The sequence below is a fragment of the Cutibacterium namnetense genome, assembly GCF_001642025.1.
GTDB classification, from domain to species: domain Bacteria; phylum Actinomycetota; class Actinomycetes; order Propionibacteriales; family Propionibacteriaceae; genus Cutibacterium; species Cutibacterium namnetense.
Genome location: NZ_LWHO01000002.1, coordinates 57,672 through 115,342, shown reverse-complemented (window position 1 = coordinate 115,342; position 57,671 = coordinate 57,672). Strand labels below are relative to the sequence as shown.

Here is a 57,671-nt window from a genome sequence, read left to right as displayed (position 1 = left end):
CCGTCGAGTTCCCGTCCGTACGCCATTGGTCAGTGTGCATGTACCAGTATGATGTGCCGTTGACGGTACGTGCCGGACGCGCCCAGTCCATGGCATTGGCCATACTGAACCATCCGGTCATCGGTCGGCATTTCTCCTGGCCGACGTAATGGGCCCAGCCACCACCGTTGCGCCCAATGCAGCCAGTCATCATGAGCAGGGCGATGATCGACCGGTAGGTGACATCGGCGTGGTACCAATGACAAATACCGGCACCAATGATGATCATCGACCGCCCCTTGGACTCCGCGGAATTCTTCGCGAACTCACGTGCGGTCTTGATGCACTGGGCGGGAGGGACAGAGGTGATCTCAGCTTGCCATGCGGGTGTGTAGGGAGCTCGCGGATCGTCGTAGGATTCGGGCCACTGCCCGGGAAGGCCATCCCGTCCGACACCGTACTGGGCCAGCATGAGGTCGAACACGGTGGTAACCAGTTGCCCATTGATCTGGCGGGCAGGTACGCCGCGATGAATGATCGAACCGGCGCCGCACGGATCTTCGAAGCATGGCAGCGCCACTTCGACCCCGTACGAATCTTCGGTTTCCATCATTGACAGCGCCGGTTCAACGTCGCCTAGCTCGAGGTTCCAGCGACGTCCGGCCTGGTCGCCATACCGGAAGCCCATTGAGCCATTCGGGACAACGGGACTTGCAGTGGCCGTGTCCCACATCACGGTTTTGAACCTCGCGGCGTCGTCGCCATTGCCGGCAGATGCACCCTCGCCCAGATCCGCCTCCGTGACGAACTTGCCGGCGGTCAGGCCATGGCCATCAGGATGCTCAACGAGGGTCACCAACATAGCCAGGTCGGTGTTCCTCTTGACGTAGGAGTCGAAGTATTCAGTCTTCCTGTCGACGAAGTTCTCCTTGAGGATCACGTGTCCCATCGCCATCGCTAAGGCTGCGTCCGTACCCGCCTGTGCCGGGAGCCAGTCATCGGCAAATTTAACGTTGTCGGCATAGTCCGGACTCACGGTGACGACCTTGGTGCCGCGATAGCGAACCTCCGACATCCAATGTGCATCAGGAGTTCGGGTTACCGGCACATTCGAGCCCCACATCATGAGATAGGTGGCGTCCCACCAGTCCCCCGATTCGGGCACGTCGGTCTGGTCACCGAAGACTTGCGGACTGGCAACGGGTAAGTCCGCGTACCAGTCGTAGAAGCTAGCCATCGCTCCGCCGATGAGGTGGTTGAACCGGGTGCCGATCGCGTGCGACACGATACTCATCGCTGGGATCGGCGAGAACGACACACAACGGTCGGGGCCGTAGTACTTGATGGTGTTCACATAGCTGGCGGCGGCTATCTCCAAAGCCTCGTCCCAACTGACCCGCACCAGCCCACCCTTGCCACGAGCCTGCTGATAGCGACGACGCTTCTCCGGCGTAGTCGAAATCTCATGAAACGCCTCGACCGGATCGCCCAACCGTGCCTTGGCGTCGCGATACATCTCGAGGAGCACACTACGAACGTAGGGATAGCGGACACGGGTCGGTGAGTACGTGTACCACGAAAATGCTGCCCCTCTGGGGCACCCCCGCGGCTCGTATTCGGGACGATCAGGACCCGTCGTCGGGTAATCGGTTGCTTGAGATTCCCACGTGATCAGACCGTCGCGCACGTAGACCTGCCACGAACACGAACCTGTGCAGTTCACGCCATGTGTGGATCGGACGACCTTGTCATGGCTCCAACGATTCCGGTAGAAGGCATCTCCGGCGCGTCCGCCCTCACGAAAAACTGCACGGTTGTCATCGGTGGTTTGCCAGCGGGTGAAGTGCTTCCCCAACTTGAGCAACGCGTCAGACGCCTTCCCGTCCGTGACCGGCTCACCCATGACAGGCCTCCCCATTAGCTCACAGTATGTTTTGGGACCCAAGGGGCAAGTGACAATCCGGGCCGCCCGTACTGCCTACAGCCGTCTAGGGTAGGGCGCTAACCCTATCACTTCTCAGGTTGGCCCGACCGTGATGCCGAAAGCTTGTGCCTGAGCCGGGGAGTCGATATCTGTTGTCGCCTCGGCAACAGGCACAAGTTCGACGTCGACGCTGTCGAACAGGCTTCGCACCGACATATCTGCCCAGCTCGATTGCGCGCCGACACACCCTCGGATGACCGGGAATGGAAGGACCGAGGCGAGCCACTGGGTATACCCGTCGATGTCAACTAATGCCCGACCGGACAGGACCGTGACCGAGCTGGTCAACAGATCGACGACGCGCCAGGGGTAGGCCAAGTCTCCTGCCAGTACCATCACCTCATCGGGATGGATCAGACTGTCGGCAAGTAGGTCGACTCCGGCAGCTATTGCCGCCGCCGGGCCGCTGCCAGCGGGGTTTTCCTGGACGAAGTGCACCCTGTCGTCGCTCCACCATGCTGGACGCGATCCGACAACGATGACACGGTCACACACCGATGCCACTGCCTGCACCGTACGTTCCAGAAGGGGAATGCCATCGAGCAGTAGACCACGCTTGTCGACACCCATGCGCACGGACCGCCCACCTGCAATCACAAGACCGGCACGCATCATCCACCTGCGAAGGGCGGCAGGACGTCGAGTTGAGTAACCCCCGCCAACGGGCCTTCCTCAATACGCATCCCATCTGCCAGACAACTGCATCGCGCAACGACTCGCGCCAAATCCTCGTTCTCGGCCCCGAGTTGGTGTATCAGCCCAGCCAAGTCAAGATCGGCTGCGTTAACTTCCATCGAGTCAGTACCAGCTGCCTCAGCGGCCCCGGCAAAGAATCTGACGAGCATCCTCATCCTCCGATTGCACTCATTGTCCGACTGGGCACGGCGAATCCGTTACCGTCAAAGCCGTGGCCGCCGGCCTTGGCCGCGTGGGCTCCCATCCAGGCCTGGGCTAGTGCACGGTCATCGGCCCCAGATCGCAATAGCTCTCGCAGATCAGTTTCCTGCCGGGCAAACAAACAATTGCGAACTTGACCGTCTGCGGTGAGCCTCGTTCGACTGCAGTCAGCACAAAACGGTGACGTCACCGACGCGATGATCCCGATGCGTCCCCCCGGTTGAGTGGCATCAGCCTTCACACCCCACCTCACAGCCGGAGCTGAACCACGCGGCTCGACATCCGGAAAGAGTTCGAACTCCTTGCCCAGAGAGGCAAGGATCTCAGCAGCAGGAACCATACTTCCGCGCCGCCACGACTGGGGTGGGCCGATGGGCATCTGCTCGATGTAGCGGAGCTCTAGCCCGCGTACAAGCGCGAACCTCGCCAACGGCACGATGTCGACCTCATTCACGCCCCGCATGATGACAGTGTTCAACTTCACCGGCTGCAGCCCGCTCGCCGCAGCCAGGTCGACGGCCACCAGCACATCATCCAGACGATCGCGGCGGGCCAGCTGGGCGTACCGGTCACGATCCAGCGTGTCGAGGGAAATGTTGACCCGGTCAAGGCCAGCTTCGACCAGTGCATCGAGATATCTAGGCAGCAGCAGACCATTGGTGGTCAGGGCCACCTCGACCGGCCTTCCCGATGCGGTGCGCAGCCGCTTGACGCCACTGACGATGCGCACGATCTCTGGGCGCACAAGGGGCTCACCACCAGTAAATCGCACCTTACTAATGCCGAGTTGGCTGACAGCTACCTGAACCAGTCGAATGATCTCGTCCGCGCTCAACACGTCGCTACGAGCCAGCCAGTCCATGCCCTCGGCCGGCATGCAATATGTGCAATGCAAGTTGCACCGATCAGTCACCGAGACGCGCAAGTCCGTCGCGGTGCGCCCGAACGGATCGACCAACTGCATCATGCTCACCAGTATCGCACCGGCATCTCACTGCGCGACTGCGAAGAACCCTGTCACTAACCGTGCTCTCGCGGCACCCACGTCTTGGTAGGGGCCCCAGTCAACGTCGCCAGGAATGCGCTGGACGGGTGCCTCAACATTTCGGCAGTCCTCCCCGAATCGACGACATGGCCCTTCTCCATGACGATCAACACATCAGCCAAAGCACTAATGTCCTTGCAGTCGTGAGTAACAATGACGCACGTACGCCCCCTCATCTGCCTGGACAGCACATCCCGGATGACGCCGGCCGACTCGACGTCCAACCAAGCGAGAGGCTCGTCCAAGGCCACCACTTTCGGTTCGACGGCTAAAGTGCGCGCTAGAGCGACTCGCTGCGCCTGACCGCCTGAAAGCTCTCGCGGGCGATGCTGCCCCAGTCCCCCCAAGCCCACCTCCTCCAGCCATTCGTCGGCGCGAGCTCGGGCTCGTCGAACAGACCAACCTTGTGCTCTCAACCCGTAGGCAACGTTGTCAACGACGCTCAGATGCTCGAACAACAACGCCTTCTGACCCAGCAGTCCGATACCACGGTGCCACGGAGGCACCACGGCGGACTTATGGCCACCATCAACGGCGGTCAGCACCCGTCCATCAAGAACGATTCGGCATCGGTCGGGCTGCAGGAGACCACACATCGCGTCGAGCACTGTGGACTTTCCGGCGCCATTGGGGCCGACCAACGCTACCGTCGTTCCGCTTGGGACCGTCATGGCGAACTGCACTCCCCGGTCCTTCACGCGGACCTCAACTTCCAGCCCACTCATCGATGTCTGCCATGAACGCCAACAACCACCGCAACGGCAATCACCATGAGCAGCAGCGACAATGCCATGGAAACCTGCGGATTCACTTCACGCTGCAGATAGATCTCCAACGGAAGGGTACGGGTCACCCCGGGCAATGACCCAGCAAAGGTCAAGGTGGCTCCGAACTCGCCCAAGGCCCGAGCGAACGCCAGCACGGCACCAGCGGCCACTGCTCGCCGCACCGACGGTAAGGTGACGGTCCACCAGACTCTCGAGGGTGGTGCGCCCAAAGTCATGGCGACCTGCTCAACTCGCGGGTCCATCGACTCCAGTGCACTGGTCACGGTGAGCACGAAAAACGGCAACGACACGAACGTCATGGCAATGACAACCGCGACAGTACTGAACGCAACGTCAATACCAATCGCCGCCAATGGTCGTCCCACCAGACCGTGCCTCCCGAAGGCTTCGAGCAGGGCCAAGCCACTGACGACCGGCGGCAGAACCAGAGGTAACAGCACCAGCGTCCTCAATACGACTATGCCCCGGAACTTTCCCTTGGCCAGCAGGGTCGTCAGGGGAAGCCCTAGAGATATACTAAGTATCGTCGCCGCAGCAGCGGTCCGTATGCTCAGCCACAAGGCGATCAGTGACGAATCACTGAAGAGCAATCGCCCCAACGACATCCACGGCACGCTGGAGCACAGCCCGAGAATCGGCAGGAAGAGCAGGATAACCACCAGTCCAGCAACTACCGCCAACCATGGTGGCAGCGGCATCCCAACGTGCTCATGGCTTGACAAAGCCGTACTCCCTGAGCACTTTCTGCCCTTCAGGTCCGGTCACCTCTGCCACGAAAAGATCAGACCCCTTCTTGTTTCCAGAATCGTTCATCACCGCAATCGAATAGCGGTTGACCACGGCATCGGATTCTGGGAAGTCGACTCGAGCCACTGCCGACCCAGCGACCTGCGCGTCGGTGCGGTAAACCAATCCAGCATCAGCCTGACCTGACGTGACCTTGCCCAGCACGCTTGTCACCGAGTTCTCCTCGCTGACCGGGTTGAGGCCAACCCCAGCTTTCTTGAGGACCCTCTTGGTCGCCCCGCCACAGGGAACTTGTTCCGCACAGACAACTACTGACACGTTCGGCTTTACTAAATCCGATAAGGATGAGATCCCATGAGGGTTTCCCGGGGCAGTAACGATGGCTAAATGGTTCGCTGCAAACAACTTCGGTTTTTCTGCACCCACCAACCCAGCTCTGAGGACCTTATCCATATTGGCCTCATCTGCGGAGGCGAAAACATCACCCTTCGCACCAGCAGACAGCTGGCTCACCAATTCCGAAGAGCCCGCGAAGACAAGCACCACTTTGAGGCCCGGATGCGTGGATTCCAGTTGCTTGCCAATCCTGGTGAACGGAGAAGTCAGTGACGCTGCCGCGTACACGTTAATCTGGCCTGTGGGGCCTGACGACCCCGACATCGTGCCGGGAGCGCCTGGCTTTGCTGACTGCTGGCCTACGGAGGCACACCCGGTCATGATAAGTGCGCCAACAGCGACAGCACACGTCACGATCCTGCCTCGACCAGATCGATTCCTCATAACGCTGCTCATGAATGAGTCTTGCCGGTGTGGCCGGCGGTCTCGATCACGACGTTGGTGGATTTCACCACTGTCACAGCACGACTTCCTATTTCCAAACCCAGGTCGTTGCGAGGCAGCCAGAGCGACCTTTATGGGCAGGTAGGACGTCAGCCGCCACGAGCCTCCGCGCTGAGTCTTCGCTGACACCGATGGGGGCAGCAACTTCACTGATCCGATACGTGACCACAAACGTATTGAAGCACGCAACTGCGGCGTTTCCCGCCAGAGAACCACGCAATTGCAAATCCAGGCAGCACGGATCCTGCTACTGGCGGTGTCCCCCGGGTTCAGCCCCTGGCACTACGCATCGTTGCCGTCATAGTCAGGCAGAGGATGAGCACGGCGGGGACCGCGTGCAAGGTTCCCAGGCCGTGGCTAGATCCATTGACGGCAATAAGCACCCCGGAGACGAGCTCAATGATGACAAGCACAGCGCAGAGAATGTCCCAGCCGCTACGACGTCCCCAGCGAACCACCAGGAAGACAATCGCGAGCACCATTCCGATTCCCATAATGGCCTGCTGAGCAACCCAGCCAGCGAGAGGTCCATCCCCGGCACCGCGCACGAACATCGCCCAGCCCATACAACGGGTCAGAGACCCGGAACCGGCCACCTGCACAGCGAAGAAGTGGCCAACAATGAGGAAAGCAACAGCTCCGATCCCAAGCTTGGTCCGCCCACTCCAGATCCACGGCGACCGAGGCTTACACGCGACAAAGTAAGCCCGCCACATGGCTCCCATCGAGATAATCGCGGCAAGCAGGTCGAAAGAGGCTTCAACCGAGTTAATCCCCCACTTGATAGTCATCATGCCGAACACGCCAGACGTCAACGCCCCCAACAGAGCCACGATGGGGAGGGCAACCAGCAGCTTGTCGGCATGTCGGTACACCATGCCGACGATGATGCTGGCAACCGCAAGCAGACCTATCGAGGCCGAAATGACGCGATGGATGAACTCGACCCACGGCTGGGTGGCGTCCAACGGGGTGAGACGACCGACATAACAGCCGGGCCAGTTTGGGCACGATGCCGAGGCATCAGTGGCACACACCGTCGATCCCAGCGCCAAGGTGACAGTGATGACAACGGCAGTGACAGCGAAGAGAACCACGCCTCCTTTTGGTACGGCATTCCTGGTTGCGACGGTGCTAGTCATGACATTCCTCGATGGTGGTGGTCGCCGTTAGTCGGCCCCAATTGCCGACGGCTTGGACTGTCCGATACTGCCACCACCGTCAGGTGTACCCGACGGTAGGCCCCTCAAAACAGATCAGACCTCGAAAGCCTTCGCCCTCATGAACGGCATATCGGACACCATTTCACGGGCTTGCGCGGCCACCTTGTGCTCAGCGAGCACCTCATAGTGGGTAGCCACGACTTGTTGGACAGAGTTGAAGTCCCGCTCTCCACCACTCATCGAGTACGTAATAGCGGCAGTGATCATGCCGATAACCACACCGACGATGAGCCCAGTCAACAACAGAGAGAAAACAGCCTCACCCGTAGTGAAAAACATCATCATGAGGCCAACCAGAAGACCCATCCCGATTCCTGACACCGCTCCCTGGCTGAGCACCGACCCCCAAGTGCGACGTCCGGTAACGCGCTCCATCGTCTTGAGGTCAGTCCCGACGATGCAGAGGTTTTCAACCGGGAATTCTTTATCGGACAGGTGGTCGACAACCTTCTGGGCGGTCGCGTAGTCATCAACCACGACGACTGACTGCGGGTACTCCAGATTGAACATGGCACTCGCCCTGCCCGGAATTACACCTAGCGTCATGGCTTCCTCCTTGATATGGCCATCAGTCTACGGGTAGACGCCGACAACTGCCTGCTCTCGTACTGCAGCGTCAATGTTTGTCGTCCGGGTAGATTGTGCGGGGTGAACAGGTCCCAATCGATATTCATCTCTCGGATCCGCGGCCTTCCCGTCATGGATGCCAGCGGCGACCAGGTCGGCAAGGTCAGAGATGTCGTCGTCCAGATGCGCACTCCAGGGCGTGCCCCGCTGGTGCGTGGGCTCGTCGTCGAGCTATTCGCCCGTCGACGGATCTTCATCCCAATGGTCCGAGTGCACGCTATTGACGCGCTCCAGATCATGATCTCGGGAACTGTCAACACCCGGGTGTTCTCCCGCAGAGTCTCCGAGACCCTCGTCATCGAGGACCTCTTCGACCGCACCTTCAGCCGCAATGGCACGCAAGTATGGGTCATGGACGTCTCGATGGCCCCCGTACGCAGCCGCGAGTGGGAAATTAACGAGGTGGCCCTCGCTGAATCTGGGCACAGCCGGTTCATTCGCAAGGCTCCCAGTAACCCGACCATCGTCGACTGGCGCGAAGTCCCTTCCCTCGTACTCGCCTCCCGCCAGTCCACCGAGCGAACTATCGCCGAGATGCATGAGATGAAGCCGGCGGACATGGCCCGGGAACTTCATGACATGAACCCGCATCGCCGTGCGGAAGTCGCCATGGCCCTGGACGACGACCAGCTCGCCAACGCCATCGAGGAGCTTCCCGAGGACGAGCAGGTATCCCTCATCACTATCCTCGATCCCGACCGCGCCGCCGACATCCTCGAAGAGATGGATCCCGACGACGCCGCCGACCTCATCAAGGAACTCCCGGACACTACCGCCCACCAGTTGCTGGCACGCATGGAGCCCGACGACGCCGACGACGTCCGCTCTTTGATGGCCTATGCCGAGTTCACTTCGGGAGCCATGATGACCCCTGAACCCGTCATCGTTGCAGCCGACGCCACCGTCGCTGACGCCCTGGCCTTGGTACGTAACGAAGACATCACACCTGCCGAGGCATCCATGGTCTTCGTGTGCCGTCCCCCCACCGAAACCCCCACCGGCCGTTACCTGGGAGCAGTGCACGTACAACGACTGCTGCGCGAGCCTCCTTCGACGATGGTCTCGGCAATCATCGACTCTGATCTTGAACCTATCCACACCGATGCCCCGGTGGGGGCGGTGAGCCGCTACTTCGCTACCTATAACCTGGTCGTCGTTCCCGTCGTCAACGACGCGAACCAGCTGGTTGGGGCAGTAGCCGTTGACGACCTTCTCGACCATCTGCTGCCTACCGACTGGCGGGGAAACCAGATGGATGGCGAACTTGTGGAGGTGAACCATGGCTGACAGCGATCAGCGGCTGCATGACGCCAACCGCCTCGACATTCCGGGACCACGCAAAGTCAAACGCCCTCGAGTACAGCTGGACTCCGAGAAATTCGGACAGTTCGCTGAGGCCACTGCGCGATTCATGGGTACGGCAAAGTTCCTCGTCTATATGACGATCATTGTGTGCAGCTGGGTCATCTGGAATCTCGTAGCGATTTATAAATTGCGGTTTGACCCATACCCGTTCATCTTGCTCAACCTGTTCTTCTCTACTCAGGCTTCTTACTCAGCCCCCCTTATTTTGCTGGCACAGAACCGTCAAGAGGACCGGGATCGGGTATCGATGGCTGAGGATCGTCGGGTCGCCGCCCAGTCCCGTGCCGACATGGAGTTCCTGGCTCGGGAGGTAGCATCCATCCGAATGCAGATAGGCGAGTTGGCCACCCGCGACTATTTGCGCTCGGAGCTACGCGACGAGTTGCGCTCCCTGTTCGAAGAGATCGAAGCCGCCCCGGTTCGCGATGGGCGAGTTGTCGCATCGGGCCAACGGTGTGTAGACAAGTCAGCATGAGCACCGAGAACCCACTGGTTGGGGCCATTACTGACGCGTTGTCGCACGTCAATGACCCCGAGATCAAACGCCCCATCACCGATCTCGATATGGTCGATGAGATTACCGTCGACGAGCAGGGACGCGCTTTCGTTCGTGTTCTGCTGACCGTCGCCGGGTGTCCCCTCAAGACCGAGCTGCGTGAGCAGGTCACTGAGGCTGTGCGCGGCGTTGACGGGGTCACCAGTGTTTCCGTCGAACTCGGCACGATGACCGACGAGCAGCGCGACGCGCTGAAGGTCCAGCTGCGTGGCGGTGTCCCCGAGCGCGTCATTCCCTTTGCCCAGCCGGGAAACACCACCAAGGTCATCGCGGTTTCCTCGGGCAAGGGTGGCGTCGGCAAGTCCTCTGTCACCGTCAACCTGGCTTTGGGCCTAGCTCAGCTCGGTCGCGAGGTTGGTCTGTTGGACGCCGACATCTACGGCCACTCGATCCCCGACATGCTCGGCCTAGGTGAGGCTCGCCCCACTCCTCTCGATGACATGCTGCTTCCGGTGCCTGGACTTGGCATCAAGTCGATCAGCATCGGCATGATGAAGCCCAACAAGTCCGACGTCATCGCTTGGCGCGGACCGATCCTCGACCGGGCACTCACCCAGCTGCTGGCAGATGTTCACTGGGGCGATCTTGACTACCTCCTCATCGACCTTCCCCCTGGCACCGGTGACATCGCCATGAGCCTGGGACAGAAGCTGCCCAACGCGGAAGTTCTCGTCGTCACCACCCCACAGCAAGCTGCATCCGAAGTGGCCGAGCGTGCCGGCACGATGGCTGGAATCATGCAGCAGCGGGTGATGGGCGTGGTAGAGAACATGTCATGGCTGGAGGTCACCGCGCCAAAATCCCGCGAGACCTTCCGCGTCGATCTGTTCGGGACCGGTGGCGGCCAACAGGCTGCCGACGCGCTGTCGGAACGTTTGGGCACCACAATCCCGCTGCTCGGCCAGATCCCACTCGACGTCGAGCTACGCAGCGGCGGTGATAACGGCGACCCGATCGTCATCGCCCACCCAGACTCGCCCGCGGCCGCGGCCATCACCGAACTCGCCAGGACTATCGACGCGCGCCCTCGTGGTCTGGCCGGCATGAATCTGGGGGTTCAACCCGTCAGTCACTGATTGAATTGTAGTTACCGGCCCGCTGGGGCGACCCTCGTGTGCTGTATCTTTAGGCCATGTATCAGCATTCATGGCATTCTCCGGATGCACGACGACGAGGCGTCACCCGGTGGGCAGCCGCCCTCACTGCCGCTCTTACCGCCGCCTGCGTGGCACAGATGCCTGCGCAGGCCTCGCCCCATACCGGGGACGCCACTATCCACATCGCAACATCGAAGGCCATCACCGACGCCGGCCCCATTGGGCAGTCCGGCCGTTGGTACACCGACGGCCAGGGTCGCGCTGTTCTCACTGCCGGCGTCAACATGGTCTCTAAACGTCACCCATACCGCCCCGAAACTGACGGATTTGATGACGCTGACGCCGCTTGGCTGCAGAAGAACGGCTTTGACTCGGTGCGCCTGGGAGTTATCTGGAAGGGGGTCGAGCCCAAGCCTGGAGAGTACGATGACGCCTACCTGGCCAGTATCACCCGCACGGTCAGGACACTCCGCGCTCACGGCATAATGACCCTCTTGGACGCTCACCAGGACATGTACAACGAGAAGTTCCAGGGCGAGGGAGCCCCCGACTGGGCCGTCATCGACAAGGGGGCACCGAATCTGCTTAAGGTTGGCTTCCCCGCAAACCAGGTCTTCAATCTCGGACTCATCAAGGCTTACGACAGTTTCCTGGACAATGCCAAGGGCCCCGGCGGGGTGGGCCTGCAGGACCGTTACGCAGCCATGTGGAAGCACGTCGCGCAGGTCGTCGGGAAAGAACCCGGCGTCATGGGATACGACATCATCAACGAACCTTGGCCGGGCCATCACTACCCCGTCTGCTACGTTGCCCTCGGCTGGTGCGGCCTGGCGATGGTGTCCTTGGACACCTTGTACGAGAAGGTTGGCAGGGCCATCACCTCGGTCGACCCCAACGGCATCGTCACCTACGAGCCCTACTCAACATGGAACACGGGGCTCGACAGCCGCCCAGCCCGCCCATCTTCACCGAAGGCTGCCATTTCTTGGCACGTCTACTGCCCCATGAACGCAATCTTCGGCTCCTACGTCGGATGCAATCGCCCCGACACCCGCACCTTCCGCAACGCTGACCAGGCAGCCCAGTTCAACAACTCGGCCTCCTTGCTCAGTGAATTCGGGGCCACCAAAGACGCCGGCACCCTCATGGGGGTCACCTCCAAGGCCCGCGCCCACCTAGTCGGCTGGCTGTACTGGACTTACGGCGGAAACTCCGACCCGACAACCCAGAATGCTGCGGACCAGGAACTCGTCCGTGACATCAACCGTCCGGGACCCGTAACTGACGAACAGGTGGACTGCACCAAGCTCGCCATTCTGGCGGTACCGCACCTGCGCGCCGCGGCGGGAACCCCGACCTCGACGACCTGGGATCAGTCCACCCGGACGTACCAGGCCACGTGGACAGCTAAACGTGTCGCCGGCGACGGGGACTTCGCAGCAGGATCCGTCTCCGAGATCGCCGTCCCGACTGTCCACTACCCCCATGGTTACAAGGTCGAGGTGAAAGGTGGCAAGGTCATCTCCAAGGCCGGGGACACACGCCTGCAGATCAGCTCCACCGGAGAAGGCTCGGTGAGCGTCACCATCACCCCTGCCGGTCAGGCCTGAGCCATTTGCGAGCCCATGACTGACGCTCCTTGATAAAACGTGACGGCGGTGGGCCACCCAGCATTGGGTGGCCCACCGCCGTCACAGACAGGTCATCATGCCAGGAATCGCATCAGGTGGCCTCGGGATCAAAGGGGACGGGGGCGGCCTCGTCATGAACAACTGGGGAGGACGTCGAAGCGGGGGTTTCCGGAAGTCCCTCGGAGTTACGAATGTCGGCCAAGCCCAAGTCAAGATCGGAGCGGACGTCGGACAAGTCCGCCTTAATCTCGTCAATGTCGTCTTGCAGGCTGTCCAGGACGTACTTGCGCACAAAGTTCTGCGGCTTGAGATCCTGGTAATCCAGATCAGCGAACTGCGGACCCAGCTCACTGCGGAGCTGATCGCGCGTGTTGTTCGCGATGTTCTTGAGGTAGTGGTAAATGCGCGCCGCTTTGCGGGCCATCTCGGGCAGCTTGTCCGGCCCAAACATGAGCACAGCAATGATGATGAGTACCGCGATTTCCGCTGGACCTGCTGTGGACATGGCCTTTACCCTACCCCTGACTTCGACCTCCCAATGTCACACCGGGATTGTCACAGCTGAGTGCGATCCAATACATCGAAGAAGGTTTCGGCCTGCTCAGGAGTCGGCATCGTCTGGGGGGGACGCACCTTGCCGACGTCAAACCCCTGGTGGGCCAACCCCGCCTTAACCATGGTGGCTCCCTGGGCTGCAAAAACACCGGTGAGCACTGGCATGATCTCCCGGTAGGTCGACAACGCCTCGTCAATTCGACCGTCACTATATGCGTCGATAACCTCGTGCATACGTCGCCCGGTGAAATGGGTTGACGTCCCGACCAGGCCAACTCCACCCACTGACAGCAAAGCTGGAGTGATGGCATCGTCACCGGAGTAATAGGCCAAGGTAGTGTTCGCCATCACCGTCGCTGACTCGACGACCAGCCCCTTGGCGTCTTTGACAGCCACAATACGTGGGTGATCGGCCAGTTCAATGAGAGTCTTCGTCTCAATCGGAGTACCGGTGCGTCCCGGAATGTCGTAGAGCATAATCGGCAGGTCGGTGGCATCCGCGACAGCGGTGAAGTGCTCAATAATCCCAGCCTGGGAGGGTTTGGAGTAGTAGGGGGTGACGACAAGTAGACCATCAGCCCCAGCTTCAGCAGCCTGGTGAGCTAGTTCAATGGTGCGAGCGGTGTCATTGGTTCCGACTCCGGCAACAACCGCAGCATCCGATCCAACAGCCTCGACGACGGCCTGAACAATGTGAGCCTTCTCAACATCAGTGGTGGTCGGCGATTCCCCCGTCGTGCCGTTGACAACGATGCCGTCATTGTCCTGCTCCGCAACGAGCTTATGCGCCAACTCGCCAACCCGACGCAGATCCACCGCCCCTTCGGACGTCATCGGAGTCACCATGGCTGTTAGCAGACGGCCAAAAACGGGAGCGGACATGCGGGACCTCCTGGTATAGCTGCTGCCCATGGTAGCCAAAACAAGAGAGCTGGACGACGATGACGTGAACCACGGCTGGTCGTCGTTCTTCCACAACTGGGCGTGACGTCGAGCCGACGCACCAATTCGACAGCAGCTAGGCTGTGAGTGTGAGTCCAGCCCAGCCCAGACATCAAGTTCCCGACGACCGGTCGTGGGAGTACGCCGACGGCTTCATCGCACCCTCCCCGGCCCTACAAGCGGCCCGCGAAGCAGCCCGCGCTGATCAGTGGAAGGTGCTCGGCAATGGCACCACCGCCTTGCTGACCTTCTTGGCACGCACCATGCAGGCCGGTAGCGCCGTCACTATCGGCACTGACGCCGGTGTCTCAGCGCTGGCCCTCCTGGAGGGGATGACCGATCACGGTGTCTTGACCGGCATCGACCCTGACGCCGAGCGTCAGGCTGCCGCCCGTAAGGTTCTGAGCCTGGCCCGTATCCGCTCTAACCAGGTGCGCCTCATCACCGGGACTCCGTTGGATGTGCTGCCTAAGCTGCGCGACGGCGCCTACGACATCGTACTCATCAATGGCGACCGACTTGAGTACGTCGAATACGTTTCCCAAGCCCTGCGTTTGCTGCGCGTCGGGGGCGTTGTCGTCGTTAATGACGCGTTGGCCAATAACCACATCGCTGACCCGGACAATGAGGACGACGACACCCTCATCATCCGCGAGACCCTCGACTCGGTGCTGGAGACCGAGGAATTCACCCCGGTGCTGCTACCCGTTGGTGAAGGCTTGCTGCTGGCTACGAAGGGTTGAGTCTGCCCCTTCTGACGCACGACGAAACAAAGCGGCTCCCCCGGAAACGAGGAGCCGCTTTGCGCGCCCTAGGGGGATCGCCCGATCAGTAAGGAACCGTGATTCCCTTTCCGACCACCGTTACACCAGCTGGAGAGACGGTAAATCCCCGAGCACGGTCGTGATCATGGTCGACCCCCACTTGAGCCCCATCAGGAACAATGACGTTCTTGTCAAGAATGGCTCGATGAACCGTCGCGTTAGAACCAATCGTCACATTATTCATCACGATTGACTCATCAACACGGGCCCACCTTTCAATGCGGGCCCGGGGGCCCAAAACCGTGCGGTAGATGTCGGTGCCGGAGATGATGCACCCGGCAGAGACCAGGCTGTCATCACAGGACCCGCGCATCACGAACTTGGCACCAGGTGCCTGCTCTTGCATAGTCCAGATGGGCCAGTCATGGCTATACAGGTTGAACTCCGGCTCAACCGAGACCAGATCCATGTGCGCGTCGTGGTAGGCGTCGATGGTACCCACGTCCCGCCAATAGTCGGCATCTTTCTCGGTGTTGCCGGGAACCTCGTTGTCGCGGAAGTCGTACACCTGCGCGTCAGCAGCCTTGACGAACCTCGGAATAATGTCGCCACCCATGTCGTGCCGCGAGTCGATGCTGTGGGCGTCGTCGTGCAGGGCCTGCACCAGGGCCTCACGGCTGAAGATGTAGTTCCCCATTGAGGCGAATGACTCGTCGGGAGCATCCGGCAGGCCAGGCGGATCAGTCGGTTTTTCAAGGAACTCGGTGATCATATGGTTCTGGTCAGCATCGATAATTCCGAAGGCAGAAGCATCCTTGCGAGGTACTCGGATACCGGCGACCGTGCATCCCAACCCGGAGTCGATGTGGTACTGCAACATGGCGTCGACGTCCATCCGGTAGATGTTGTCAGCACCGAAGACCACGACATAGTCAGGGTTCTGGTCGTTGATGAGGTTGAGAGACTGGTAGATGGCATCAGCACTTCCCTGGTACCACCGCGGTCCAAGACGCTGCTGAGCCGGAACCGGGGTCACATAGGAACCGAGCATGGTCGACATCCGCCAGGTGATGGAGATGTGGCGGTCGAGCGAGTGGGACTTGTATTGCGTTAGCACAGCGATCTGGGTAAGTCCGGAGTTCGCCAGGTTGGACAGCACAAAGTCAATAAGCCGGTAGGTACCACCGAAGGGAACGGCTGGTTTGGCTCGGTCCATTGTGAGGGGCATGAGGCGTTTGCCTTCGCCGCCGGCGAGGACGATGGATAGAACCTTGGGGCGCGTCTTTGCCATGGCCCTCAATCTACCGTCACCGACCGCCCACGTGGGCAATCACCATAAGGTCAGCCACACAATGTCGACGAGAGTTCTTGGTCTGTTGACGACAACGCAACGCTGCTGCCCCATCGCGGCCGTCTTTGTGGGACGATCAGGCCATGTACGTGTCCGTCTTGACCCGCGAATACCCTCCTACTATCTATGGCGGCGCCGGCGTCCACGTCGCGCAACTCGTCCCCCAACTTCGCACTCTCATTGACGTCGATGTGCAGTGCATGGGACAGCCGCGTGAAGGGGCCACCGCCCACGCCGAGAACTACCCGGATGGTGCCAACGGGGCGCTGCGGGCCTTCGGTGCAGACCTATCCATAGTCGATGCCATTCCAGAAGATGTCGACCTCGTCCATTCCCATACGTGGTATGCCAATCTCGCTGGTTTGCTAGCCGGTGTCTTTCATGACATCCCGCACGTCATCAGCGCTCACTCGCTGGAGCCTGACCGTCCGTGGAAGGCAGAGCAGCTCGGCGGCGGTTACCGACTGTCGTCCTGGGCGGAGAAAACCGCCTACGACGCCGCAGACGCCATCATCGCGGTTTCTGAAGGCATGCGGACCGACGTGCTGCGGACCTATCCCGAATTAGATCCTGGCAAGGTGCATGTGGTGCGCAATGGGGTCGACACCGATGAGTTCCACCCCGTCACCGAGACCGATGTGTGCCGTGACATCGGGATGGACCCTGACCGACCCTCGGTGGTCTTCGTCGGGCGCATCACACGCCAGAAAGGATTGGTCCACCTGGTGCATGCGGCTGCTGAACTTGACCCTGAGACCCAGCTCGTTCTACTAGCCGGTGCCCCAGATACCCCAGAGATCGGAGAAGAGTTCACATCCGCTTTCGAGGAGGTTTGTTCCAGTCGCCGAGCACCGGTTATCTGGGTGCCGCAGATGCTCCCCCGCCCATCGGTTCGCCAGGTGCTCTCTGCTGCTACGGTCTTTGCCTGCCCTTCGGTCTATGAGCCGCTGGGCATTGTGAATCTGGAGGCCATGGCCTGCGCTACGCCGGTAGTGGCATCTCGGGTTGGCGGTATTCCGGAGGTTGTCGTCGACGGATCTACCGGGCATCTCGTTGCCGGGGTCCCAACCGAGTCGTCAACCCCGGAAGATGTCGCAGCCTTCGAATCTGCTTTCGCAGCTGCTATCAATGACCTCACCCGAGACCCAGAACGCGCCAAGGCCCTCGGGACCGCTGGTCGTCAGCGCTGCATTGACGAGTTCTCCTGGGCTCGAATCGCCGAGCAAACCGTCAAGGTTTACAAGGACGCGATTGAGTGTCACGGCTGACAGCTCACTTTGCACAGCCGTGCCCGGCTCATTCGAGCCGGGCACGATCGTCAGTCATCTGCGTCAGCCGACGACGTCCTTGAGGCACGCGAACAGTTCTTGGGCTTCGTCTGGGTTGAGTTCAACAACCAGCCGACCGCCACCTTCGACTGGAACGCGCATGATGATGCCACGGCCCTCCTTCGCGACCTCCATGGGACCGTCACCGGTACGGGGCTTCATAGCTGCCATGTCACTCTTCCTCAATCACTGGGCAGTGGTGCATCTTCTATTATTCCGTATCTGGGTCGTTAGCGTCAGGGATGGGCTGGCCGGTCCTCGTGAGATTGGGCCCCTGGCCGGCCTCCATCTGGGCAGCCAGACGCTCGAGGAGCTGATCCACCTGACACATTGAGTAACCCCGTGGCACCACTGCGAAGCGAGCCGAACGCAGGCTCTCCGCATCCAGGTCGCCCTCAGGCAGATCTGGGACCGGGCGGTCATCTACGACCGCCGGGACCTGTCCAAATTTCCCGGCCCCCGCCATAACGGCGAGCCCGATGACGATGATGACGACAGCAGCAAGCAACCATGCCATGTCAGATCTCCCAACAACAGAATTGGACGACGACCTCGGTCAGGTCATCGGTGATGCGGACACGACCGAGATTCGCCTGGTTGTCACACCCTCCAGCGAATTGCCGTGCGCTCACCGGGACCCACCTTCCGATGTCAACCACGTGTGCAGCGCCCGGTGACACTCGTCTAGTGAACCGAGCCGACAGCACTCATCCGCCTGGTGTGCGCACAGCGCATTTCCTGGCCCGAAATTGACCGCAGGTATTCCAAGTTGTCCGAAACGGGCGACGTCCGTCCAGCCATACTTAGGACCCGGTTCCCCGCCCACCGCGGCAACGAAAGACTTCGCCAACGGGCGGTCGAGTCCTGGTCTGGCGGGAGCTGACAAGTCCAGAATGGTCATCGGCCATTCATCGAACAGGTCCTCCATGTACTGCCGGGCTTGTTCGGTCGTCTTGTCGGGGGCGTACCGATAATTGATCTGAATGGTGGCGTTAGGTGGGATGACGTTACCCGCCACACCGGCTTCTACCATCGTCGCGTTGAGGCCTTCATGGAAGGTCAGCCCGTCGACCTCGACGAACGGATCCCGTTCTTGCCAGCGGTTGAGGCGTTCCAGGACGGCCCCCAGATCGTGGATCGCATTGTGCCCGACCCACGAACGAGCTGAATGGGCTGCCCGCCCCGCCACCTCAAGAGTGAAACGCATAGTTCCCTGACAACCGCCCTCCACCCGGCTATCTGTGGGCTCCATAAGAATGGCGAAGTCCCCATCGAGGAGGTCAGGACGCTGAGAGGCGATTCTCTCTAAGCCGTTGTACTCGGCCGCGATCTCCTCACACTCATAGAATGCCCATGTAACGTCCCTGGCCGGCCTCTCAAGACTCGCAGCCAAGGCGAGCGCGACAGCGATACCACCTTTCATGTCGCACGTGCCCCGGCCCACGAGATAGTCCCCGTCAGAGCGCCGCTCAACGCGAGACGGCAGGTTCTCAACGACCGGAACGGTGTCGAGGTGGCCAGCAATGACGACCCGCTCGGAACGCCCAAGGTGAGTACGGGCAACGACGGAGTTGCCGAGTCTTGTCACCTCAAGATGTTTATACGGCGCCAACGCCTCCTCCACTGCATCGGCAATAGGTGCCTCGTGCATAGATACCGACTCGATGTCGACGAGCCGACGAAAGAGCTCGTGCAGGTCGCCCGTGGGCTTCAAGTCCATGGCAGACACCTTACCAGCGCCGCTACGGAGCAGTCTGCGGAAGATGCGCGAACAACGGCCCAAAGATTGATATGATAAATACATGTGACACATTGCAGATTGCAACATCACAAGGTGACAAAATGGCTCAACAAATGACGGCAAAAGGTCATCACCGACGCCAAAAACTCATCCAATCAGCGGCTTCACTGTTAAGCAGTGGCGGCCCCAGAGCTGTCACTATGAGAGCTGCAGCACGTCTGGCAGATCTCTCACCTTCTTCCACCGTATATTATTTCGATGACCGCGAAGAGCTCCTGGCCGAAGCCGCCAAACTCAATATCCGAGCGTGGGCTCACATCGCTGAAGCGATTGCGGACGAGGCTGAAAATCATCACCCCGAAACGGGGACCGACGAAGTGATCGAATATCTGATTCGAGCAATGATCTCACGCCCAGCTCCTCTTCTGGGGCACTATCTCGAGCTCATCTCAGCAGGGGACAACGAAACCATCTCCACCGCTTATCGCGCCGGACGCGGACGGCTGGACAATGCAATATCACGCATTCTCGCCGTCGCTAAAATCCCCTATCCAGCAGAACTCGTGATCGCCGTTATCGACGGCGGAATCGTCACAGCGCTATCCGAGGGACGCGATCCCCATGCAACCGTCGAAACCCTCCTTCGCCAGCTGATCAGTCTGCCGGCATACGAGCCTGGCCCCGATTCCATAGGTCCAGCTCCGCCTCATTCGACCGAAGAGGAGTCCACTAAGCGCTAGGCGACCTCGCTGAGGTCACGGCCCGTGTGTTCGTGCGATGCGACCATGGCACACAGCGAAAGGAGCGAGACTGCCGCGAGGTACCACGCCGGTGCCAGGCGCGAACCAGACACCCCGATAACCCAAGTGCAGACGGCGGATGCCGTACCCCCGAACACGGCGTTCGCCAGATTCTGGCTCACCGCAAAACCGGTGTATCGAAGTTCCGTGGGAAAAGACTCAGCCAAGTAACTGGCCATCGTGCCGTCGTTGGCAGTGAGGAACAGGCACAGCGCCCCTTCTGCAAGGCATGCCTTCCACAGCTGCCCAGTCCCCATGACCATGAACAGGGGAACAGAAAAGAGGACGAAGCCCACACTAGCCGCAACTAACATGCGCTTTCGCCCAATACGGTCAGAAAGCCATCCCATCGCAAAGATCGCCAGCAGGTAGAACAAAAGGCTGATATTCACCGAGAGGAAGGACTCGCGAGAATTGAAACCTAGTTCATTCGACAAATACGTCGGCAGGTAGGTGAGAACGAGATAGAAACCCACCGCATTGAGCGATGCAACTCCAATGCTCACCACTAAAGACCGCTGGTGACCACACAAGAGCATCTTCAATGGCCTGAGTCCGACGGATGTCCCCGTTTCGGCCTCACTAAGCTCCTGGTACACCGGAGAATCCTCAAGCTCGAGCCACACGTGACGAGCCCATAGCCCCAATGGCCCGGCCGCCAGGAAAGGCAACCGCCATCCCCATGCCTCCACCGCGCCCTGTGGCAAACAACCTTCGATCATCGCAGCGCTAAGGGATCCCATGAGCAGACCCGCCGCCGTCGAGGCCGGGACGATAGATACGTAGCACCCTCGACGACCGGCAGGTGCGTACTCGGCCAAGAACGTGGCCGCCCCGGCATACTCCCCCGATGCAGAAAATCCTTGGACCATCCGGCATACCAGCAGCCCGATAGGCGCGAACGCTCCCGCCACAGCGAACGACGGCAAACAACCAATGAGGAAAGAAGCTACAGCCATCATGAGGATGGAGACTGAAAGAGACCACCTACGACCGTATTTGTCCCCCCAACACCCCCATAGCACCGCTCCTATCGGACGAAGAAGGAAAGACAGGGCAAATATGGCGAAGGTCTGGATAAGAGCACCCCTACTTGTCCCCTGAGGGAAGAACACTCTGGAGATTGTCACTGCCAAATATGAGTACGTGGCATAGTCGAACCATTCCACGAAATTCCCCAGAAACGAGGCAACAACGACCTTCCTGACGACTCCAGAGTGGTCCTCCGACATCAGCACTGCCCCACTTCAGCCACAGTCAGGGACACTTCGCTCGCCCTCCGGCAGCCGCTCACGACCGAACAACTCGAAGACAACAGGACCCGCTCCTCCTAGCAGGATCAAGGCCCCGCCAATCGAACTGGTCAAGGTAAGCGACTCGCCCCACACGAGCCACCCCAGCAGGAGTGCTATCACACATTCCCAGTAGGCGGTCGTGGCGAGCTCCACCGCTTTCAGGTTCTTTCCCGCAACAACCAACAGACCGATGGCACCCAGGCCACATACGACAAATAAGACGATCGCCCACAACCAATTTCTTCCGGTCATGACAGTCACTGGATTCGTCTGGTCCAAGAACATAATCCTCAGCGCTAACACTACGGACGCACCTACCGTACCAAAAACGAAATTCCAAAATCCTCGCACTTCCGAAGAAACGTCGCCTCTGTAGCGATAGAAAAATAGCGCCAGGCCGTAAAAAACACCCGAGCCCAATCCGAACAGATCCCCAAGAGGTTTTCTAGGGAGACCCTCTACAGCACCAAGTTGCAGCCCGAAAGATACCACTGAGCCACCGCCCAGCCGCACCAAGCCGACAGTAAAGAGCATGCCCGTGAAGACCAGCGAGAAGAAAATACCGTTTCGAAGCCCGACTCTCTCCTTCAGAAAAATCCTTGCCAGAATCGTCGCAAACAGCGGTCCAGTATAAATAAGAAAAACTGCGTTAGCGATCGTGGTCATAAGGGTGGCCGAAACATACAAGGCCAAAGATGCCCCTATCGCCAGCCCACCTCCGATGATGGCCGGTGAGATTCGAACGCGACGAAGCTCAGACCATTTTTCAAGCGCCACGATGATGAGGAGGAATCCCAGAACCCCGACCATCATCCTACCGGCGGCCAAAAAATCACCGATGATGTACTTACTTCCCGTCGCGGGATCCACCGGAGTACTCAAACGCCCGAAGGCACCCACCAGCCCCATGCCCGTTGCAGATAAAATCATGGACACGAATCCTAATTTCTGGTTCATCGTGCCGATAGCTGGAATTTCCTGTTCAACATTGATGATGCCCGGCTCCATGCTCATGACATACTCCTCTTTCTAGGGGTGATGCTGCCATATCAGGGCCGGCGGCCCGGTAACGAACAACGCAAGTTCCATACCGAGCCGCCGAGACCCATCAGTCATGGCATGACCACGGGTTCCTCACACCAAGGTCGGATCATCGACCTGCTTCGGGAAGTAATCCTCACAGGTACCTTCGCGATACACATCAGCCGTGGCGCAGTGGAGGCCTCCACCAAATGGGTACGCGTCACGGAACGCAACCGGAATCACGTTCATGCCCAGCTTGTCCATCTGCTCCATCTGATGAACTTCCGAAGCCTCACAGATGACCGTCTTCGGATCGAGTACCAAGCAGTTCATCGACAGCCACACAGACGAGTAGCACAATTCCGGAGGCGTGTCGTGCGCCGGCTGAGCAGCCTCAACGATCTGCCAGTCGTTGGCCTCGAAAATCTTCCTCTGCTCCTGCGGCAGCGGACGATGTGGGTTGTTAATGATGAGCCCCGGACGAAGCGGCACAAAGGTCGCGTCGATATGGATGGGGTACGGATCTCCAGGGAAATTCACCGCATGGACGCGGAAATCGGGGTAGTAACGCTTAAACCATTCCATTGACTTCCGGTTTGTCGTAAGACCGTGCTGGATGAAGAGATCCTTGCCCATTCGCATGACGTCGGCCGCATCCCACATAGGCTCGACCTCGGTCGTCACGAAATCCTTAGCCGCAGTGCGCTCCAGACGCTCCTCAAGCGAAACCTGCTCGTCATAGTAGTTGTGCTTGTAGCTCTTGTCGGTAAGGCGCGGGCGTGGAGCCTGTGTCCACTTGAATTCCGGATCGTCCTCAAAATAGGAGTTCATGAGAGGCCAGTAAGCCAAGTATTCGAAATACCGGCAGCGGAAGGAATTGGCCGAAGCCATAATCTCGCTGCCAATTGTGAGAAGAATATCCCGAGGAGGCATACACGTCATCATCGAGTCGTTGCGGAAATCGGGAGTTCCAATAGCTTGATTCCACTGGAGCGGAGTCGGACGATCAACCTGCACTCCATGCTTCTCGAGAACATCGACGAGGTTGTCGAGCTGGGCATTTGCCTTCTCAACGGTCTCGAGCGGACGCAGCCCCCACATCCCCCGCATGGCAGAATCCACCGGAACCTTCTCAGAGGTTGCCGGTTCCTCTGGCGGGATGACGGAGTTATCTGCACGTCCGACAATGACTCGTTTCAACGGATCCCAGTCGTTCCATGAATTGACAATCTTGGTCATCATTGATCCTTTCCTTGTTTTCCCATTGGTCGGCGCGATCATCTTGAGGGCGCACTCACCGCCGTCTTTGTCGGGTCGCCTATGCGTCGCGCAAACCTCTCGAGACCACGTTGGTCACTCACTGATGAAAGAACGGAACTGCCAATACCTACGCTCGTTGGCGCCGGAGACACCTCAGTAAGCCGGGCACGTACCGGCCAGTCACAATCGGGAACTGCGGACTGCTGCATGTTCATCGATCTCTCCTGCCTCACCGTTGAGGAACCATCCCGACGATCTCAACGGTAGCGCAAAGTAATACATGCGTACAAGACCTAGGCACAGATGTCCTAGCCCCGTTTCGCCCCACCGTCTTGTCGGCGCGGCTGGTTAGACTCAGTGCCATGACGCAGACGACGACTTCGCAGACCGCCTCGGCTGACCGGCAGGCCTGGGGATGGGGCTTGGCCACCGTCCACGAGGACGGAGACGTGCTGGATACCTGGTATCCCGCGCCTCAGCTGGGCTCCCCCGACGGCTCCCCCGCCCCGGTTGATCTGCACCGGGTAACTGAAGCTGGTCGTGACGCTATCCGCAATGTGCACACTGAGGTAGTGCGCACCGTCGTCAATCTGGATGACGCTCCTGCCAACGTGCCCGACGCATATCTGCGCCTGCATCTACTGTCGTCCCGGTTAGCTGCTCCCCGCACCATTAACCTCGATGGCATTTTCGGTGTGCTCCCCAATAACGTCTGGACCACGATAGGCCCAATCCGTGTGGCCGATCTCGAGAAGGCCCGTATGGAGGCACGCGTCGCCCATGCCCCATTCACCGTTCTTCTGATCGACAAGTTCCCGCGCATGGTGGATTTCGTCGTCCCCTCTGGTGTGCGCATCGGTGACGCCGACCGGGTCCGTTTGGGAGCCCATCTGGCCGAGGGAACCACTGTCATGCACGAGGGGTTCGTCAACTTCAACGCAGGCACGCTAGGCCACTCGATGGTCGAGGGACGCATCAGCCAGGGTGTCATCGTCGGCGACGGCACCGATATCGGTGGTGGAGCCTCCATCATGGGGACCCTCTCGGGTGGCGGCAAGGAGCAGGTGACGATCGGTCGCGGCTGCCTGCTTGGAGCTGAGGCCGGAATCGGCATTTCCCTAGGTGACAACTGCGTCGTCGAGGCTGGCCTCTACGTCACTGCAGGCACCAAGGTGACTCTTCCTGAGGGCAAGGTTGTCAAGGCATCTGAGCTCTCCGGCGCCAGCGACATCCTCTACATTCGTGATTCAACGACGGGGGTCGTCAAAGCCCGCAGCCGTGGTAACCACAAGATCGAACTCAACACGGACTTGCATCAGAACTGACATGACAAAGCCCTCCCCCCGCCAGGCCCGCCCTACTGCTACGCGACAACGGCGTAAACGTCGGTCTACCAACCCCGCAAAGACGATTGCCGCCCTTGTTGTGGTATTGGCAATCCTGGCCGGGCTGGGTTGGGGTGGATATCAGGTATGGAGGGCGGTTGACCCGTTCACCACGACAGAGCCTGAAGGTTGCCGAGTGACGGTCTCGGGCCAGTCCTACGACCTCGATTTAGAGCAATCCCAGAATGCCGCCATCATCACTGCCGAGTCCATCCGCCGTGGTCTTCCGGCCCATGCCGCCACGATCGCTTTGGTGACGGCAATGCAGGAATCGAAGCTGCGCAATATTGACTACGGGGATCGTGACTCCCTCGGGCTATTCCAACAGCGTCCTTCCCAAGGATGGGGAACTGCCAAGCAGATCATGGACCCGTGGTATTCATCGGGGAAGTTCTACGAGGAGCTGGTGAAGTTCGGCAATTGGAAGTCCATCAGCATCAATGATGCCGCCCAGCAAGTGCAGCGATCCGGATACCCCGAGGCCTACCGCAAGCACGAGCCGTTAGCGAAAGCATGGGCCTCAGCTCTCACGGGCCATTCCCCCTCAGCACTGACCTGCGTCAATAGGTCCGCCGAGACGACAACCGTTCACGAACTCGCCCGCACGGCACGCAAGGGGCTCGCGTCGAAGGTCGCCACCCACACAACTGGATCGACGGTGATGTTCACCGCCTCTGATCCGGTGTCCGTCCGCGCGGCAGTGGCATTGACGATGGCGAGCACGAATCTCGGGCCAGTCGATCGCGCGACGGTCGCAACGACGAGCTGGAGGGCAGATTCCGAGCATTACGCCTCGTGGGGGGCAGCTGCTGGCCCCTCAGCGAGCCCAGCTGCCAGCGGGACGGGCCGGGTTTCCGGCACCGTCACCGCTCGAAGCTAATCAAGGCTGTAACCGCTGGGCGGCGGCGTTAATCCTCTCGTCGGTGGCCGTCAGTCCGATGCGGACATGATCAGAGCCACCGGCAACGTAAAAATCACCGGGAGAACAGAGGATTCCTAGATTGGCTAGTCGGTCAAGGGTGATCCGGCAGTCCTCGTCGTGGGTCGCCCACAGATACAGCGATCCCTCGGAGTGGTCAATGCGGAAACCGGCCTTCTCCAAGGCCGGTTTCAGGACATCGCGACGCAGTCGGTACCGCCGCACTTGTTCAAGCACGTGAGAGCGATCTGTCAGAGCAGCCTGCATAGCAGCCACGACCGGGGCTGGAATCATGAGTCCCGAGTGCTTACGCACAGTAAGCAACTCGCTGGTCAACTCAGCATCCCCAACGACAAACCCCGCACGGTAGCCGGCCATATTCGATCGCTTGGACATCGACAGGCAGGCCAGCAAGCCGGTGACATCACCACCGTTGACCCGCTTGTCAAGGACCGAAACCGACTCCCCCTCCCAGACAAACTCGCCATAGCACTCGTCAGAGACAAGCACAGCTTCCGTACTGCGTGCCAAATCCACCCATGCCTTCATCTGGTCAAGGTTGAGGACACGACCTGACGGATTAGCTGGGGAATTAATCCAGATGAGGTCAGGGGCGACATCGACCTCGTCCGGTTCGTCAACGGCGACAACCCTGGCTCCGGCCAGCCGGGCACCGACCCGGTAAGTCGGATAGGCGCACGCCGGGATGACGATAGTCGAATCCGGCCCCAACCCAAGCTGACTAGGTAGAGAAGCCACCAACTCTTTCGTTCCGACAACTGGCAGGACGCTAGTCTGGTCAAGACTGGCTGGCGCACCCCAGACCTGCTTCATGTGGTCCAGGATTCCAGCTCGCAGGGCAGGGGTCCCCCACACCTGCGGGTAACCGTGGGCGTCACCAGCCGCCGTGAGTGCCTCGGTGGCAACGTCCGGGGTCGGATCGACCGGCGTGCCCACCGACAAATCGACAATCCCGCCGGGATGGGACTGGGCCTTGCGCCTGGCCTCAGCAATGGTGTCCCAGGGGAAGGTGGGCAGGGTGGCGGAGACGTTGCGGCGACTCATTCGCCCTGTGGCGGCAGAGCTTCGACGGCCGCATGGTCCTTGTGAGTCGGGCCAAGTCGCGCAGCGCCGCCGGGGGACCCCAACTCGTTGAAGAACTCGGCGTTGATGTTGAGGAACTTCTCCTGATCATCGGGCAGGTCATCCTCGTAATAGATGGCCTCGACGGGGCATACGGGCTCGCAAGCGCCGCAGTCAACGCACTCCTCAGGGTGAATGTAGAGGCTACGCTCACCCTCGTAAATGCAGTCGACGGGACACTCCTCGACGCAAGCACGATCCTTGACATCCACGCAGGGCAGACCGATGACGTAGGTCACGTCTTCTCCTTGTTCCGGCCCTGACAAGGGGCCTGATAGACACTCGCCATCATCATAGTGCGGCCTCGTGACATCCGCCTCCAGCACGCACTGACGCCCACGACTGTCAGTCAGTCGTGGGCGTCAGAATTGGGCTGAAAACCTCAAAGAGCAGCAACCAGGGCGTCGACGCTCGCCTTTGCGTCACCGAAAAGCATCCGGGTGTTATCGGCGAAGAACAACGGGTTCTCCACACCGGCATATCCGGGCTTCATGGAGCGCTTGAAGACAACTACCTCATGGCCCTCCCAGACGTGAAGCACTGGCATACCCGAAATCGGGGTACCAGGATCCATGGCGGCAGGGTTGACAGTGTCGTTGGCGCCAATGACCAAGACGACGTCGGCGTCGGCGAAGTCGTCGTTGATCTCGTCCATCTCCATGACGATGTCGTAGGGGACGTGGGCCTCGGCGAGCAACACATTCATATGACCGGGCAGTCGGCCGGCCACCGGGTGGATCGCAAACCTGACGTCCACGCCCTTGTCCCGCAGCTTCTTAGCCAGCTCGGCGACTGGGTACTGGGCCTGAGCCACGGCCATGCCGTATCCGGGAGCAATGATGACCGAGGAGGCGTCAGACAGCTGGGAGGCTAACTCGTCAGCCTTGATCTCAGTGATCTCCCCCGCCGGACCCCCGCCCTCAACTGCCGGGGCATCACCAAAGCCACCGAGGATAACCGACACGAAGGAGCGGTTCATGGCCTTGCACATGATGTAGGACAGGATGGCACCGGAGAAGCCGACGAGGGCACCGGTGACGATGAGCACCGGGATGTGCAGGCTGAACCCGGAGAAGGCAGCCGCCCAACCGGAGTAACTGTTCAGCATCGAGATAACGACCGGCATATCCGCGCCACCGATAGCGGCGACGAGGTGGAAGCCGAGGAACAGCGACGCCACAGTCAGTAGCGCCAACGGCAACCACGCGATGCCACTGGAGACATTGGAGAACCAGATGCCGCAGGCGAGAATGACGACCAGCAGGCCGAGATTGATCCAATTTCGGCCTGGCAGGGTCAGCGGCTTCGAGGCGACTTTTCCCGAGAGCTTGCCCCAGGCCACCAGCGATCCCGTGAAGGTGAGAGCACCAATGAAGATGCCGATCCAGATCTCGGAAAGCTGGAAAGTGCTAGCACCAGTCCCCTCCTCAGCGAAGGCGTTGAAACCGATGAGGACAGCAGCCAGACCGACAAAAGAGTGCAGCTGAGCGATGAGCTCAGGCATTCCAGTCATCTCGACCTTAAGGGCCTTCCACACGCCGAAAGCTCCGCCAATAAGCATCGGGATGAAGAGCAAAACGATGGATGCCGGCGAGTATCCGGGCAGTTTCACTAGGGCAACGATCGTCGCGACAATCGCGATAACCATGCCGAGAATGCCATAGGCATTGCCCTTCTTAGAAGTCTCAAACTTGGACAGCCCAGCCAGGGCAAAGATGAACAGCAGGCCCGCAACGATAAAGGATGCGTTGACGAAGTTCAGCAACGATCCGGCCAGCGGGGCAATGAGAAGTGTTGACGTCATGGATCAGGCCTTCCTGAACATCTTGAGCATGCGCTGGGTGACCGTAAAACCGCCGAAGATGTTGATACTGGCAATGAGCACAGTCAACGCGGCGACAATCCGAATACCCCACGATTCACTGCCGAGCTGGGTGATAGCACCAACGATGATGATGCCGCTGATAGCGTTCGTGACGCTCATAAGCGGAGTGTGCAGTGCGTGGGTGACGTTCCACACCACGTAGTAGCCAACAACGACTGCGATGGCAAAGGTGCCAAAGAGCGCGACGAATTCCATCGGGGAGAAGGTCAGCAGGGCGATCAATGCGATCGACAGCACCGCGACGATGCCAAAGGTCTGCGGCCACGGGCGCGGTTTTTTCTCCGGGGTGGCCGGAGCACTGGCAGTCTCAGCCTTAGCGACTGGCTTAGGAGCTGCGGCGACCTGTACTGGGGGCGGCGGGAAAGCCACCTGCCCTTCGTGGCACACCGTCATGGTGCGAATGACCTCGTCGTCGAAGTTGAGGACGAGCTCGCCGTTCTTTTCCGGGGTAGCCAACTTGAGCAAGTTGACGAGGTTGGTGCCATAAAGCTGGCTGGCCTGACCAGGCAGGCGAGACGGCAGATCCGTGTAACCGATAATCGTCACACCATTATCGGTGACATAGGACTCGCCGGGGTGAGTCAACTCGCAATTGCCACCGCCCAGGGCAGCAAGGTCAACGATGACGCTGCCGGGCTTCATCGCGGCGACCATCTCTGCAGTGATGAGCTTGGGGGAAGGCTTACCAGGGATAGCAGCCGTAGTGATGATGACGTCGTCCTTGCCAGCCTGCTCCAGGTACAGCTCAGCGGCGCGGGCGTTGTAGTCGTCACTCGTTTCCTTGGCATAGCCGTCGGAGCTGACACCCTGGTCAGAATCTCCGGTTCGCACATGCAAGAAAGTGGCTCCCATTGACTGCACCTGCTCGGCCGTCTCAGGGCGGACGTCAGTGGCGTAGACCTCCGCGCCCATCGAATTAGCGGCGCCCAGCGCGGCCAGACCGGCAACGCCGGTACCGATAACGAACACTTTGGCCGGCGGGACTTTGCCTGCCGCAGTGACCTGGCCACCGAAGGTGCGTCCGTAGGCGAACGCCGCCTCGACGACGGCCCGGTAGCCAGAAATATTAGCCATGGACGATAGCGCGTCCATCGACTGGGCGCGCGAAATGCGCGGAACCATGTCCATGCTGAGGCCGGTGACGCCAGCCGCGGCCAGCTTCTCGGTAAGGGCGAGGTCCTGGCGAGGATGGAGGAAGGTAACGAGGACAGCCCCTGCACGCATGAGGGCGATCTGGTCGTCGATAGGTTCGTTGACGGCCAGCACGAGGTCGGCCTTCCACGCCTCCCCCGGTTCAACAATCCTGGCTCCGGCCGCTTCATACGCGCGGTCGGGCTGAGCGGCGTGCTCGCCAGCTCCGGACTCGACGACCACCTCGTAGCCGAGTTTAAGTAGGGCGGGAACAGTCGTCGGAGTCGCGGCGACCCGGTTCTCACCCGGGAGTGACTCCCGTGGGATTCCGATGATCATGATGGTGACTTTACGGCCAAACGTCCTCGGCCACGACACCGGGGCTGCACGTTTCCCCACATCAGCACCAAAAATAGGAGCACCGGGACACTGTCCCTCGACAGCGTCGCGGTGCTCGTCCTCTCAAAGCATCATGCCCGACTGCGATCCGCCCTGGAATCCGTTATCAGACGAGACAGGAGCGCGATGTCGTCGCAAGACCAACCGGTCTCACAGCATCGCTCAGACAGCCTCCTGAAAGTAAGCCAGCAATACCAGTACAGTCAGCCACAATGGTGATTTCTCACACCGGGAATGCATCGCTAATGGACTCGTTGACCCACCGACGCTCGAAATTGCTCTGCTACATGTCGTGCCGCGAACCGCTCGGGAAAAATACTGCCCCTGGAGAGGGCGCTATCAAGATGCATTTCAGCTTCTTTCATGGCGAAAATCACTGAAAACGCGACATAACGGCGACTGGTATAGGAGCGTTTCACTGAGTAAACAGCCAACAAGAACCTGGTCATACGCGTGCTACCCTATAGCTCATGGATACCCACATCCGGGCTATGGAGGAACGGGACTTACCCGCAGTGAGCCGTATCTATAACCAGAGCGCAGTGGCAACCACCTACTCTTACACATTGGTCGACACCAAAATAGCCGATCGGCTGTCCTGGTGGCGCGAGCAAATGGCCGATGACAGGCCGGTACTCATAGCAGAAGTAGACGGGGTGACGGCGGGATACGCCAATTACCACCGTTTCCGCGCAGGCGGTGGATATGACGTCACGGCGGAGGTGACGATCTGGCTCGACACTCCGGCGCGGGGACGAGGGGTGGGGCGCAAGCTCATGACCGAGCTCATCCGTCACGCCCGCGCAGATCATCGTCTGCACAACCTCCTGTCAGTGGTCGATTCGGATAATGACCGCAGCATCGGTTTTCACTCGGCGATGGGCTTCACCGAGGTTGGACGGCTACCACACATCGCCTACAAGCTGGGCGACTGGCGTACTGCGGTACTCATGCAATTAACTCTTGACTGATCGCGTGGCCCGCCACGAGACAGATGCCGGAGGCATACCGCAACGCAATGTCCGCTACCGCGCCGCTAGAGTTGCTCCATGACCGCGTACCATGCTGACGCCAGTGACCTCGAGGGCAAGGAGATCCTCACCTGGGAGACCTTCGGTGAAGCCACCGAGGAACTAGCTACCCAGATTCATCATTCGGGGTTCGACCCCGAGATCCTCATCGCTGTGGCACGCGGTGGCATGATCCCCGGCGGAGCCCTCACGTATTCCCTCGGGGTCAAGCTCACCGACGCCATCAACGTCGAGTTCTACACCGACGTCCAGGAAACCCTTCCCGATCCCGTTCTGTTGGCCCCGATGCTCGACACCGAATCCATCAGGAACAAGCGAATTCTCATCGTCGACGACGTCGTCGATTCCGGTCGCACCTTGGCCCTAGTACTCGAGCTGCTGCGCGGCTTCGAAGCCGACGTCCGCTCGGCGGTGCTGTATTCCAAGCCCACGACCATCATCAATCCGGACTTCGTGTGGAAAGCCACAGACAAGTGGATCGTGTTTCCCTGGAGCGCGAAGCCTCCGGTTGGTCAACGCTGAGCGCGAAGCCCGCCGTTGCTCGAGGCTGACGTCGACAGCACGGATCCGACTGCAACGACGACCTCACAGAAGGACATCGCACCCGGATCAGGTGTTCCCAGCGATTTCTCCCCCAACGGGCGCGCCCGACCAATCTTGGCCGTCATCTCGGAGGTCGCCTGAGCGGCCGCGTCAGCGGCGCGGCAGGCTGATTCCCATGCCTGCGGCAGCGGATCAGCTGAGGACTCAAGGGTCGTTACGAAGGGGATCATGGCGTCGACCATCGTCTTGTCTCCGGTCTTAGCCCCTCCCAGCCGAGTGACGGCGTCGAGAGCTGCTCGGGCCGCCTGGCGTATGGCATCCTTATCTGCCCGATCCTCATCACCAAGCACCGCTCCGAAGCCGGTCAGCACTGCTCCCCACAGTGCACCTGAGGTCCCCCCAGCATGCTCCGACCATGCCAATCCAGCTGCACTGAGGGTACTTGCAGCACCGGCACCGTCGCCTCTCACCCGCCGCGCCTCGGCAAGGGCAGCCTGGGACCCACGCGTCATGCCAATACCGTGGTCACCGTCGCCAGCCACGGAATCAAGACGGCCCAACTCGCCACTGCGCTCCGACAGCCTTGTCGCCACTGCTTCCAGAGCCTGAACGATGACACCTGCAAGCCGCTGGGAAACATGGGATCCCAGCTTAGTAATCGAAACCTGCTCAACTTCCTGGGGCAGCGGCGTGGTATCAAAATCCACCTGAGCGACAGTTCCGCGACGGAACGCGGGAGTGTCGCATGCTGCCAACCACAGCGGCTCGATGACGTCGTCGAGCCATACCAGAGTCAGGGAGACTCCAGCCATATCGAGGCTGGTGACGAATTCTCCTACCTGCGGATCGACAATTGTCAGGCCAGCATCTTCAAGACGACGGCTGACGCTATTCCACAGCACGAAGAGCTCCTCGTACTTCGTACTGCCCAATCCGTTAACGATCGGCACTACTCGAGTCCCAGAATTGTTGGGCCGATCAGCCAGCAATCTGTCAACGAGCATAGCGGCCACCTCGTCCGCGGTACCCAGGGCCTCGTCATGGATGCCGGGCTCGCCGTGGATCCCCATACCCACGCCCATCTGGGTCGCTTCGACCCGGAATAGTGGTTCGTCGCAACCCGGCAAGGTGCAGCCTGCGAAGGCCACTCCGAGGGAACGAGTGCGATCGTTAACCAGGTCGAACACCGCGACGACCTCGTCAATGCGCCGACCTTCCTCGCAGGCCGCCGCTGTGACCTTGAAAACTGGCAGGTCACCAGCGATACCACGACGCTTGAGATGTTCCTGCCCCGAAGCGATATCGTCAGTAACCAGCAGACAACGAGCGTCTATTCCCTCGCTGCGAAGCCGCTCCGCTGCCTGCCCAAAATGCAGGACGTCGCCGGCGTAATTGCCAAATCCGATGAGGACCCCAGCCCCACGGTCAGCGGCCTTACACACCGCATAAGCTTGGGAGGCTGACGGCGAGGAGAAAATGTTCCCGCATACGGCACCATCGGCGAAACCTGGACCAACCCAGCCGGCAAAAGCCGGGTAGTGCCCCGATCCTCCACCGACGACCAGAGCAACCTTGCGATCGGTACGGGCAGCGCGGACAACTCCCCCGAATACCGGCCTCACATAGTTCGGGAAGGCACTGACAAGCCCGGCGACTGCCTGGGACGGGAAATCATCGGGATTATTCACAAGTCGGGTCATAATTAGGGCTCCTGTCATCATCGTCGATGGTGTTTTTCCCACAGCACATGATAATTGGTACCGCCACAATCTTTTCGGCGCGGCAGAGATGCGACAGTAGACCTGACGAAGGAGATCACATGATGCACACCATGCCAGCTCTAGTCCTCAATGGCCCTGGAGACGTCCAGCTGACCGAAAAACCCATACCCACGCCTGGCCCCGGAGAGGTCGTGCTGGCCGTCGAGGCGACGACGATCTGCGGCACCGATCTACGCATCATGTCCGGTGAGAAAACCACCGGGGTGCGTCCCGGAGTCACCCTCGGTCACGAAATCGCCGGAAGGATCGCTTCCCTCGGCGAGGGGGTGGAAGGGCTGACTGCCGGGCAACAAGCGACTGTCTCCATCGTCGTCTCCTGCGGCACCTGCCGGGCTTGCCTTACAGGGCGGGAACACTTATGCAGCCGCTGCGAGCTCGTCGGTTACGGCATCGACGGCGGGCTCGCACCGTGGTTGCGTGTGCCGGCCCGAGCCGTTCGTCGCGGCAATATCATCTCGGTGGCTGCCGAAATGCCAGCTACCCGGTTGGCCCTGGCGGAACCTCTCTCCTGTGTCCTCAACGGGCATCGCCGTCATAGCGGGGTGAACCCCGGAGAGACGGTCGTCATCATCGGCGGCGGAGCTATCGGTCTGCTCCATACCGAGCTCAATCTGGCTTGCGGGGCAGGGCGGGTCATCGTGTGCGAGAAGCATGCGGACCGACGCGACCGCGCCGCAGCTATGGGAGCGGTGACGACCTGTCCGGAACACCTGTCCGAAGTCGTCGCCGAGCACACCGGCGGATATGGGGCCGAGCTTGTCATCGTCGCTATTGGTCGTAACGAGTTAGCCGAGGAATCCCTTAGCCTCGCCGCCCCCGGTGGACGCGTGAGTTGGTTTGCTGGTTTCCCCAAAGGCTCAATGGCGTCCATCACCCCCAATACGGTGCATTACCAAGAGCTGACGGTCTCCGGAGGATCGAACGCCGGTCGGGCAGACGTTCACCGGGCGGTCGACATGCTCGAAGGAGGAGACATCGACGAGGCCCCCATCGTCACTCACACCTTTGGCCTATCCCAGTGGACCGAGGCTGTTGACGCGGTGCGCGGTCATGCCGGTGTCAAGATCGCTATCGACCCCCAGCGTTAAGTCGCGTCCCGTCACACATCGACTGCCGCCTTACAATCTCACCGAGAGGGCCCCGGCATCCACATTGCCAAATCGGTGCGCTGTCACCGAGACCGACTGCTCTCGCAGGAAGGGGAGAAATTCGATCTGCGGGGCGCTGGTGACCTCATTGGCCCACACGACGAGATCCGGGTTACCGTCAACCTCATCGGCAGCTCGTGAGGGATTACCACCGACGAGCCGTACTCGGCCAGCCCCTAGGCTGGCGTACCAGTCCTCGTCGCTAGCAGTGGTAACGGCCACACCGACCGAACGCAACGCCCGACCTAGCCCTTCACCAAAGCTCGGGTCTAGACACACCGAAATGTCGTCCCCGGCAGCCACGAGACCCGCAGCAACGACACGAGCGACGTCGACCAGTTTGGCGTCGGCACAACCTCTCACCTGTGTCGGGGCCGGGCGATACCTCAGGATGTTGCGCTCTCTTTCCAGCCCACCGATGTCGGTAGAGCGTCCGAACCACTCGTCCCACTCGTGAGCGTCACGAGCGACCGCGTCCAGGAGCCAGGAACGCTCGTCGCGAGTAACCAACCCCGCGATGTGATCGACGAACTGTTCAACCAAACCACAGGGACGGTCCGCCGGAGTCGGAGCCGTCACCTCAGCTCGACGCCAAGTTCCCAACACCTGTAAGTAGTGGTAGCCACCGGCCTTGGCACCTGGGCCGACCGCCGAACGCTTCCAACCGCCAAAGGGTTGACGACCGACGATAGCTCCCGTGATGCTTCGGTTGACGTAAAGGTTTCCAGCATCGACCCTCTCTGCCCAAAACTCGATCTCGGAAGGGTCCAGCGAATGCAAACCAGCCGTCAAACCGAAAGCGGTGCCGTTCTGGTACTCGATAGCGGTGGCTAAGTCAGGAGCGTACATAATTCCGGTAATCGGACCGAAGTACTCGGTGAGGTGGTACGGATCCCCCGGCTTGACGCCACCGCGCACGCCAGGAGACCAGTATCGGCCTTCCTCGTCGATGCGTACCGGCTTCAGGGCCCACACCTGACCCGGGTCGAGCTTCGTCAAACCGTCGAGCAATTTGCCGTTGGCGGGCTCGGCAAGCGGACCCATCTGGGAACGCAGATCCAACGGCGATCCCACCCGAACTGAGGAAGCCGCATCGAGAATCTGGTGGCGCAATCGCTGAGACCGGTAGGCCTGACCCACCAAGATAATGAGCGACGCTGCCGAGCACTTCTGCCCGGCGTTACCGAAAGCCGACTTGATGATGTCGGCCGCGGCTAAGTCGTAGTCAGCGTTCTCAGTGACGATGATGGAGTTCTTCCCACTGGTCTCAGCCAACACCGGCAGGTCATGCCGCCACGACCGGAATAGCTTGGCCGTCTCCCAAGCTCCCGTGAGGATGACCCGATCGACCTCAGGGTGGCTCACCAAGTGCTTACCAGCCTCATTTTCCTCAACATCGACAAGCTGCAAGACGTCGCGCGGAATCCCAGCCTCCCACAGGCACTCAGCGATAACAGCAGCACAGTGGCGGGCCTGCGGGGCGGGCTTGAGTAGTACCGACGACCCGGCAGCCAAGGCGGCGAGGGTGGATCCGGCGGTAATAGATAGGGCAAAGTTCCACGGCGGGGTGACGACGGTCACTCGCGGCGGCACGAACTGGGCACCATCGACGGCCTCAAGCTCCTCAGCTCGGTCGGCATACCAAGCAGCGAAGTCAATAGCCTCAGACACCTCGACGTCACCTTCGGCCAGGATCTTGCCGGTTTCAACACCGGCCACTGCCAAAAGATCGCCACGGCGAGCAGCGAAGGCGTGTATCACCGTGCGCAGTACGTCGGCACGCGCGTTGCCGCCACGCCCAGCCCAGGAGTGTTGAGCGTCAAGAGCGGTAGCAACGACTGCATCAACCTCAGCAATGGTCTCGAGGTGGTTGTTAGCCAGGGTGGACTCCCCCAGCTCACAGCCCTTCATTTTCTCGGCAACCTCACCGGCCCAGTCACGGATATGGGGTAGGGAGGGGTCGGAGTCAGTGGACTGGACGAACCCATCGGAAAGGTCCGGCACCCGATCGGGTTCTTGCCGGCGCCGAGGCTCGGGCACATCTCGAGTAATCCCAGCCACCGCACTGCGGAACCTCGCCTCCTCGCGGGCAAAGAGTTGGGAGTCGTGGCCAAGCTGGAAGACAGCCGACATGAAGTTCTCGCTGGCAGCATTCTCTTCTAGCCGACGTACTAGATAGCTGATCGCCACATCGAAGTGGGCCGGATCGACAACCGGCGTGTAGAGCAACAGCCCACCAACATCAGCTCCGATACGTTCAACCTGGTCAGGTGCCATGCCTAGCAGCATCTCGAATTCGACCCGGTCCCGGACCCCACGATGCTCGGCAAGCAGCTTCGTCAGTGCAATGTCGAAAAGGTTGTGGCCTGCGACGCCATACCGCACCGAGTGGGTACGTTCGGGAGTCAGCGCCCAATCCAGGATTCGTTTGTAGTTGGTGTCGGTGGCAAGTTTGGAAGGCCACGGGGTCTGCTGCCACCCGTGAATCTCGGCATCTACCCTCTCCATTACGAGATTGGCACCCTTGACCAACCGCACCTTAATCCCCGCCCCACCGGCAGCGGTGCGACGATTAGCCCACTCAACGAGACCCTGCAGAGCGGCCAGCGAATCAGGCAGGTAAGCCTGCAGGACGATGCCCGCCTCCATAGTACGCAATTCAGGGCGGTCGAGAAGCTTCTGAAAGACCTCAATCGTCAGATCAAGGTCGTGGTACTCCTCCATGTCGAGGTTGATGAACTTCGGCTTCGGGGAGTTCGCAGCTACGTGATACAGCGGCAGCAACCGCTCAACGACCTCGTCGACCGTCGGCTCGTGGGCCCACAAGTCGAGCTGGTTGACGACAGCCGAAATCTTGATCGAGACATAGTCGACGTCATCGCGGGCCAGCAGAGCCATCGTCCCCTCGAGCCGAGATGCCGCCTCGCGATCGCCCAACACAGCCTCACCCAGAAGGTTGAGGTTAAGCCTGGCACCCGAGCTCCGCAGCGTTTTGAGGGTGCGAGTCAGCTGTGCCGGTCGCGCATCGACAACGAGGTGACCCACCAACTGCCGCAAAGCATGACGTGCAGCTGGGACGACGACGTCAGGAGCTATCGGGGCCATTCGTCCGCCTGCCCGCACCGCCATCTGCAGCGCGCCCGGCAGGAAGGAACAATCCATCTTTGCTAGTCCCGCAAGATTCGCCGCTGCGGTGCGGGCATCCTCAGGGCGAACAACGCGATCTATGAAAGCCAGGGTGAAGGGCAGGCCAGCCGGGTGGGACAGTACGTCGGAGAGCAAACCTGCAGCGATCTGTGCACGATCTGTCCGACGTTTCGATGCACCATGGGCATCTCGTAACCAGGTGTGGACCTGGTCAACTGCCTCGTCAACCAGGTCAGCAGGGCGTGGGGATGGGGAGACCCAAGTATCAGCGTCGATGCTCATGACATGACTGTAGCCCGAGTAGACGACAACACGCGCGCAGCCCAACGATGTAAGAATATCGCTGCGAATACCGCGAAAGGACAGCTCATGACGCAGACCGCCACCGAGTCGAGCGCGACGACGCGCACGGGCATCGAGACGACTGGAATCGAGATCGTCGAAGAATCACAGCGCACCGCGCAGCCCCGGGACCTCTTCCTTCCCTGGTTCGCCTCGAATGTCTCGGTCTTTGGCATGAGCTATGGAGCCTTCATGCTGGGGTTCAAGGTGTCCTTCTGGCAGGCGATGGCAGCAACTCTCGTCGGCGTCATCGTCTCCTTCGGGTTCTGCGGCATTATCGCTATAGCTGGCAAGCGTGGCTCAGCGCCAACGATGGTGCTGTCTCGGGCCGCTTTCGGCACTCAGGGCAACAAGATCCCCGGGATTATCTCCTGGATGACCTCAATTGGCTGGGAAACATCTCTCGCTATCACGGCTGTCTTGGCGACGACGACGATCTTCCATCGACTGGGTTGGAGTTCCGGGAGCTCGGTCAAGATCTGCGCCACTATCGTCGTGGCCCTGCTCATTGTCGGCGGCGCTGTGGCCGGTTATCACATCATCATGAAGTTGCAGGCCGTTCTGACCTGGATTACCGGCGTCCTTACCGTGATCTACCTAGTGATGGCTGCCAGCCACATCGACTGGCACGCCACAACCTCATTGCCTTGTGCATCTGTCCCGGCCTTCGTCGGCGCGCTCACCCTCGTCATGACTGGCACCGGATTGGGATGGACGAATATCGCGGCCGACTGGTCGCGCTACCAGTCGCGCACATCTCCCGGGTTCGCCACTGCCTTCTGGAATGTTTTTGGGGCCTCTTTACCGCTCATCGTCCTCATCACCGGCGGGCTGCTGCTAGCCGCTTCCTCGAAGAACCTTTCCGACGCCATCGGGGCAGATCCTGTTGGCGCCCTAGCGACCATCCTGCCAACGTGGTTCCTCATCCCGTTCCTGCTGGCTGCGATCCTCTCTCTGCTGGCCGGGGCCATCAACGGCATTTACTCTTCCGGGCTCACCTTGCTCACCCTGGGAATCAGAGTCCCACGCCCGGCAGCTTCTCTTATTGACGGGACGATTCTCACCATCGGGACCCTATATGTCGTCTTCGTGGCTCCGAACTTTATTTCCCCCTTCCAGTCCTTCCTGGTGACGCTGGGGGTGCCACTGTCAGGGTGGACCGGCATCATGATGGCCGATATCACCTTGCGCCACCGCCCCTACGACGAGGCTGATCTGTTCAACGGTTCTGGGCGTTACGGTCGTTTCGACCTCACCTCGATCATCACCTTTGTCGTCGTGACCGTCATCGGGTGGGGGCTGGTCGTCAACACCTACGAGGGCGTCAATTGGAACAACTGGCAAGGATTTCTGCTTGGGCCCATCGGGCTGGGTGGGCGTCAGGGTGATTGGGCCTACGCCAACCTTGGAGTGTTCGGGGCCCTGGTCCTCGGATATGTTGTCACCCTCATCGCCCGGCGCGGCAAGGTGCGTCGTCAGGAGTCACGATGAGCGAGACGTGGCTCGTTGTGATCGACCCCCAGACGATCTTCGCGTCCGCCACGTCCCCCTGGGGCTCTCCTACCTTCCCAAACATCATCGACCCGATGAATCACATGGTCGCTGCCTTCCACGGCCGAACCATCGTGACGCGCTGGATTCCCGCGACTACTCGCAGTGGATCGTGGCGCGACTACTTCGACCGCTGGACATTTGCAGATCGTCCCGCAGATGATCCGATATTCGACCTTGCCGACGAGGCTCGGCCATGGGCGGAACGCCCAACGATCGACGTCACCACCTTCGGTAAGTGGGGATCCCAGCTAACGGCGGTGACCGGCGAGTATCCCCACCTCTTGCTAGCGGGTGTTTCGACCGACTGTTGTGTCATCACGACGGCCTTGGCTGCTGCCGATGCTGGAGCTTGGGTGACGGTTGTATCTGACGCCTGCGCAGGATCCACCCCGGATAATCACGAGGCGGCCCTGACCGTCATGGGTCTGTATTCTCCTCAGATCGAGGTTGCTACCACTTCTCAGGTCCTTACGACCCTCACCTAAAGCTATGGGTCACCTAATTCTTTGGGCACCCTGCCTTGTCGACGCATCTCATGAAGACGACAATGGTTATCACTTGCGTACTGGAAAGGGAACACCACATGCATCGTCGTCTTCTAGCTATGGCAACTCTCAGCGCCTGCGCTCTGGCAATGGCAGGCTGCTCCAACTCCGGGTCGGACTCGGGGTCCGGCTCGTCCGCCAGTTCTGGCAAGATTGACGTCGTCGCTTCGACCAACGTCTGGGGCTCGGTCGCTCAAGCGATCGGCGGCGACAAAGTCAATGTCCACTCCATCATCGACAGCCCCGATCAGGATCCGCACGACTACGAGGCCACCGCTAAAGACAAGCTCGCCTTCTCGAAAGCCAAGATCGCCATTGCTAACGGCGGCGGCTATGACGACTGGGCTGCCAAACTCGCCAAGAGCACCAGCCCCCAGGCGGATCTCATTGACGCCGTCGAGACCTCCGGCCTCAAGAAGCCCGGCCAGAAGGAATTCAACGAGCACGTCTTCTACTCGATCGACAGTGCTCGCAAGGTAGCTAAGGTTGTTGAGTCTGACCTGATCAAGGCCTCACCGGACAACAAGTCCACCTTCGAAACCAACCTCAAGGACTTCGAGTCCAAGCTTGACGGCCTCAAGGATCGTGCCACCAAGGTCGGAATGAAGCACCCGAACAGCACCGCTATCGCTACCGAGCCGGTCGTCGGTTACCTGCTTGAGGACATGAAGATCAAGAACATCACCCCCGACGAGTTCGTCGAACAGTCCGAAACCGAGGCCGGCCCATCCACCAAGGTCGTTCACGAGACCACCGAGCTGCTGTCTCAGAAGAAAGCGTCCGTCCTTCTCGTCAACGGCCAAACCAGCGACGACGTCACCAAAACTCTTCAAAAGGCTGCTAGCAAGGCACATATCCACGAAGTTGGCGTGTGGGAGACCTTCCCGAAAGGTGTCGACAACTACCCAGAATTCATCGGCAAGGCCATCGACTCTATCGAGAAGGGCTTAGCCTGACACTCGTGGCATCGCATCGTTCTGACACCACCGGGACGACAATGAGCATCGAGCCTGCCAAGCTCACCGGCGCCAAGGTCGCCTTCGGGAACCGGGTGCTGTGGTCGGGGCTCGATCTCATTGTCGAACCCGGCGAGTTCATCGCCGTTCTGGGCCCCAACGGGGTCGGTAAAACCACCTTGTTGCGGGTCCTCCTAGGGCAGACTCCGCTGACAGCTGGGACCGCTATGGTCGCTGGCCGCCCCGTGCGCCGCGGTTCGCCTCACATCGGCTACATCCCGCAACAGCGATCCCTCGAGACGACTGCTCCCATCCGGGGACGAGATCTCGTCGGGATGGGAATTGACGGGCACCGGTGGGGGTTCGGGCGGTTTAGCCGGTCGCGACGGCACCAGATTGATGAAGCCATCGCCTCGGTCGGCGCCACAGCCTTCGCCAATGCACCGCTGACGATGACGTCGGGTGGTGAACAGCAGAGGTTGCGCATTGCCCAAGCACTGGTCACCAATCCCCAGCTGTTGCTGTGTGACGAGCCATTGTCCAGCCTCGACCTGCACCACCAGCAAGAAGTCACCCGGCTCATTGACAGTGCGCGCCGAAGCCGCAATCTCGGGGTACTGTTCGTCACCCACGAGATCAATCCTGTACTCCCCTACGTCGACCGGGTGGTCTACGTCGCGGGTGGCAAAGTTCGCGTTGGCACTCCCGACGAGGTGTTGCGATCAGATGTCCTCAGCGAGCTATACGGATCGCATGTTGACGTGTTCCATCGCGGCGATCGCATCATCGTGCTCGCTGACGAGGAGCGCTCTTCTCACCTACACGCCCCCGAAATCTCCGGCGAGTCTGAGGAGATAGGCTGACATGGATTTTCCCACGATTATCAACTTCGACAGCTTCAGCCAATTAGTGCCACTGGTCCATGGGTCGATCATTGCCGGGCTCATCCTCGGTGTCCTCGCGGGCCTTATCGGCCCGATAATACATGCCCGAGATCTGGCATTTGCTGTTCACGGCACCTCGGAGATTTCTTTCGCGGGTGCTGCGGTGGCCCTGTTCTTCGGGGCATCGGTGACCAAGGGTGCCGTCATCGGTTCTCTCGTGGCCGCCCTCATCTTAGGACTCCTAGGTGTTAAGGCGGCAGAACGCAATGCGTCTATCGGCATCATGCTGCCCTTCGGCATGGGAATTGGTGTGCTCTTTTTGAGCCTGTATAAAGGCAGGTCTTCCAATAAATTTGGCCTGCTTACCGGACAGATCGTCGCGGTGGATACCACGGAATTGAGCACCTTGGTCGCGGTAGCGATCTTCGTGGCAGTGTGCCTAGGCATCATCTGGAGACCACTGTTCTTTGCCTCAGTGGATCCTGAAGCTGCCAGGGCTCGCGGGGTTCCGATGCGGTTCCTATCGATTGTCTTCATGCTACTGCTCGGTCTGACCACGGCTATGGCGGTACAGCTTGTCGGCGCCCTGCTGGTACTGAGTCTGCTCATCACTCCGACGGCCGCTGCTGCCAAGGTAACGGCCCACCCGTTGGCGATGTCGTTGCTCTCTATCGTGTTTGCAACGGTCTCTGCCGTCGGAGGGATCTTGCTGTCATTGGGGCCAGGGCTACCCATTAGCCCCTACGTGACGACGGTGAGCTTCCTCATTTACCTCGTCTGTCTGGGGCTGGGAGCTATTCGTCAGCGCCGCGGCTGGAGTCGGCGAACCGTCTGATATCTCTACAACGTCCCGTCGACGCTACTTGTCGCACGATGCTGCCAACTGACAGCTCCCGTGCTGCCCCACCCGATACCATCCAGCCCTTTCACACCGTGACGCCTTCGCTTCCGTCAGGCAACCGGCTATTGCCCCGCATCGGGGTTCGAATAGTCAGCCGCATGGCTATCGCTCCTTGCCTACGTGGTATCCCTCACAGCCGACAGCTGGAAGCGGGGCGCACCAGTCGCAAACGCAGTGACCATAATGGCAAGCACACTGACCGCCCACATAGTGACGGGTAGCGCCGCAATGGTGGGGTCGAAGGATTGATTCGCGTCGGTCGATCCGATCGCGGCATTGATCGCCCAGCCAGCCAGAATTCCGACCACCAGTGACATCGTCTGGGCTGGCAGAATCGTGACGATCATCTGTATCAAGAAGGATCGTCGCAGAATACGGGCGGGAGTACCCACAGCTTGTTGAACGGCAATGGTACGCCGCATTCCCCAGCGCAATTCGACAAAAGCTGCAGTACATGCCACCAGGATCAGCAGGAATCCGGTCGCCAGACCGCTACGCACGATTCCCTGCTGTTGGATAAACGCCTGTAGAGTGTCGGGATTTTCAGCCCCGGCGTAGGCCGCATAGGACGGCGCAGCTGCGTGGAGTTGATCCACAAGCCGATCGAGGTCGCCAGTTGTGGAGTCTGCGGTGAACTCCAGGATGTCTGCCGTGAGACCTGCCAGTCTCGGATCGTTGCGAGCGAGGAGGGCGTCATCGTCATAGGTGACGGGTAGGCGGCTGACGGGCTTGATGGTACGGACCATGGTGTGTTCATCGTGGCCAAAGGTCCATGTCGATGACGCGTCTCGCCTCGTTGCCGGCGTCCTGGGACAGGACCGCGGATAGGGATCGAAGGCGGCCAAGTCAGCGCAGGAGGCGGCGACAAGGGTACGGCCGTCAGTAGTCGTGTAGATCATACGTCGGGGCCGGGTGACGCGCCGGAGGGCTTGCTGTTCGGTGGCGGTCCGGTCGGTGAAGGGGACCTGGACGAGGACGTGGTGGGGGTCCCCCGCAGTATCGTGGGTGCCAGAAATGAGGAATCCCGATCCAAATCCGGCTACACCGACCATAATCGTCAATGCGATCACCATCGCAGCGGAATCTAGATAGTGAGCCCGAGCCAGGGTCAACCCGAGACGGGTGGGCAGTCTCAGCTGTTCGCGATCGGCACACCATACGATGATGAGGTGGGCTGACATGACGGCGCCGAGAGTTCCAAGCACCGCTGCGCCCATGATGTATCCAGCGGCGTGGTCCCCCAGGCGCTGGCCGTTGTGGGCGAGTGCCATCGTCAGGCAGATCCAGCCCTCCAGACCGATCGCAGCCACCACGAGGAGAAGACCAACGATCCCGAGCAGATGACGCACTGTCCCAAGCCGGGCGCGGCGGCGCGGGGGGCGGCGTGAAGCCAGCAGCCTTCGCAGGGCGCGACGGGCCAACCAGCCACTCGCGATCACCATGATGACGACGATAATGAGCCACTCAGGCCATCTCAGCCTCGCCTGCCAGGGCCACCACGTTAACCCGAGCGTCCCACTCGATCCAAGGGCGTTTTGAACGGGAGTGAACAGTGCCAACCCGAGCAGAGCGCCTAGGCCAGCGGTCCCAGAAACCTCGACGGCGAAGACCTGGCCACACCAGTCGGGATCGCATCCCATGCGCACTAACGTCATGAACCTGTCGCGGCGCGAGGCAGCCGACAGGCTCAGTGACGTCCACAACAACACGGCTGCCGGCAGCGCCACCAGTCCGATCACCTCGATCCACACGGTACGTGACGACACCCCAGAATCACCGATTCTGGTCAAGCCGAAGGCCTTCAGCTCGCGGCAACCAGCCTGATCGGGGGTGGTCGTAATCGAGAACAGTTCATCGGGTGAAGCCAAAGCGGCCCGATCCACCGCCACCGGATCGATTGTGCCTAAGCTAGAGATTTTCACGACCCCGGCGTCCATCAACGACTTCAGACGCGGGGACACGATGGTGTGACCAGGTTGGGGCCAGTGCTTTAGTCCTGGGGGTAGGCGGTCAGCAGGGTGGTTCACCACGAAACTCGTCCAGGGCGTACCGTCGACCTGTAATTCCTGCACCTTGAAACCGGTATGCCCGTCAGCAGGCTCATCCGGAGCAAGGATGGGGGTACGCGCGTCACGCGCTTCCTGCTGCTGAGCGGTGACGCGAGGCAGGGTGACACCCACCGCTAACCCGAGTGTGGCCAAGGCCACACCGACAATCATGACCAACGATCGCACCCACTCATGACGACCCGCCCCACGGCTCAATCGCAACGCCAGACGCACACCTTTCACGACGCGTCCCCCACGATCCGCCCATCGGCCAAACGAATGATCCGAGCATTTCCCGGCAACGTGTGCTCATCATGGGTAACCATCACCAAAGTGGAACCCTCGGCGCGAACTAGTTCGTCTAGCAAGTCGATTACGGCATGGCGGTTCGTGGTGTCCAAAGCGCCAGTAGGTTCGTCGGCCAGAACGACCGCCGGACGGTGTGCCAGGGCACGACCCACGGCAGCACGCTGCGCCTGGCCTCCCGACACCTCGCTGGGTCTCCGCTTGTTGCTCTCGCTCAGGTCAAGGATCTCGGCAAGGTGGTCGGCGCGCTTCAGTGCGTCCCGGCGCCCAGTGCCAAGGAGCTCAAGAGGCAGGGCAATGTTGTCACGCAATGTGAGCTCGGGAACCAGTTCAGAGTTCTGAAACACCAGGCCGATCGTTTGCAACCGCCACGCCGCACGCCGCCTGTCATCTAGCCCGTATACATCCACGTCGCCGTGTACGACCCGCCCTCTCGTCGGCGCCTCCAAACCGGCAAGGCACATCAACAATGTTGACTTACCCGAACCAGAAGCACCGACGATCACGTTCACTGACCCCGCAGGCATGACCAGCGAGACATCGTCCAATGCGGGTCGGCCCGCGTGGGGGAACTGCATGAACAAGTCATAACAAGTCAACGAGCACCGATTAATCATAAGGTATCCGATCCATGGGCATCAGAGGCGGTCATCACTCGCGGTACAACCTTTCGACGCAGTGGTCACCGTACCAATGCTCGGCGCACCTGGACCCGAAGATCTGCCGCACGCAAAGTGTCTCCAGAGCTCACATTGAATTGGCAGCCGCCCTGCCACCACACCCTCCTCGACTTGAATCTATGCTCTGTTATGCATAATTATGTATTACGCGGTGTTACCTAGCACTGCAGCAGCGAAGGAACGCCACATGAAAACTCTGCACCACGCCACCGGTGCCGCCTTGACCGCCATCGCTCTTGCCCTGAGCGGATGTACCTACGCATCCGAAGAGTCAGCCAGTCCTGAGGGCAATTCCAGCGACACTGAGCCCTCCTCTAATGCCGAGATCATCGAATCGATTAAAAAGGACCCCTCCATCGCCGCGATCGTTCCCGACGACATCAAAAAATCGGGAACCCTACGCAACGGCGTTGCAGCCAACTACGCACCTGCAGAGTTAATCGACACCGACGGATCCACCGTCATCGGCTACGACATCGACTACATCACCGCTGTCGGTAAGCTCATGGGCCTCAAAGTGACAACCACCAATGCCGCCTTCCCCAGCCTCATTCCCGCGCTGGGCTCCAAATACGACGTCTCCGTCTCCGCATTCACCATCACCCTCGAGCGGGAGAAGCAAGTCACCATGGCCTCCTACTTCAAGGCGGGATTCTCCATGGCCGTCCCCAAAGGCAACCCCAAGAAAATCTCCCCCGACGACCTATGCGGTCACACTGTCGCCGTCCAGACCGGAACAGCCCAGGAGACTGCCGCCCAGCACAAGTCGAAGCAGTGCGTCAAGGCCGGCCGCAAGCCCATCGACCTGCTGTCCTACGCCTCCCAGTCCGACGCCACAACCAACGTCACCGGCGGCAAAGCCGCCGTCCTCTACGCCGACTCAGTGATCACCGGCTACGCCATCAAGCAGACATCCAAGCTCGAGGCCCTTGGCGGCATCACCGATGCCGCCAAGTTCGGCGTCGTCACCGCCAAAAATGACGGCGGCTTGTCGAAGGCCATCCAGGTCGCAACCCAAAAGCTCATCGATGACGGCACTATGAAGAAGCTGCTCGCCGCGTGGGGCACCCAGGATGGCCTCATCAAGACCTCCCAAGTCAATCCCGAATCGTGATCACATCCAACTGAAAGGCACTCCCGGTGGCCAACCACCACGCCGACATCCCCAATCGCATCCAAGCCCGTGACGTCGCACACCCCGGCACCTGGATCGCAGCCGTCATCGTCGCGATGCTAGCGCTAGTCTTCGTCCAGGGCCTCGTGACTAACCCCAACTATCAGTGGCCGGTCGTGTGGCTGTACCTGCGCGACGTCAAAGTCATTACTGGTATCGGTTACACCATCGTGCTGACCTTCGCAGCGATGCTCCTCGGAACCGCCGTAGCTCTCCTCATGGCCATGATGAGACAGTCCCGCAATCCCGTATTGCGTGGTGTCTCACGGGCATACATTTTCGTGTTCCGGGGTGTGCCGGTATACACCCAACTGGTGTTCTGGGGTCTACTCGCAGTGTTATATCCCACCCTGTCCATCGGGGTGCCCTTCGGCGGTCCACAACTTGCCAGCATCGAGACAGAAAAAGTCGTCACGGCGCTCGCAGCCGCGATCATCGGTCTAGGCCTCAATGAGGGTGCCTACCTAGCCGAAATCATCCGCTCGGGTCTGGAGTCCGTTGATGCCGGTCAGTCCGAAGCGGCCAAGGCCTTGGGTATGAAACCGTCCCTCATCATGCGGCGCGTCATTATTCCTCAAGCGATGCGGGTCATCATCCCGCCGCTGGGCAACGAGACCATTGGCATGCTCAAGACAACTTCGCTGGTCCTTGCCGTGCCCTTCACTCTCGACCTGCAGTACGCCACCAGTGCCATCGCCAACCGCATCTACGCTCCAATCCCCCTGCTCATCGTCGCTGCCTTCTGGTACCTGGTTGTGACGAGTGTCCTCATGATCGGGCAACATTTCCTCGAGCAGTACTTTGGTCGCGGATTCAACGGGAAGTCTTCGTCGAAGCGGCTGCACCGCCAAGCTGCCATCCAGGCGGCTGGAACTACACATAAGAACATTGCCCTGGAGGTCGAGCAGTGAGCACATCCACCGAAGCATCTGCAAGCGCTGAACCAATGGTGCACATCACCGGACTGCACAAAGAGTTTGGGCCCCTGCATATCCTCAAAGGAATCGACCTCGACATCGCCCCCGGTGAAGTCTGCGTCTTGCTCGGCCCATCAGGTTCGGGCAAGTCCACCTTGTTGCGGTGCATCAACCAGCTGGAAACCTTCGAGGCCGGGGAAATCTGGGTCGGTGGTGAACGCGTGGGCTACCAGCGCGATCCGCTCCCCGACGGCCGACTCGAGAAGCTTTCTGACAAGGACATTGCCGCCCAGCGCGCCCGCGTTGGCATGGTGTTCCAGCGCTTTAATCTCTTCCCCCATATGACCGCTTTGGGCAACGTCATGGAAGCCCCTATCAAGGTGTTGGGGCTCAACAAGGCGGACGCTAAGTCGCTGGCCATGTCCTTGTTGGATCGTGTCGACATGGCCGATCGAGCTGACCACTACCCCGCTGAGCTGTCCGGCGGCCAGCAGCAGCGGGTCGCCATTGCCCGCGCGATGGCCATGAAGCCCGAGCTCATGCTCTTCGACGAGCCCACCTCGGCCCTTGACCCCGAGCTCGTCGGGGAAGTGCTGAGCGTCCTCAAGGATCTGGCTGGCGAAGGCATGACGATGATCGTTGTGACCCACGAGATGGGATTTGCCCGCGAGGTCGCCGACCACGTCGTGTTTATGGACGGCGGAGTCGTTGTCGAAGCCGGCTCCCCCGATCAGGTTATTGACAACCCGAAGTCCGATCGCCTGCGCGGGTTTATCAATTCCGTGCTGTGAGGTGTCGTGACGTCATGACACAGTGGCAGTGTGCATGACAATCAGATGATCAGGCTCGGCCAATATCTCAAGTTCGCCAATCTCGCCGAGAACGGCGGGCAGGCCCGCGAACTCATCGCATCAGGCATGGTCAGCGTCAATGGCGAGGTGGAGACCAGGCGGGGACGTCAGCTCCACCCCGGTGACGAGGTGAGGGTCACAACCGGCGAGCAGACCGTCACAGAGACTGTCGATCTCACCGAGCCCGATATCTCCTGGTAATTCTGCGCAAACCTATTGACATGGTGAGTGGCCTGAACCATATGGTCCAGGCCACTCACCATGCACAGGATCTTAGCGATCAGGCCGCTTTTGCTGCCTCGACCGCCTTGCGGGCATCAACGATGCCGGTACCGCAACCGGACTTGCAATCGGCCGGATTCACCGACTGCTTGAGGATCTCTTCGATCTTCGCAGGGGTGAGTTTCGGGTTAGCGGCGACCATCAGAGCCACAACGGCGGAAACGTGCGGGGTGGCCTGGGACGTGCCCTCCATGTAACCGTAGGCCGGGGCACCGGGGGTCGTCTTGCCATTGTTTATGGTCGACAGGATGAGGTCACCAGCGTGGTCGTCACCGCCGGGAGCCGACAAGTCAACAGCCGAACCGTAATTCGAGAAGTACGACTGGGCGCCACTCTGACCGGTTGCTCCGACGACAACGACGTTGCGGCAGTTGGCAGGCGTCGACTTGCTAGCGTCCATCGTCTCGTTACCGGCTGCCACGACGACGGTGGATCCACGAGAGACGGCCGCGTCAATGGCTCGCTGGTAGCTGATCGGGCAGTAGTTGGACCGACCACCGAGGCTCAGACTAATGACCTTGGCAGGGTTCTGGTTAGTGGGAACACCCGGGACCTCGCCGCCGGAAGCCCAGGTGATGCCGTCGGCAATGTCGACGTCGGTTCCACCGCAGTGGCCTAGCGCTCGCACCGGCAGAATCTTGGTATCTGGAGCGGCCCCGGCAACGCCCATACCATTGTTGGTCGAGGCGCCAACGATGCCCGCCACGTGGGTGCCATGCCACGACGACGGGACGTCACGTCGGGAACACGTCCCCGCCCGAGTCCAGTCGCCCTCATCAGAGGGATTCGAATCGCGACCATCCCCGTCACCGGCGACGTTCCGGTCGGAAACGAAGTCGTAACCGGGCAGAACCTTGCCATCCAGATCCGGATGCTTGGTGATACCGGTGTCAACGACGGCCACCGTCACTCCGGATCCTGTGCTGGTTCCCCATGCGCCGGGAGCGTTGATCCCCTTCTCAGAGTTCAAGCCCCACTGATGGTCCCAATACTGGTCGTTTGGAGTTGACGACACTGCGGCAGGACGGGCACCGGTGTTCTCATTAATCGCCATGTGCAAGACGGGCTCAACGGACTCCACCTCTGGGCTGCGCTCGATCTCAGAGGCAAAGGCCTTAGCCGCCGCGGCATTGAGTCCTTGAGAAACCTGAAGCGACATGGAGTTGTTAGCACGAGCCAATGACTCAGTAATGTGGGCGCCTCGCTCCTTCGCAGCACGATCCACCGCCCCTCGTAGAGACGTGCTGGCTGCCCGCATCACGGAGGCGGTACCGGCCACCTTCGAAACGCCCAGAGCAGAAGCCGAACGATCCTTGAGATGGACGACGAACCCGCTGGTGGACTGCGTGGAATCGGAAGTGCGTAGCGGTGAGGTAGTGAAGGTGGGAGCGGCGTTGCTGGGGACGGCGGTCGCGGCAAGTGATGCGCCAGTGATCGCACAGAGTACCAGAGTCAACGTACGGCGTGATGCCATATATTCATTCCTTTCAGTTTGCTAAGGGTGAAATAAATTTACGGTAACAGCGAGCCGTTATCTAGACTTATCTGGAAACTTCTCACATGTCGGTCGAGAAACCTTTCTGCCGCACGAGTGGGTTAGTCTCATCCCTGAATGTGTTCACCGCATGACGACGTCGGGAGTACTGAGCACCCCGACCAGTCACTTCTGGTGGCCATTCCCCCAAGCTCAGGACCCGCTGGTCAACTCTCCCTGGGCCCATGGGAGGTTGGGGACGGCGCGAGCGAAGGCACGCAGGATCTCCTCAGCCCCTTCCAGAGCGCTCGTAGCCTCAATGCCCAACCCAGCCTCGATGCGCGCTGCCGTCTGTTGGACACTGGGATCGGTATCAAGAGACTCCAAGATCTCGTTGCGAACCATATTCCACAGCCATTCCCGCTGCTGCTCGGTACGACGAACCCGCAGGGAACCGTCCTTCTCCAGATATGCACGATGGTCGACAATCGCCTGCCAGACGTCGTCGAGGCCCTCCTTGGTGTACGAGGAGCAGGTGAGCACTGGAACGCGCCGCTTATCCGCGTCAGAGGAGACAAGCTTCATCGCAATCGAGAGGTCTCGGGCGGAGACTCGCGCATTACCCGCATTGTCGCCGTCGGCCTTGTTGACCGCGACGACATCGGCAAGCTCCAGGATACCTTTCTTAATGCCCTGAAGCTGGTCACCAGTACCAGCAACCGACAGCATAAGGAAGGTATCGACCATTCCGGCAACGGCGACTTCAGACTGGCCAACGCCCACGGTCTCAACGAGGACGACGTTGTAGCCAGCCGCCTCCATGACGATCATGGCCTCGCGAGTGGCACGGGCAACGCCACCAAGGTGGCCGCCCGAGGGCGAGGGTCGGACAAATGCCTTATCACGGTTAGCCAGATCGCCCATCCGGGTGCGGTCACCAAGAATCGATCCACCGGTTCGCGTCGAGGAAGGATCGACGGCCAGGACTGCAACCTTGTAGTCAAAATCGTCAATAAGCTTGCCGCCGACGGCGTTAATGAAGGTGGATTTACCCGCACCCGGAACGCCAGAGATGCCGACTCGGATGGCATCACCGGTGTGCGGAGCGAGCTGACGCAACATCTCGCGCGCATTCTCACGATGAGCCGGCTTGCTCGACTCCACCAGAGTCAGCGCCTTGGCAATGTGCTGGCGGCTCCCGGCCAGAACTTGCTCAACCAGTTCGGGGACGTCGATCGGCATGATCACCATTTCCTTCATCGGGCGGGTACCTCTACCGTACCGCCCGAGGAGGACGTTTACGGCTGTGGCCCCATCCCGCGTGGATTTCCGCAGCATGCCAACGTCAGGAAACCACGAGGCCTCCGGAACCTAGGTTCCGGAGGCCTCGTTCAGGTTAGCTCATCGGACTCAGTCGTCGTTGTGAGCGGCGAGCAGCTTCTCCATCAACTCAACGGCAGCGTCCGGAATGACAGTGCCAGGCGGGTAGATGGCCGCCGCGCCGTCCTTACGCAGCTCATCGAAGTCCTGGGTCGGGATGACGCCACCAACGACGATCATGATGTCGGAGCGACCGAGCTTGTCTAGTTCCGTGCGCAGGGCCGGCACCAGAGTGAGGTGTCCAGCGGCCAGCGAAGAGACGCCGACGACGTGGACGTCGCCCTCAACAGCCTGCCGAGCAGTCTCCTCCGGGGTCTGGAACAACGGGCCGACGTCAACGTCCATCCCAAGATCGGCATACGCGGTCGCGACGACCTTTTGACCACGGTCGTGACCATCCTGGCCCATCTTCGCGATCATGATGCGCGGACGACGGCCCTCCTTCTCCTCGAACTGCTTGATGAGCTCGTGGACCTTCTTGGTGGACTCGGAGTTGCCGGCTGCCTTGCTGTACACGCCCTCAATGGTACGGATCTGGGCGGTGTAACGCCCGAAGACCTTCTCCATTGCATCAGACATCTCACCAACAGAAGCGTCGGCGCGACCAGCATCGATGCACAACTTGAGCAAGTTACGATCAGGATCGCTCGGGTCCGGGTTGGCGGCTGCCCAGGTGAGCTTCTCCAGAGCGGCCTGGCAGGCCTCCTCGTCGCGGTTGGCGCGAAGCTGCTCGAGCTTGGCCTTCTGCTCTTTGAGCACCTGGGTGTTGTCGACCTTGAGGACCTCGAGGGGTTCCTCCTCATCGAGACGGTACTTGTTGACGCCGATAAGGGGCTGACGACCCGAGTCGATACGGGCCTGGGTACGAGCAGCGGCCTCCTCGATACGCATCTTCGGGATGCCCTTCTCGATAGCCTTGGCCATGCCGCCGGCCTTCTCAACCTCCTGAATGTGAGCCCAGGCCTTGCGGGCCAGCTCGAGGGTGAGTTTCTCGACGTAGGCCGAACCGCTCCAGGGATCGATGACCCGGCAAGTGCCCGACTCCTGCTGGATGAACAGCTGAGTGTTTCGCGCAATACGAGCGGAGAAGTCGGTCGGCAGGGCGATGGCCTCATCGAGGGAGTTGGTGTGCAGGGACTGAGTGTGCCCCTGGGTCGCTCCCATGGCCTCCACACAGGTACGGATGACGTTGTTGTAGACGTCCTGAGCGGTAAGCGACCAGCCAGAAGTCTGCGAATGGGTTCGCAGACTCATCGACTTCGGATTCTTCGGATTGAACTGATGCACCAGCTTGGCCCACAGCATACGGGCCGCACGCATCTTGGCGACCTCCATGAAGAAGTTGGTGCCAATGGCCCAGAAGAAGGACAACCGTGGTGCGAACTGGTCGACCTGCAGGCCCACCGATTCGCCGGAGCGAATGTAGTCGACGCCGTCGGCCAGGGTGTAGGCCATCTCGATGTCGGCAGTCGCGCCAGCCTCCTGCATGTGGTAGCCAGAAATCGAGATGGAGTTCCACTTCGGCATGTTCGCGCTGGTGTACGCGAAGATGTCGGAGATGATCCGCATAGAGGGCAGCGGCGGGTAAATGTACGTGTTACGAACCATGAACTCTTTGAGGATGTCGTTCTGGATCGTTCCGGCGAGCTGCTCAGGCTTGGCGCCCTGCTCCTCGGCGGTAACAACGTACAAGGCAAGGATCGGCAGCACCGCGCCGTTCATCGTCATGGACACCGACATGCGGTCCAGCGGGATGCCCGCGAACAGCTCACGCATGTCCAGGATGGAGTCCACAGCCACACCGGCCATGCCGACGTCACCGGGAACACGCGGATTGTCGGAGTCGTAACCGCGGTGCGTCGGCAAATCGAAAGCAACCGACAGGCCTTTCTGGCCGGCGGCCAGGTTACGGCGGTAGAACGCGTTGGACTCTTTAGCAGTGGAGAATCCGGCATACTGACGAATCGTCCACGGCCGGAAGGCGTACATGGTGGCGTACGGACCGTGAGTAAACGGCGGCAGACCAGCGTAGGTATCCAGCCAGTCCATGTCACCGTAAACGTCCTCGGAGTACAGATGACCAACCGGAATCTGTTCTGGAGTAGTCCAGGGCTCCTGCTCGCCGGCGGCCGCGGCGAGCTTGGCGAACTGCTCCTGCGCATCCGCAGGAACCGGAGAGTCCCCGAGGTTGATGGAATCGAAACGAGGCAGGGTGGTCACTTGGCAACTCCCAACGTGTCCAGAGTAGTGGTCAGGACGTCCACGACGTCCATCCCGAGGTAGATGCGCCCGTCGACGACCTTCTCGGCCTCGGCAGCGTCATCACCGAATTCCTTGAAGGCACCTGACAAGTAGACCAGCTTGGCGCCAGCCTCCTTGAGGGCCTTAGCGACCTCGAGGCCCTGAGCCGCGTAGGTCTTAGCGTTCGAGCACAGGTCGGCGACCTCAGCACCAGACTCCTTGAAGGCCTTCACGACCTCCTCAGTGGTGCCTCCCTCGCACTCCGGGGTCTCCATACCGGCGATGTGCCACACCGGGGCGGAGAATCCCTCGCGGGGACCGAAATCGCGGCGGGTCCCCAGACAGGCCAGGAACACCTTCGGCCGCTCGGAGCAGGTGGCGGAACGATCGACGAGACTTTCGAAGACCTCAGAGTCACGGTGCCATGCCAGACCCTTGCGCTCGGCAACGTCGGGGCAGGGCTTGGTTTCAACAGTCTTAGCGTCGAGCAGCGGGAACTCACTTACGGCCGTAATCGGCTGCTTGCGAGTAGCGAGTCGCTTGGCGCGCTCGGTGTTGAGTTTGTCGAGCTCGGTACGAACATGGTCGCCGGTGAGAGCGGCAACCATGCCACCAGCGGCCTCGACAGCCTGGAACTCAGCCCACCCGGCCGCTTCCAGCTTCTTGGTCAGTGCCTCGACGTAGAAAGAGCCACCCGCCGGGTCATTAACGCGGCCAATGTTCGACTCCTCGGCGAGAATGATGCCAGTGTTGCGGGCGATACGACGAGAGAAGTCGCTCTTCGGCAGACCAATAGCGGCGTCGAAGGGCAAGGTCGTGACCGCCTCGGCGCCACCGACAGCAGCGCCGAAGGTTGAGATCGTGCCGCGAAGGATGTTGACGTAAGGATCGTCGCGAGTGAGCTCACGCCAGCTGGTGACCGCCTCTTGACGGGCACCGCGCTTAGCAGCCGGCACTTCGAACACCTCGCCAACGCGGTTCCACAGAGTACGCAGGGCGCGCAGCCGGGAAATAGTGAGGAACTGGTCGTGGGTGGCCGAGACGCGGAAGTTGATGGAATCGAAGGCCTGCTCAGCCGTCAGTCCCTGCTCGATGAGAGCTCGGACGTACTCGACGCCGGTTGCGATAGCCCACGCGAGCTCATGCACGTCACCAGCACCGGCGTTGTGATAGATCGTCGCGTCAACGACGAAGGGGCGGGAATTCTTGTAGTTCTCAGTCTTCTTAACCCACGTGGCCATCCCAGACAGGTCCGGAGTACCACCGTTGAGGGCCGCAAACCCGATCGGATCCAGGCCGAGGTTGAACGACAACTTGTCAGCGTCGATCTTGGACTCGGCGTAGACGTCCAGGAGAGCCTGAGCAGCGACCTCTTGATCGTCACGGCTAGAAACCTCAACCTTAGCCAGGTCGAGCAACACATCCTTGAGGTCGCCGGCAATGTCCTCGGGCTTGATAGCGTCAGCTCCGACTCGCAGCCACAGGGACGTCACGCCGCGCTCAAGGTCAGCGATGACGGCCTTCTTGGTGAATGCGACGTCGGGATCCTCGTGAAGGGCCCGAACGTCCCATGCGTCCATGCTGCCTTCACGGATCGTCGTGCCACGAGTGAAGGGCGGCACACCCGAAACACCGAGTTTCTCGGGGGCATCCTGACGCCGGTACATCGGCTCGATCTGGATGCCGTCGACCGTCGTCGGCTCGAGGCGTTTCATTCCCTGCTCTATGTTGAGTTCCTTGCCCTCGGGGCGACCTCGGTTCAAGACCTTGAGGACCGCGTCCTCCCACTGTTCATGGGTGACCTTCGGGAAGTCCCCGGCCAGGCTCAACTCCTCAGGCATCCTGTCCTCGACGGACTTGGATGCGAGGTTGTCAGGATCAGTCATTCGTTAGACTCCTGCTCCGCTGCGGATGGTTGGACGACCTCGGCCGGCCCTCGAGACCTCGGACGCTGTGGTACACGCGGAGTGCACCACACGCTCTGGCAGGTATTCGGACTCATGGGCACCTCGTCTGCCGACGAGTCCTACGTCACCGCTTCCCAGACCGAAGCCCAGTGCTTGATCGACGCCAACCCGATTCGAAAACCGGATGAGCGACGATGGTGATGTCGTTCCCACTCACCGCTGCGGGGCAGTTCCGGAGTTTCACCGGATTCCCTCTTACCGCCTCAAAATCCTAGGAAGGATTTCTCAGCACCAGCAGGTACGATACTAGGCCGCGCACAACCAGCTCCCTGCAGCGGGGTCACATGTGCACGATTGTGCATATGCCAGATGAACGGCCGCTCACTCCCTGCCGCGAACCTGCGGGTACTGGGCCTAGCTAGCCGCCTTAGAGCCATGGCACCCAGCACTCATCAGTCATTTACTAGGGGCCTAGGAGATGTTAGCCTCCCGGTGACGGCAGCTAGGCCACTGACGAGGAGGTCAATCATGGCATTGCAGGAAATCGAATTCACTTCGCGCAATGGACGCGACGCCATCCAGGCATGGGCTTACGAACCAGTAGGAACGCCGGCGGCCGTCGTCCAGATCGTCCACGGTCTGGGTGAGCACTCACGCCGCTACCTGCACATGATTTCGGCTCTGCTAGATGCGGGCTTTGTCGTCGTCGCTGACGACCATGCCGGCCACGGTCGCACCGCCATGCAGTCGGGCCATTGGGCTGACGCGGGCGACAACTCCGCCGAGGTTGTCATTTCCGACGAGCTCACACTGCAGCAGCAGTTGGCAGGCCAGTTCGATGATCTGCCCTGGGTGGTCTTCGGCCACAGTTGGGGCTCC

The 57,671-nt window shown here is 60.4% G+C and carries 52 protein-coding genes, 1 pseudogene and 1 riboswitch (2 of these 54 cut by a window edge); of the genes and pseudogenes, 23 read left to right on the top strand and 30 right to left on the bottom strand.

The annotated features are described in order from the left end of the window. The 9 genes from A5483_RS03325 to A5483_RS03285 form a co-directional block, all read right to left on the bottom strand. On the bottom strand, positions 1–1,882 hold the 5' portion of the coding sequence (locus A5483_RS03325; RefSeq protein ID WP_063811021.1) for a nitrate reductase subunit alpha. Its footprint begins 1,838 nt before the window's first position; the window shows 1,882 of its 3,720 coding nt (coding positions 1–1,882); it begins with the start codon at positions 1,880–1,882; its stop codon lies beyond the left edge, outside the window. A gap of 114 nt (positions 1,883–1,996) precedes the next feature. Beyond that, a complete protein-coding gene (mobA, locus tag A5483_RS03320) occupies positions 1,997–2,575 on the bottom strand; it encodes a molybdenum cofactor guanylyltransferase (RefSeq protein ID WP_052647597.1) in 579 nt (192 codons plus the stop codon). Beyond that, positions 2,575–2,808 (bottom strand): MoaD/ThiS family protein, encoded by a 234-nt coding sequence (locus A5483_RS03315; RefSeq protein WP_002549324.1) that lies wholly within the window; start codon positions 2,806–2,808, stop codon positions 2,575–2,577. Before A5483_RS03315 ends, mobA begins: the two co-directional genes overlap by 1 nt. 2 nt (positions 2,809–2,810) lie before the next feature. Next, entirely contained in the window at positions 2,811–3,827 is a 1,017-nt protein-coding gene (gene moaA, locus A5483_RS03310; RefSeq protein WP_063811020.1) for a GTP 3',8-cyclase MoaA, read from the bottom strand. 53 nt (positions 3,828–3,880) lie between these two features. After that, positions 3,881–4,630 carry a sulfate/molybdate ABC transporter ATP-binding protein gene (locus A5483_RS03305; protein ID WP_082863980.1) on the bottom strand — a complete coding sequence of 250 codons (750 nt, stop codon included), beginning with the start codon at positions 4,628–4,630 and terminating at the stop codon, positions 3,881–3,883. Continuing rightward, positions 4,627–5,391 carry an ABC transporter permease gene (locus A5483_RS03300; RefSeq protein ID WP_063811018.1) on the bottom strand — a complete coding sequence of 255 codons (765 nt, stop codon included), beginning with the start codon at positions 5,389–5,391 and terminating at the stop codon, positions 4,627–4,629. The genes A5483_RS03305 and A5483_RS03300 overlap by 4 nt, the downstream gene beginning before the upstream one ends. A gap of 10 nt (positions 5,392–5,401) precedes the next feature. After that, positions 5,402–6,190: a molybdate ABC transporter substrate-binding protein gene (modA, locus tag A5483_RS03295; protein WP_233500900.1), complete on the bottom strand. Its 789-nt coding sequence runs from the start codon at positions 6,188–6,190 to the stop codon at positions 5,402–5,404. Between the two features lie 359 nt (positions 6,191–6,549). Beyond that, positions 6,550–7,422: a COX15/CtaA family protein gene (locus A5483_RS03290; protein WP_042842853.1), complete on the bottom strand. Its 873-nt coding sequence runs from the start codon at positions 7,420–7,422 to the stop codon at positions 6,550–6,552. Between the two features lie 114 nt (positions 7,423–7,536). Further along, a complete protein-coding gene (locus A5483_RS03285) occupies positions 7,537–8,049 on the bottom strand; it encodes a YflT domain-containing protein (protein ID WP_002549326.1) in 513 nt (170 codons plus the stop codon). A gap of 102 nt (positions 8,050–8,151) precedes the next feature. Here A5483_RS03285 and A5483_RS03280 point away from each other — a divergent pair, with 102 nt between their 5' ends. From A5483_RS03280 to A5483_RS03265, 4 genes are all read left to right on the top strand, one after another. After that, on the top strand, positions 8,152–9,417 hold the full coding sequence (locus A5483_RS03280; protein WP_002549434.1) for a magnesium transporter MgtE N-terminal domain-containing protein: 1,266 nt from the start codon (positions 8,152–8,154) through the stop codon (positions 9,415–9,417). Beyond that, complete coding sequence (locus A5483_RS03275) at positions 9,410–9,970, top strand: DUF1003 domain-containing protein (RefSeq protein ID WP_002549373.1); 561 nt, start codon at positions 9,410–9,412, stop codon at positions 9,968–9,970. Before A5483_RS03280 ends, A5483_RS03275 begins: the two co-directional genes overlap by 8 nt. Next, positions 9,967–11,127, top strand: a complete 1,161-nt coding sequence (locus A5483_RS03270; protein WP_063811016.1) for an Mrp/NBP35 family ATP-binding protein — start codon at positions 9,967–9,969, stop codon at positions 11,125–11,127. Before A5483_RS03275 ends, A5483_RS03270 begins: the two co-directional genes overlap by 4 nt. 149 nt (positions 11,128–11,276) lie before the next feature. Then, positions 11,277–12,758, top strand: coding sequence for a cellulase family glycosylhydrolase (locus tag A5483_RS03265; RefSeq protein WP_063811046.1), 1,482 nt, complete (start codon positions 11,277–11,279; stop codon positions 12,756–12,758). A gap of 112 nt (positions 12,759–12,870) precedes the next feature. On the opposite strand, the gene A5483_RS03260 is transcribed toward A5483_RS03265, so the two are convergent. Both A5483_RS03260 and dapA read right to left on the bottom strand, forming a co-directional pair. Continuing rightward, a complete protein-coding gene (locus tag A5483_RS03260) occupies positions 12,871–13,284 on the bottom strand; it encodes a sec-independent translocase (protein ID WP_063811015.1) in 414 nt (137 codons plus the stop codon). Between the two features lie 50 nt (positions 13,285–13,334). Next, entirely contained in the window at positions 13,335–14,216 is an 882-nt protein-coding gene (gene dapA, locus A5483_RS03255; protein WP_063811014.1) for a 4-hydroxy-tetrahydrodipicolinate synthase, read from the bottom strand. 149 nt (positions 14,217–14,365) lie between these two features. On the opposite strand from dapA, the gene A5483_RS03250 reads away from it, so the two are divergent. Further along, positions 14,366–15,019: an O-methyltransferase gene (locus A5483_RS03250; RefSeq protein ID WP_002549388.1), complete on the top strand. Its 654-nt coding sequence runs from the start codon at positions 14,366–14,368 to the stop codon at positions 15,017–15,019. 85 nt (positions 15,020–15,104) lie between these two features. Here the strand turns inward: A5483_RS03250 and glgC are convergent, their stop codons facing one another. Next, on the bottom strand, positions 15,105–16,331 hold the full coding sequence (gene glgC, locus A5483_RS03245) for a glucose-1-phosphate adenylyltransferase (protein WP_002549341.1): 1,227 nt from the start codon (positions 16,329–16,331) through the stop codon (positions 15,105–15,107). A gap of 143 nt (positions 16,332–16,474) precedes the next feature. Here glgC and glgA point away from each other — a divergent pair, with 143 nt between their 5' ends. After that, entirely contained in the window at positions 16,475–17,659 is a 1,185-nt protein-coding gene (gene glgA, locus A5483_RS03240; RefSeq protein WP_002549413.1) for a glycogen synthase, read from the top strand. Between the two features lie 63 nt (positions 17,660–17,722). Here glgA and A5483_RS03235 read toward each other — a convergent pair whose 3' ends face one another. From A5483_RS03235 to dapE, 3 genes are all read right to left on the bottom strand, one after another. After that, a complete protein-coding gene (locus A5483_RS03235) occupies positions 17,723–17,890 on the bottom strand; it encodes a DUF3117 domain-containing protein (RefSeq protein ID WP_002549329.1) in 168 nt (55 codons plus the stop codon). A 40-nt stretch (positions 17,891–17,930) separates the two neighbouring features. Then, positions 17,931–18,236, bottom strand: coding sequence for a DivIVA domain-containing protein (locus A5483_RS03230; protein ID WP_002549356.1), 306 nt, complete (start codon positions 18,234–18,236; stop codon positions 17,931–17,933). Positions 18,237–18,347: 111 nt separating this feature from the next. Then, positions 18,348–19,439 carry a succinyl-diaminopimelate desuccinylase gene (dapE, locus tag A5483_RS03225; RefSeq protein ID WP_063811013.1) on the bottom strand — a complete coding sequence of 364 codons (1,092 nt, stop codon included), beginning with the start codon at positions 19,437–19,439 and terminating at the stop codon, positions 18,348–18,350. A 122-nt stretch (positions 19,440–19,561) separates the two neighbouring features. On the opposite strand from dapE, the gene A5483_RS03220 reads away from it, so the two are divergent. Then, positions 19,562–20,200 (top strand): TetR/AcrR family transcriptional regulator, encoded by a 639-nt coding sequence (locus A5483_RS03220; protein WP_002549303.1) that lies wholly within the window; start codon positions 19,562–19,564, stop codon positions 20,198–20,200. On the opposite strand, the gene A5483_RS03215 is transcribed toward A5483_RS03220, so the two are convergent. The 3 genes from A5483_RS03215 to A5483_RS03205 all read right to left on the bottom strand — a co-directional run bounded on the left by A5483_RS03215 (position 20,197) and on the right by A5483_RS03205 (position 23,820). Then, on the bottom strand, positions 20,197–21,492 hold the full coding sequence (locus tag A5483_RS03215; protein ID WP_063811045.1) for an MFS transporter: 1,296 nt from the start codon (positions 21,490–21,492) through the stop codon (positions 20,197–20,199). The two genes, A5483_RS03220 and A5483_RS03215, sit on opposite strands and share 4 nt — an antisense overlap. A 15-nt stretch (positions 21,493–21,507) precedes the next feature. Continuing rightward, on the bottom strand, positions 21,508–22,569 hold the full coding sequence (locus tag A5483_RS03210; RefSeq protein WP_063811012.1) for a DMT family transporter: 1,062 nt from the start codon (positions 22,567–22,569) through the stop codon (positions 21,508–21,510). 120 nt (positions 22,570–22,689) lie between these two features. Next, entirely contained in the window at positions 22,690–23,820 is a 1,131-nt protein-coding gene (locus tag A5483_RS03205; protein ID WP_193790430.1) for a serine/threonine protein kinase, read from the bottom strand. Here A5483_RS03205 and A5483_RS12095 point away from each other — a divergent pair. The 3 genes and pseudogenes from A5483_RS12095 (at position 23,810) to A5483_RS03195 (ending at position 26,103) form a co-directional block, all read left to right on the top strand. Further along, positions 23,810–24,105, top strand: a pseudogene (locus A5483_RS12095) (hypothetical protein). The gene A5483_RS03205 and the pseudogene A5483_RS12095 sit on opposite strands and share 11 nt — an antisense overlap. Positions 24,106–24,200: 95 nt before the next feature. Then, positions 24,201–25,163, top strand: a complete 963-nt coding sequence (gene dapD, locus A5483_RS03200) for a 2,3,4,5-tetrahydropyridine-2,6-dicarboxylate N-succinyltransferase (protein ID WP_002549307.1) — start codon at positions 24,201–24,203, stop codon at positions 25,161–25,163. 1 nt (position 25,164) lies between these two features. Continuing rightward, the gene (locus A5483_RS03195) at positions 25,165–26,103 is read left to right on the top strand and encodes a hypothetical protein (RefSeq protein WP_233500899.1); all 939 of its coding nucleotides are present in this window, start codon (positions 25,165–25,167) and stop codon (positions 26,101–26,103) included. On the opposite strand, the gene dapC is transcribed toward A5483_RS03195, so the two are convergent. From dapC to A5483_RS03175, 4 genes are all read right to left on the bottom strand, one after another. Further along, entirely contained in the window at positions 26,104–27,207 is a 1,104-nt protein-coding gene (gene dapC, locus A5483_RS03190) for a succinyldiaminopimelate transaminase (protein ID WP_002549338.1), read from the bottom strand. It abuts the gene before it with no gap. Then, positions 27,204–27,524: a ferredoxin gene (gene fdxA / locus A5483_RS03185; RefSeq protein WP_002549419.1), complete on the bottom strand. Its 321-nt coding sequence runs from the start codon at positions 27,522–27,524 to the stop codon at positions 27,204–27,206. The genes dapC and fdxA overlap by 4 nt, the downstream gene beginning before the upstream one ends. 143 nt (positions 27,525–27,667) lie before the next feature. Continuing rightward, entirely contained in the window at positions 27,668–29,089 is a 1,422-nt protein-coding gene (locus A5483_RS03180) for an NAD(P)(+) transhydrogenase (Re/Si-specific) subunit beta (protein WP_063811010.1), read from the bottom strand. Between the two features lie 3 nt (positions 29,090–29,092). Continuing rightward, entirely contained in the window at positions 29,093–30,640 is a 1,548-nt protein-coding gene (locus A5483_RS03175) for a Re/Si-specific NAD(P)(+) transhydrogenase subunit alpha (RefSeq protein WP_042842886.1), read from the bottom strand. A gap of 530 nt (positions 30,641–31,170) precedes the next feature. Between A5483_RS03175 and A5483_RS03170 the strand changes: the two genes are divergently transcribed. Next, positions 31,171–31,671 (top strand): GNAT family N-acetyltransferase, encoded by a 501-nt coding sequence (locus A5483_RS03170; RefSeq protein WP_063811009.1) that lies wholly within the window; start codon positions 31,171–31,173, stop codon positions 31,669–31,671. A 78-nt stretch (positions 31,672–31,749) separates the two neighbouring features. Continuing rightward, on the top strand, positions 31,750–32,253 hold the full coding sequence (locus A5483_RS03165) for a phosphoribosyltransferase (protein WP_002549306.1): 504 nt from the start codon (positions 31,750–31,752) through the stop codon (positions 32,251–32,253). Here the strand turns inward: A5483_RS03165 and A5483_RS03160 are convergent. After that, complete coding sequence (locus A5483_RS03160; RefSeq protein WP_063811008.1) at positions 32,244–33,974, bottom strand: dihydroxyacetone kinase family protein; 1,731 nt, start codon at positions 33,972–33,974, stop codon at positions 32,244–32,246. The two genes, A5483_RS03165 and A5483_RS03160, sit on opposite strands and share 10 nt — an antisense overlap. 119 nt (positions 33,975–34,093) lie before the next feature. On the opposite strand from A5483_RS03160, the gene A5483_RS03155 reads away from it, so the two are divergent. Continuing rightward, positions 34,094–35,143 (top strand): alcohol dehydrogenase catalytic domain-containing protein, encoded by a 1,050-nt coding sequence (locus A5483_RS03155; RefSeq protein WP_063811007.1) that lies wholly within the window; start codon positions 34,094–34,096, stop codon positions 35,141–35,143. A 30-nt stretch (positions 35,144–35,173) separates the two neighbouring features. Here A5483_RS03155 and A5483_RS03150 read toward each other — a convergent pair whose 3' ends face one another. Further along, on the bottom strand, positions 35,174–38,632 hold the full coding sequence (locus A5483_RS03150) for a bifunctional proline dehydrogenase/L-glutamate gamma-semialdehyde dehydrogenase (protein ID WP_063811006.1): 3,459 nt from the start codon (positions 38,630–38,632) through the stop codon (positions 35,174–35,176). 87 nt (positions 38,633–38,719) lie between these two features. On the opposite strand from A5483_RS03150, the gene A5483_RS03145 reads away from it, so the two are divergent. The 5 genes from A5483_RS03145 (at position 38,720) to A5483_RS03125 (ending at position 43,466) form a co-directional block, all read left to right on the top strand. After that, complete coding sequence (locus A5483_RS03145) at positions 38,720–40,183, top strand: purine-cytosine permease family protein (RefSeq protein WP_063811005.1); 1,464 nt, start codon at positions 38,720–38,722, stop codon at positions 40,181–40,183. After that, complete coding sequence (locus A5483_RS03140; protein WP_063811004.1) at positions 40,180–40,731, top strand: cysteine hydrolase family protein; 552 nt, start codon at positions 40,180–40,182, stop codon at positions 40,729–40,731. Before A5483_RS03145 ends, A5483_RS03140 begins: the two co-directional genes overlap by 4 nt. Positions 40,732–40,829: 98 nt before the next feature. Beyond that, positions 40,830–41,747, top strand: coding sequence for a metal ABC transporter solute-binding protein, Zn/Mn family (locus A5483_RS03135; protein ID WP_063811003.1), 918 nt, complete (start codon positions 40,830–40,832; stop codon positions 41,745–41,747). A 41-nt stretch (positions 41,748–41,788) separates the two neighbouring features. Next, the gene (locus A5483_RS03130; protein ID WP_063811002.1) at positions 41,789–42,610 is read left to right on the top strand and encodes a metal ABC transporter ATP-binding protein; all 822 of its coding nucleotides are present in this window, start codon (positions 41,789–41,791) and stop codon (positions 42,608–42,610) included. A 1-nt stretch (position 42,611) separates the two neighbouring features. After that, a complete protein-coding gene (locus A5483_RS03125; protein ID WP_063811001.1) occupies positions 42,612–43,466 on the top strand; it encodes a metal ABC transporter permease in 855 nt (284 codons plus the stop codon). A 182-nt stretch (positions 43,467–43,648) separates the two neighbouring features. Here A5483_RS03125 and A5483_RS03120 read toward each other — a convergent pair whose 3' ends face one another. Continuing rightward, positions 43,649–45,751: an FtsX-like permease family protein gene (locus A5483_RS03120; RefSeq protein ID WP_063811044.1), complete on the bottom strand. Its 2,103-nt coding sequence runs from the start codon at positions 45,749–45,751 to the stop codon at positions 43,649–43,651. Positions 45,752–45,819: 68 nt separating this feature from the next. Continuing rightward, on the bottom strand, positions 45,820–46,503 hold the full coding sequence (locus A5483_RS03115) for an ABC transporter ATP-binding protein (protein WP_002549330.1): 684 nt from the start codon (positions 46,501–46,503) through the stop codon (positions 45,820–45,822). Between the two features lie 250 nt (positions 46,504–46,753). Here A5483_RS03115 and A5483_RS03110 point away from each other — a divergent pair, with 250 nt between their 5' ends. From A5483_RS03110 to A5483_RS03095, 4 genes are all read left to right on the top strand, one after another. After that, entirely contained in the window at positions 46,754–47,680 is a 927-nt protein-coding gene (locus tag A5483_RS03110; RefSeq protein ID WP_063811000.1) for an ABC transporter substrate-binding protein, read from the top strand. Positions 47,681–47,796: 116 nt separating this feature from the next. Next, positions 47,797–48,651, top strand: a complete 855-nt coding sequence (locus tag A5483_RS03105) for an amino acid ABC transporter permease (RefSeq protein WP_338152042.1) — start codon at positions 47,797–47,799, stop codon at positions 48,649–48,651. Positions 48,652–48,686: 35 nt separating this feature from the next. Continuing rightward, positions 48,687–49,448 carry an amino acid ABC transporter ATP-binding protein gene (locus tag A5483_RS03100; protein ID WP_042842889.1) on the top strand — a complete coding sequence of 254 codons (762 nt, stop codon included), beginning with the start codon at positions 48,687–48,689 and terminating at the stop codon, positions 49,446–49,448. A 45-nt stretch (positions 49,449–49,493) separates the two neighbouring features. After that, positions 49,494–49,709: an RNA-binding S4 domain-containing protein gene (locus tag A5483_RS03095; protein ID WP_063811043.1), complete on the top strand. Its 216-nt coding sequence runs from the start codon at positions 49,494–49,496 to the stop codon at positions 49,707–49,709. Positions 49,710–49,788: 79 nt separating this feature from the next. Here the strand turns inward: A5483_RS03095 and A5483_RS03090 are convergent, their stop codons facing one another. From A5483_RS03090 to mutA, 4 genes are all read right to left on the bottom strand, one after another. Further along, complete coding sequence (locus tag A5483_RS03090; RefSeq protein ID WP_063810999.1) at positions 49,789–51,264, bottom strand: S8 family peptidase; 1,476 nt, start codon at positions 51,262–51,264, stop codon at positions 49,789–49,791. A gap of 213 nt (positions 51,265–51,477) precedes the next feature. Beyond that, positions 51,478–52,524 carry a methylmalonyl Co-A mutase-associated GTPase MeaB gene (gene meaB / locus A5483_RS03085; protein WP_002549299.1) on the bottom strand — a complete coding sequence of 349 codons (1,047 nt, stop codon included), beginning with the start codon at positions 52,522–52,524 and terminating at the stop codon, positions 51,478–51,480. 150 nt (positions 52,525–52,674) lie between these two features. Continuing rightward, positions 52,675–54,864 (bottom strand): methylmalonyl-CoA mutase, encoded by a 2,190-nt coding sequence (gene scpA / locus A5483_RS03080; protein ID WP_002549363.1) that lies wholly within the window; start codon positions 54,862–54,864, stop codon positions 52,675–52,677. Continuing rightward, positions 54,861–56,771 carry a methylmalonyl-CoA mutase small subunit gene (gene mutA / locus A5483_RS03075; protein ID WP_063810998.1) on the bottom strand — a complete coding sequence of 637 codons (1,911 nt, stop codon included), beginning with the start codon at positions 56,769–56,771 and terminating at the stop codon, positions 54,861–54,863. The genes scpA and mutA overlap by 4 nt, the downstream gene beginning before the upstream one ends. Before the next feature lie 80 nt (positions 56,772–56,851). Beyond that, positions 56,852–57,103, bottom strand: a riboswitch (cobalamin riboswitch). 217 nt (positions 57,104–57,320) lie between these two features. On the opposite strand from mutA, the gene A5483_RS03070 reads away from it, so the two are divergent. Next, positions 57,321–57,671, top strand: the start of a protein-coding gene (locus tag A5483_RS03070) for an alpha/beta fold hydrolase (protein ID WP_002549440.1). 594 nt of this gene lie beyond the right edge of the window; 351 of the gene's 945 nt are visible here — the first part of the coding sequence; the start codon lies at positions 57,321–57,323; the stop codon falls past the right edge of the window.

What these genes read in the sequence shown, in the direction of transcription:
- A5483_RS03100 (WP_042842889.1), top strand. Translation starts at nt 48,687, where the DNA reads ATGGTGCACATCACCGGACTGCACAAAGAGTTTGGGCCCCTGCATATC.
- A5483_RS03305 (WP_082863980.1), bottom strand. Translation starts at nt 4,630, where the DNA reads ATGAGTGGGCTGGAAGTTGAGGTCCGCGTGAAGGACCGGGGAGTGCAG.
- A5483_RS03165 (WP_002549306.1), top strand. Translation starts at nt 31,750, where the DNA reads ATGACCGCGTACCATGCTGACGCCAGTGACCTCGAGGGCAAGGAGATC.
- A5483_RS03220 (WP_002549303.1), top strand. Translation starts at nt 19,562, where the DNA reads ATGGCTCAACAAATGACGGCAAAAGGTCATCACCGACGCCAAAAACTC.
- A5483_RS03270 (WP_063811016.1), top strand. Translation starts at nt 9,967, where the DNA reads ATGAGCACCGAGAACCCACTGGTTGGGGCCATTACTGACGCGTTGTCG.
- A5483_RS03130 (WP_063811002.1), top strand. Translation starts at nt 41,789, where the DNA reads ATGAGCATCGAGCCTGCCAAGCTCACCGGCGCCAAGGTCGCCTTCGGG.
- A5483_RS03120 (WP_063811044.1), bottom strand. Translation starts at nt 45,751, where the DNA reads ATGATTGTCGGTGTGGCCTTGGCCACACTCGGGTTAGCGGTGGGTGTC.
- A5483_RS03155 (WP_063811007.1), top strand. Translation starts at nt 34,094, where the DNA reads ATGATGCACACCATGCCAGCTCTAGTCCTCAATGGCCCTGGAGACGTC.
- A5483_RS03135 (WP_063811003.1), top strand. Translation starts at nt 40,830, where the DNA reads ATGCATCGTCGTCTTCTAGCTATGGCAACTCTCAGCGCCTGCGCTCTG.
- A5483_RS03300 (WP_063811018.1), bottom strand. Translation starts at nt 5,391, where the DNA reads ATGCCGCTGCCACCATGGTTGGCGGTAGTTGCTGGACTGGTGGTTATC.
- dapC (WP_002549338.1), bottom strand. Translation starts at nt 27,207, where the DNA reads ATGAGTCGCCGCAACGTCTCCGCCACCCTGCCCACCTTCCCCTGGGAC.
- A5483_RS03140 (WP_063811004.1), top strand. Translation starts at nt 40,180, where the DNA reads ATGAGCGAGACGTGGCTCGTTGTGATCGACCCCCAGACGATCTTCGCG.
- A5483_RS03285 (WP_002549326.1), bottom strand. Translation starts at nt 8,049, where the DNA reads ATGACGCTAGGTGTAATTCCGGGCAGGGCGAGTGCCATGTTCAATCTG.
- A5483_RS03215 (WP_063811045.1), bottom strand. Translation starts at nt 21,492, where the DNA reads ATGTCGGAGGACCACTCTGGAGTCGTCAGGAAGGTCGTTGTTGCCTCG.
- meaB (WP_002549299.1), bottom strand. Translation starts at nt 52,524, where the DNA reads ATGAAGGAAATGGTGATCATGCCGATCGACGTCCCCGAACTGGTTGAG.
- dapA (WP_063811014.1), bottom strand. Translation starts at nt 14,216, where the DNA reads ATGTCCGCTCCCGTTTTTGGCCGTCTGCTAACAGCCATGGTGACTCCG.
- mobA (WP_052647597.1), bottom strand. Translation starts at nt 2,575, where the DNA reads ATGCGTGCCGGTCTTGTGATTGCAGGTGGGCGGTCCGTGCGCATGGGT.
- A5483_RS03090 (WP_063810999.1), bottom strand. Translation starts at nt 51,264, where the DNA reads ATGGCATCACGCCGTACGTTGACTCTGGTACTCTGTGCGATCACTGGC.
- A5483_RS03315 (WP_002549324.1), bottom strand. Translation starts at nt 2,808, where the DNA reads ATGCTCGTCAGATTCTTTGCCGGGGCCGCTGAGGCAGCTGGTACTGAC.
- dapD (WP_002549307.1), top strand. Translation starts at nt 24,201, where the DNA reads ATGACGCAGACGACGACTTCGCAGACCGCCTCGGCTGACCGGCAGGCC.
- dapE (WP_063811013.1), bottom strand. Translation starts at nt 19,439, where the DNA reads ATGGACTTGAAGCCCACGGGCGACCTGCACGAGCTCTTTCGTCGGCTC.
- A5483_RS03105 (WP_338152042.1), top strand. Translation starts at nt 47,797, where the DNA reads ATGCTAGCGCTAGTCTTCGTCCAGGGCCTCGTGACTAACCCCAACTAT.
- A5483_RS03290 (WP_042842853.1), bottom strand. Translation starts at nt 7,422, where the DNA reads ATGACTAGCACCGTCGCAACCAGGAATGCCGTACCAAAAGGAGGCGTG.
- A5483_RS03110 (WP_063811000.1), top strand. Translation starts at nt 46,754, where the DNA reads ATGAAAACTCTGCACCACGCCACCGGTGCCGCCTTGACCGCCATCGCT.
- A5483_RS03205 (WP_193790430.1), bottom strand. Translation starts at nt 23,820, where the DNA reads ATGATGACCAAGATTGTCAATTCATGGAACGACTGGGATCCGTTGAAA.
- A5483_RS03150 (WP_063811006.1), bottom strand. Translation starts at nt 38,632, where the DNA reads ATGAGCATCGACGCTGATACTTGGGTCTCCCCATCCCCACGCCCTGCT.
- glgA (WP_002549413.1), top strand. Translation starts at nt 16,475, where the DNA reads ATGTACGTGTCCGTCTTGACCCGCGAATACCCTCCTACTATCTATGGC.
- mutA (WP_063810998.1), bottom strand. Translation starts at nt 56,771, where the DNA reads ATGACTGATCCTGACAACCTCGCATCCAAGTCCGTCGAGGACAGGATG.
- A5483_RS03180 (WP_063811010.1), bottom strand. Translation starts at nt 29,089, where the DNA reads ATGACGTCAACACTTCTCATTGCCCCGCTGGCCGGATCGTTGCTGAAC.
- A5483_RS03230 (WP_002549356.1), bottom strand. Translation starts at nt 18,236, where the DNA reads ATGGCATGGTTGCTTGCTGCTGTCGTCATCATCGTCATCGGGCTCGCC.
- A5483_RS03235 (WP_002549329.1), bottom strand. Translation starts at nt 17,890, where the DNA reads ATGGCAGCTATGAAGCCCCGTACCGGTGACGGTCCCATGGAGGTCGCG.
- A5483_RS03210 (WP_063811012.1), bottom strand. Translation starts at nt 22,569, where the DNA reads ATGAGCATGGAGCCGGGCATCATCAATGTTGAACAGGAAATTCCAGCT.
- A5483_RS03170 (WP_063811009.1), top strand. Translation starts at nt 31,171, where the DNA reads ATGGATACCCACATCCGGGCTATGGAGGAACGGGACTTACCCGCAGTG.
- A5483_RS03125 (WP_063811001.1), top strand. Translation starts at nt 42,612, where the DNA reads ATGGATTTTCCCACGATTATCAACTTCGACAGCTTCAGCCAATTAGTG.
- A5483_RS03275 (WP_002549373.1), top strand. Translation starts at nt 9,410, where the DNA reads ATGGCTGACAGCGATCAGCGGCTGCATGACGCCAACCGCCTCGACATT.
- A5483_RS03195 (WP_233500899.1), top strand. Translation starts at nt 25,165, where the DNA reads ATGACAAAGCCCTCCCCCCGCCAGGCCCGCCCTACTGCTACGCGACAA.
- A5483_RS03175 (WP_042842886.1), bottom strand. Translation starts at nt 30,640, where the DNA reads ATGATCATCGGAATCCCACGGGAGTCACTCCCGGGTGAGAACCGGGTC.
- A5483_RS03145 (WP_063811005.1), top strand. Translation starts at nt 38,720, where the DNA reads ATGACGCAGACCGCCACCGAGTCGAGCGCGACGACGCGCACGGGCATC.
- A5483_RS03115 (WP_002549330.1), bottom strand. Translation starts at nt 46,503, where the DNA reads ATGATTAATCGGTGCTCGTTGACTTGTTATGACTTGTTCATGCAGTTC.
- moaA (WP_063811020.1), bottom strand. Translation starts at nt 3,827, where the DNA reads ATGATGCAGTTGGTCGATCCGTTCGGGCGCACCGCGACGGACTTGCGC.
- A5483_RS03160 (WP_063811008.1), bottom strand. Translation starts at nt 33,974, where the DNA reads ATGACCCGACTTGTGAATAATCCCGATGATTTCCCGTCCCAGGCAGTC.
- glgC (WP_002549341.1), bottom strand. Translation starts at nt 16,331, where the DNA reads ATGGCAAAGACGCGCCCCAAGGTTCTATCCATCGTCCTCGCCGGCGGC.
- A5483_RS03260 (WP_063811015.1), bottom strand. Translation starts at nt 13,284, where the DNA reads ATGTCCACAGCAGGTCCAGCGGAAATCGCGGTACTCATCATCATTGCT.
- A5483_RS03095 (WP_063811043.1), top strand. Translation starts at nt 49,494, where the DNA reads ATGATCAGGCTCGGCCAATATCTCAAGTTCGCCAATCTCGCCGAGAAC.